The sequence below is a fragment of the Jannaschia formosa genome, assembly GCF_003340555.1.
Taxonomy (GTDB): Bacteria; Pseudomonadota; Alphaproteobacteria; order Rhodobacterales; family Rhodobacteraceae; genus Jannaschia; species Jannaschia formosa.
Genome location: NZ_QPLJ01000019.1, coordinates 1 through 56,852, shown reverse-complemented (window position 1 = coordinate 56,852; position 56,852 = coordinate 1). Strand labels below are relative to the sequence as shown.

48 protein-coding genes and 1 tRNA gene (1 of these 49 running past the window's edge) are annotated in these 56,852 nt (G+C 70.3%); 34 read left to right on the top strand and 15 right to left on the bottom strand.

The window, feature by feature from the left end:
* The 5 genes from DR046_RS16795 to DR046_RS16775 all read left to right on the top strand — a co-directional run.
* Positions 1-422 carry the 3' portion of an HD domain-containing protein gene (locus DR046_RS16795; RefSeq protein WP_245190982.1) on the top strand. It extends 139 nt beyond the left edge of the window, so the window shows 422 of its 561 coding nt (coding positions 140-561); its start codon lies beyond the left edge, outside the window; its stop codon occupies positions 420-422.
* 423 nt (positions 423-845) lie between these two features.
* On the top strand, positions 846-1,424 hold the full coding sequence (locus DR046_RS16790; protein WP_115383545.1) for an EF-hand domain-containing protein: 579 nt from the start codon (positions 846-848) through the stop codon (positions 1,422-1,424).
* 189 nt (positions 1,425-1,613) lie between these two features.
* Positions 1,614-2,822, top strand: coding sequence for an NADP-dependent isocitrate dehydrogenase (locus DR046_RS16785; protein ID WP_115383544.1), 1,209 nt, complete (start codon positions 1,614-1,616; stop codon positions 2,820-2,822).
* A gap of 95 nt (positions 2,823-2,917) precedes the next feature.
* A complete protein-coding gene (locus tag DR046_RS16780) occupies positions 2,918-3,538 on the top strand; it encodes a YitT family protein (protein ID WP_115383543.1) in 621 nt (206 codons plus the stop codon).
* Between the two features lies 1 nt (position 3,539).
* Positions 3,540-3,869: an SMR family transporter gene (locus DR046_RS16775; RefSeq protein WP_115383542.1), complete on the top strand. Its 330-nt coding sequence runs from the start codon at positions 3,540-3,542 to the stop codon at positions 3,867-3,869.
* A gap of 25 nt (positions 3,870-3,894) precedes the next feature.
* Here the strand turns inward: DR046_RS16775 and alaS are convergent, their stop codons facing one another.
* Positions 3,895-6,543, bottom strand: coding sequence for an alanine--tRNA ligase (alaS, locus tag DR046_RS16770; protein WP_115383541.1), 2,649 nt, complete (start codon positions 6,541-6,543; stop codon positions 3,895-3,897).
* 179 nt (positions 6,544-6,722) lie between these two features.
* A complete protein-coding gene (gene recA / locus DR046_RS16765; RefSeq protein ID WP_115383540.1) occupies positions 6,723-7,793 on the bottom strand; it encodes a recombinase RecA in 1,071 nt (356 codons plus the stop codon).
* 164 nt (positions 7,794-7,957) lie between these two features.
* On the opposite strand from recA, the gene DR046_RS16760 reads away from it, so the two are divergent.
* Positions 7,958-8,548: a gamma-glutamyl kinase gene (locus DR046_RS16760; RefSeq protein WP_115383539.1), complete on the top strand. Its 591-nt coding sequence runs from the start codon at positions 7,958-7,960 to the stop codon at positions 8,546-8,548.
* An 18-nt stretch (positions 8,549-8,566) separates the two neighbouring features.
* Here DR046_RS16760 and DR046_RS24325 read toward each other — a convergent pair whose 3' ends face one another.
* The 3 genes from DR046_RS24325 to guaB all read right to left on the bottom strand — a co-directional run bounded on the left by DR046_RS24325 (position 8,567) and on the right by guaB (position 14,159).
* Positions 8,567-11,377: an ATP-binding protein gene (locus DR046_RS24325; protein WP_245190981.1), complete on the bottom strand. Its 2,811-nt coding sequence runs from the start codon at positions 11,375-11,377 to the stop codon at positions 8,567-8,569.
* Positions 11,378-11,537: 160 nt separating this feature from the next.
* Positions 11,538-12,713 (bottom strand): RsmB/NOP family class I SAM-dependent RNA methyltransferase, encoded by a 1,176-nt coding sequence (locus DR046_RS16750; protein WP_115383538.1) that lies wholly within the window; start codon positions 12,711-12,713, stop codon positions 11,538-11,540.
* Positions 12,714-14,159, bottom strand: coding sequence for an IMP dehydrogenase (gene guaB, locus DR046_RS16745; RefSeq protein ID WP_115383537.1), 1,446 nt, complete (start codon positions 14,157-14,159; stop codon positions 12,714-12,716).
* A gap of 137 nt (positions 14,160-14,296) precedes the next feature.
* Between guaB and DR046_RS16740 the strand changes: the two genes are divergently transcribed.
* A complete protein-coding gene (locus tag DR046_RS16740; RefSeq protein WP_115383536.1) occupies positions 14,297-14,851 on the top strand; it encodes a hypothetical protein in 555 nt (184 codons plus the stop codon).
* A 183-nt stretch (positions 14,852-15,034) separates the two neighbouring features.
* On the opposite strand, the gene speB is transcribed toward DR046_RS16740, so the two are convergent.
* Positions 15,035-15,997, bottom strand: coding sequence for an agmatinase (speB, locus tag DR046_RS16735; RefSeq protein ID WP_115383535.1), 963 nt, complete (start codon positions 15,995-15,997; stop codon positions 15,035-15,037).
* A 105-nt stretch (positions 15,998-16,102) separates the two neighbouring features.
* Here speB and DR046_RS16730 point away from each other — a divergent pair, with 105 nt between their 5' ends.
* On the top strand, positions 16,103-16,597 hold the full coding sequence (locus DR046_RS16730) for a flavin reductase family protein (protein ID WP_115383534.1): 495 nt from the start codon (positions 16,103-16,105) through the stop codon (positions 16,595-16,597).
* Positions 16,598-16,664: 67 nt separating this feature from the next.
* Here the strand turns inward: DR046_RS16730 and DR046_RS16725 are convergent, their stop codons facing one another.
* The 4 genes from DR046_RS16725 to cysS all read right to left on the bottom strand — a co-directional run bounded on the left by DR046_RS16725 (position 16,665) and on the right by cysS (position 21,286).
* Positions 16,665-17,438, bottom strand: coding sequence for a squalene/phytoene synthase family protein (locus DR046_RS16725; RefSeq protein ID WP_115383533.1), 774 nt, complete (start codon positions 17,436-17,438; stop codon positions 16,665-16,667).
* Positions 17,435-18,157, bottom strand: coding sequence for a class I SAM-dependent methyltransferase (locus DR046_RS16720; protein ID WP_115383532.1), 723 nt, complete (start codon positions 18,155-18,157; stop codon positions 17,435-17,437). Before DR046_RS16720 ends, DR046_RS16725 begins: the two co-directional genes overlap by 4 nt.
* Positions 18,154-19,743 carry a citramalate synthase gene (cimA, locus tag DR046_RS16715; RefSeq protein ID WP_115383531.1) on the bottom strand — a complete coding sequence of 530 codons (1,590 nt, stop codon included), beginning with the start codon at positions 19,741-19,743 and terminating at the stop codon, positions 18,154-18,156. Before cimA ends, DR046_RS16720 begins: the two co-directional genes overlap by 4 nt.
* Before the next feature lie 151 nt (positions 19,744-19,894).
* Complete coding sequence (gene cysS, locus DR046_RS16710; protein ID WP_115383530.1) at positions 19,895-21,286, bottom strand: cysteine--tRNA ligase; 1,392 nt, start codon at positions 21,284-21,286, stop codon at positions 19,895-19,897.
* A 207-nt stretch (positions 21,287-21,493) separates the two neighbouring features.
* On the opposite strand from cysS, the gene DR046_RS16705 reads away from it, so the two are divergent.
* The 8 genes from DR046_RS16705 (at position 21,494) to DR046_RS16670 (ending at position 31,950) form a co-directional block, all read left to right on the top strand.
* A complete protein-coding gene (locus tag DR046_RS16705; protein WP_115383529.1) occupies positions 21,494-22,663 on the top strand; it encodes a pyridoxal phosphate-dependent aminotransferase in 1,170 nt (389 codons plus the stop codon).
* Positions 22,660-23,442 (top strand): isocitrate lyase/PEP mutase family protein, encoded by a 783-nt coding sequence (locus DR046_RS16700; protein ID WP_115383528.1) that lies wholly within the window; start codon positions 22,660-22,662, stop codon positions 23,440-23,442. Before DR046_RS16705 ends, DR046_RS16700 begins: the two co-directional genes overlap by 4 nt.
* On the top strand, positions 23,439-24,824 hold the full coding sequence (locus DR046_RS16695; protein WP_115383527.1) for a pyridoxal phosphate-dependent decarboxylase family protein: 1,386 nt from the start codon (positions 23,439-23,441) through the stop codon (positions 24,822-24,824). The genes DR046_RS16700 and DR046_RS16695 overlap by 4 nt, the downstream gene beginning before the upstream one ends.
* Before the next feature lie 344 nt (positions 24,825-25,168).
* The gene (locus tag DR046_RS16690) at positions 25,169-27,613 is read left to right on the top strand and encodes a GcvT family protein (protein ID WP_115383526.1); all 2,445 of its coding nucleotides are present in this window, start codon (positions 25,169-25,171) and stop codon (positions 27,611-27,613) included.
* 216 nt (positions 27,614-27,829) lie between these two features.
* Entirely contained in the window at positions 27,830-28,450 is a 621-nt protein-coding gene (locus DR046_RS16685) for a nucleotidyltransferase family protein (RefSeq protein ID WP_245190980.1), read from the top strand.
* A gap of 51 nt (positions 28,451-28,501) precedes the next feature.
* Entirely contained in the window at positions 28,502-28,957 is a 456-nt protein-coding gene (locus DR046_RS16680) for a c-type cytochrome (protein ID WP_115383525.1), read from the top strand.
* Between the two features lie 17 nt (positions 28,958-28,974).
* Complete coding sequence (locus DR046_RS16675; protein WP_115383565.1) at positions 28,975-29,856, top strand: cytochrome c; 882 nt, start codon at positions 28,975-28,977, stop codon at positions 29,854-29,856.
* Positions 29,857-30,192: 336 nt separating this feature from the next.
* On the top strand, positions 30,193-31,950 hold the full coding sequence (locus DR046_RS16670; protein WP_115383524.1) for an ABC transporter ATP-binding protein: 1,758 nt from the start codon (positions 30,193-30,195) through the stop codon (positions 31,948-31,950).
* 25 nt (positions 31,951-31,975) lie between these two features.
* On the opposite strand, the gene DR046_RS16665 is transcribed toward DR046_RS16670, so the two are convergent.
* The 3 genes from DR046_RS16665 to pyrH all read right to left on the bottom strand — a co-directional run bounded on the left by DR046_RS16665 (position 31,976) and on the right by pyrH (position 34,861).
* Positions 31,976-33,049, bottom strand: coding sequence for a S1C family serine protease (locus DR046_RS16665; RefSeq protein WP_115383523.1), 1,074 nt, complete (start codon positions 33,047-33,049; stop codon positions 31,976-31,978).
* A complete protein-coding gene (gene lipA, locus DR046_RS16660) occupies positions 33,046-34,029 on the bottom strand; it encodes a lipoyl synthase (protein ID WP_115383522.1) in 984 nt (327 codons plus the stop codon). The genes DR046_RS16665 and lipA overlap by 4 nt, the downstream gene beginning before the upstream one ends.
* A 94-nt stretch (positions 34,030-34,123) precedes the next feature.
* The gene (pyrH, locus tag DR046_RS16655; protein WP_115383521.1) at positions 34,124-34,861 is read right to left on the bottom strand and encodes a UMP kinase; all 738 of its coding nucleotides are present in this window, start codon (positions 34,859-34,861) and stop codon (positions 34,124-34,126) included.
* 106 nt (positions 34,862-34,967) lie between these two features.
* On the opposite strand from pyrH, the gene miaA reads away from it, so the two are divergent.
* The 10 genes from miaA to DR046_RS16605 all read left to right on the top strand — a co-directional run bounded on the left by miaA (position 34,968) and on the right by DR046_RS16605 (position 47,492).
* Entirely contained in the window at positions 34,968-35,849 is an 882-nt protein-coding gene (gene miaA / locus DR046_RS16650; protein WP_115383520.1) for a tRNA (adenosine(37)-N6)-dimethylallyltransferase MiaA, read from the top strand.
* 241 nt (positions 35,850-36,090) lie between these two features.
* Positions 36,091-37,761: an ABC transporter substrate-binding protein gene (locus DR046_RS16645; protein WP_115383564.1), complete on the top strand. Its 1,671-nt coding sequence runs from the start codon at positions 36,091-36,093 to the stop codon at positions 37,759-37,761.
* A gap of 105 nt (positions 37,762-37,866) precedes the next feature.
* Positions 37,867-38,913, top strand: coding sequence for an ABC transporter permease (locus DR046_RS16640; protein ID WP_115383519.1), 1,047 nt, complete (start codon positions 37,867-37,869; stop codon positions 38,911-38,913).
* A 12-nt stretch (positions 38,914-38,925) separates the two neighbouring features.
* Complete coding sequence (locus tag DR046_RS16635; RefSeq protein ID WP_115383518.1) at positions 38,926-40,386, top strand: ABC transporter permease; 1,461 nt, start codon at positions 38,926-38,928, stop codon at positions 40,384-40,386.
* Positions 40,387-40,489: 103 nt separating this feature from the next.
* Positions 40,490-42,577 carry an ABC transporter ATP-binding protein gene (locus DR046_RS16630; RefSeq protein ID WP_115383517.1) on the top strand — a complete coding sequence of 696 codons (2,088 nt, stop codon included), beginning with the start codon at positions 40,490-40,492 and terminating at the stop codon, positions 42,575-42,577.
* Positions 42,578-42,631: 54 nt separating this feature from the next.
* Positions 42,632-43,462, top strand: coding sequence for a DUF1206 domain-containing protein (locus tag DR046_RS16625; protein WP_115383516.1), 831 nt, complete (start codon positions 42,632-42,634; stop codon positions 43,460-43,462).
* A gap of 351 nt (positions 43,463-43,813) precedes the next feature.
* On the top strand, positions 43,814-44,467 hold the full coding sequence (locus DR046_RS16620; RefSeq protein WP_115383515.1) for a protein-L-isoaspartate O-methyltransferase family protein: 654 nt from the start codon (positions 43,814-43,816) through the stop codon (positions 44,465-44,467).
* 79 nt (positions 44,468-44,546) lie between these two features.
* Complete coding sequence (locus DR046_RS16615; RefSeq protein WP_245190979.1) at positions 44,547-45,962, top strand: TolC family outer membrane protein; 1,416 nt, start codon at positions 44,547-44,549, stop codon at positions 45,960-45,962.
* Positions 45,963-46,028: 66 nt separating this feature from the next.
* Positions 46,029-46,532 carry a hypothetical protein gene (locus DR046_RS16610; protein WP_115383514.1) on the top strand — a complete coding sequence of 168 codons (504 nt, stop codon included), beginning with the start codon at positions 46,029-46,031 and terminating at the stop codon, positions 46,530-46,532.
* 255 nt (positions 46,533-46,787) lie between these two features.
* The gene (locus DR046_RS16605; protein ID WP_115383513.1) at positions 46,788-47,492 is read left to right on the top strand and encodes a VIT1/CCC1 transporter family protein; all 705 of its coding nucleotides are present in this window, start codon (positions 46,788-46,790) and stop codon (positions 47,490-47,492) included.
* 64 nt (positions 47,493-47,556) lie between these two features.
* Here DR046_RS16605 and DR046_RS16600 read toward each other — a convergent pair whose 3' ends face one another.
* Positions 47,557-47,880: a DUF6280 family protein gene (locus DR046_RS16600; RefSeq protein ID WP_109564027.1), complete on the bottom strand. Its 324-nt coding sequence runs from the start codon at positions 47,878-47,880 to the stop codon at positions 47,557-47,559.
* Between the two features lie 318 nt (positions 47,881-48,198).
* Here DR046_RS16600 and efp point away from each other — a divergent pair, with 318 nt between their 5' ends.
* Positions 48,199-48,762, top strand: coding sequence for an elongation factor P (gene efp, locus DR046_RS16595; protein ID WP_115383512.1), 564 nt, complete (start codon positions 48,199-48,201; stop codon positions 48,760-48,762).
* 17 nt (positions 48,763-48,779) lie between these two features.
* On the opposite strand, the gene DR046_RS16590 is transcribed toward efp, so the two are convergent.
* The gene (locus DR046_RS16590) at positions 48,780-49,385 is read right to left on the bottom strand and encodes a TetR/AcrR family transcriptional regulator (RefSeq protein ID WP_115383511.1); all 606 of its coding nucleotides are present in this window, start codon (positions 49,383-49,385) and stop codon (positions 48,780-48,782) included.
* Positions 49,386-49,460: 75 nt separating this feature from the next.
* Between DR046_RS16590 and DR046_RS16585 the strand changes: the two genes are divergently transcribed.
* The 7 genes from DR046_RS16585 to DR046_RS16555 form a co-directional block, all read left to right on the top strand.
* Positions 49,461-49,766, top strand: coding sequence for a hypothetical protein (locus DR046_RS16585; RefSeq protein WP_135227321.1), 306 nt, complete (start codon positions 49,461-49,463; stop codon positions 49,764-49,766).
* A 67-nt stretch (positions 49,767-49,833) separates the two neighbouring features.
* On the top strand, positions 49,834-51,120 hold the full coding sequence (locus DR046_RS16580) for a homoserine dehydrogenase (RefSeq protein ID WP_115383509.1): 1,287 nt from the start codon (positions 49,834-49,836) through the stop codon (positions 51,118-51,120).
* A 10-nt stretch (positions 51,121-51,130) separates the two neighbouring features.
* Positions 51,131-52,189: an L-glyceraldehyde 3-phosphate reductase gene (mgrA, locus tag DR046_RS16575; protein ID WP_115383508.1), complete on the top strand. Its 1,059-nt coding sequence runs from the start codon at positions 51,131-51,133 to the stop codon at positions 52,187-52,189.
* Positions 52,190-52,307: 118 nt separating this feature from the next.
* Entirely contained in the window at positions 52,308-53,267 is a 960-nt protein-coding gene (gene glpX / locus DR046_RS16570; protein WP_115383507.1) for a class II fructose-bisphosphatase, read from the top strand.
* Between the two features lie 88 nt (positions 53,268-53,355).
* A complete protein-coding gene (recJ, locus tag DR046_RS16565) occupies positions 53,356-55,107 on the top strand; it encodes a single-stranded-DNA-specific exonuclease RecJ (RefSeq protein WP_115383506.1) in 1,752 nt (583 codons plus the stop codon).
* 92 nt (positions 55,108-55,199) lie between these two features.
* Positions 55,200-55,274 (top strand) — tRNA-Glu (locus tag DR046_RS16560).
* 656 nt (positions 55,275-55,930) lie between these two features.
* On the top strand, positions 55,931-56,852 hold a 922-nt coding region (locus tag DR046_RS16555), incomplete at its 3' end, for an IS256 family transposase (protein WP_115383505.1).

Genomic DNA, 56,852 nt, shown 5'->3' with positions numbered 1-56,852 from the left:
CGGACGGCGTGTGCATCGACCGGGTGATCCGCATGCTGCTGCTGCATGACCTGGTGGAGATCGACGCGGGCGACGTGCCCTTCTTCGCCGAAGGCGCGGCGGACAGTGCCGGTCAGGTCGAGGCCGAGGCCCGCGCCGCCGAGCGGATCTTCGGCCTGCTTCCGGAGGATCAGGGCCGGGCGTTCCGGGCGCTCTGGGACGAGTTCGAGGCGGCGGAGACGCCCGATGCGCGCTTCGCCAAGGCGCTGGACAGGTTCCAGCCGCCCAACCTGAACCTCGCGACCGGGGGCGGGTCCTGGAACGACTACAATGTCGACGAGGCCCGGCTTCGCGACCGTCTGGGCCCGCGCATCGACCGCGGCGCGCCGGCGCTCTGGGCGTGGATCGCCCCGAAGATCGCGGGATTCTTTGCAAGAATTTAGACCGTCGCCTCGAAATCATCGGATAGCGTCCGGGAACGTGACGGGCAGGTGGCGATGCGGGCGGGTCCTGCAACGAACGCGCGACTGAGCCGGATTGCCGCCGCCAGGGCGGTCAATGTCCCGCCCGGAAATCAGAATACGGCCCTGCAGTGGTCAATCCGAAGATGTCCAAGAAGGCGGACGCGGCGAGGTGCCGCGGACACTCACCCGCTCCCACGTTCTGGCGAAGCCTGGGGAGCGGTAGGCCCGGCCAAGGTTACGGCCGGGCCGCCCCCTCGCCCCCTCCCCTCCTCGGATTTGGCCGCTCGGCGATCCCCCGCCTTCGTCGGGTAAGTCCAGGAACCAAGGCCACTTGCGTTTGTTACAACCTGGAGTGGCAAGACCAGACAGGCCGCTCCCTTTTCACAAGAAACGGAGAGACCCATGAAAACCCTCGCACTGACGACCAGCACCGCCCTCCTGCTCGCCGGCGCCGCGACCGCGCAGGTCTTCGGCCCGACCTACGGGACCGACCTCGACCGCGACACGTTCGGCACTGGCTTCCAGTCCACCGGCTATTACAATGCCGTGGACATCAACGACGACACCTATGTCGATCAGAACGAGTTCTCGACCGGGCTCTATTCGTCCTACGACATGGATAACGACCTCCAGATCACGGAGGACGAGTTCCAGACCGGCTACACCAACTGGTGGGGCACCGACGGCTACGACACGACCTGGTACGACACCTACGACGTCGACTCGTCGGGCTATCTCGACCAGTCGGAGTTCGGCCAGTTCTACGGTGACGAGTACGGCGACTACTATGCCGAGCTCGACGTGAACGACGACGACCTGCTGACCGAGGACGAGTACACGACCGGCGTCTACAACGCCGCGGACCTCGACCGGAACGCCGTGATCTCGATCGAGGAAGAAGGCTGGTTCGAAGGCTGGTTCGACGGCGACGACATCGAAGCCGAGATCGAGTCGGTCGGCCCCGTCTACAGCGACACCTGACCTAAGCGCGCCCGAGAGGGCTTGCGACCGATCACCGGAACGCCCGCACGCCCGCCGTGAGGGCGTTCCTCGCGACCTGGCGGAGCACCGCCGCCCGTCCGTGGTATGCCGTCGCATACAAGGTGGACCCCGTCCCCGGTCCTGCGCTAGAGGGCGGTCAGGACGCAACCGGACCAGAGGCCCCAGCCCATGTCGAAGATCAAGGTAGAGAACCCCGTCGTCGAGCTCGACGGCGACGAGATGACCCGCATCATCTGGCAGTTCATCAAGGACAAGCTGATCCTGCCCTATCTCGACGTCGATCTGCTCTACTACGATCTGGGCATCGAGGCGCGCGACGAGACCGACGACCAGATCACCATCGACGCGGCCGAGAAGATCAAGGAGGTCGGCGTCGGCGTGAAATGCGCCACGATCACCCCCGACGAGGCGCGGGTGGAGGAGTTCGGGCTCAAGAAGATGTGGCGCAGCCCGAACGGCACGATCCGCAACATCCTGGGCGGCGTCGTCTTCCGCGAGCCGATCATCTGCTCGAACGTGCCGCGCCTCGTGCCCGGCTGGACGCAGCCGATCATCATCGGCCGCCACGCCTTCGGCGACCAGTACCGCGCCACCGACATGAAGTTCCCCGGGCCCGGCAAGCTGACAATGAAGTTCGTCGGCGCCGACGGCTACGAGGAGGAACACGAGGTCTTCGACGCGCCGTCCTCGGGCGTGTTCATGTCGATGTACAACCTCGACCAGTCGATCATCGACTTCGCCCGCGCCTCGTTCAACTACGGCCTCAAGCGCGGCTACCCGGTCTACCTGTCGACCAAGAACACGATCATGAAGCAGTATGACGGGCAGTTCATGATCCTGTTCCAGAAGGTCTTCGACGAGGAATTCGCCGACCGCTTCAAGGAGGCGGGCCTGACCTACGAGCACCGGCTGATCGACGACATGGTCGCCAGCGCGATGAAGTGGTCGGGCGGCTATGTCTGGGCCTGCAAGAACTACGACGGCGACGTGCAGTCGGATACCGTGGCGCAGGGCTTCGGTTCGCTCGGCCTGATGACCTCGCAGCTGATGACGCCCGACGGGAAGATCGTCGAGGCCGAGGCGGCCCACGGCACCGTCACCCGCCACTACCGCCAGCATCAGGCCGGCAAGGAGACCTCGACCAACTCCATCGCGTCGATCTTCGCCTGGACGGGGGGGCTGAAGCACCGCGCCAAGCTCGACGACAACGCGCAGCTTCTGAACTTCGCCGAGACGCTGGAGAAGGTCGTGGTCGATACGGTCGAGAGCGGCCACATGACCAAGGACCTCGCCCTGCTGGTCGGGCCGGACCAGAAGTGGCTGACGACGATGGGCTTTCTGGAGAAGGTCGACGAGAACCTCCAGCAGGCGCTCTGACCGCGGCTTCGGACCGGCTGCGCCGGTCCGACCGGTGCGAGGGGGCTCTGCCCCCTCGCGCTCCCCCGGAGTATTTCCAGCCACAGGAAGCGGCCATGCCGGACGAGTGCGAGCCTCACCTGGCAATGCGCCACACGCCGCTGGAGGACGCGCAGGCGCTGCTGCTCGGTGCGGCGCTCTGCGCGCTCGGGGTGCATCTGCTGCGCGCCGACGGGCTGGTGACCGGGCAGACGGCGGGGCTGGGCGTGCTGCTGAGCTATGTCTCCGGCTGGTCCTTCGCGGTCTGGTTCTTCGTGCTGAACCTGCCCTTCTACGTGCTGGGCTGGGTGCGCATCGGGCCGCGCTTCGTCGCCAAGACGGTGATCGCGGTCACGCTCGTCTCGGTCTTCTCTGCCGCGCTGCCCCGTCTCCTCGTGATCGAAAGCTTCTCGCCCTGGACGGCCGCGGCCCTGGCGGGCGGGGTGATCGGCGTCGGGCTGCTGGCCATCTTCCGCCACGGCGCCTCGCTCGGCGGGGTCGGCATCCTGGCGCTCTGGCTGCAGGAGCGGCTGGGCTGGCGCGCGGGCTGGGTGCAACTCGGCTTCGACGCGGTGCTGTTCGCAGCGGCCGGTTTGGTGCTGGCGCCGGAGGCGGTGATGGCGTCACTGCTCGGCGCGGTGATCGTGAACCTGATCGTGGCTGTCAATCACCGCGGCGATCGGTATATCGGCCGCTGACATGCCTTGGCTCCTGCTCGTTCTCGCGATCCTCACCGAAACCATCGGCACCACGGCGCTGAAGGCGTCCGCCGGGTTCACGCGGCTCGCGCCGTCCCTCGTGACGGTCTGCGCCTATGCGGCATCCTTCTGGCTGCTGGCGCATGTCCTGAAGACGGTGCCGGTGGGTATCGCCTATGCGATCTGGTCGGGCCTCGGGATCGCCTTCATCGCGGTGATCGGCTGGCTCTGGTTCGGGGAGCGGCTCGACGCCCCCGCGATGATCGGCATGGGCCTGATCGTGGCGGGGATCGTCGTGATGCAGGTCTTCTCGAACAGCACGGGGCACTGAGCCCGCGCGGGCGGGCCGGGGCGCGTCACGCCCCGGCGATGGCCTTCTCGACGGCAGCCAGCGCGGCCTCGGCCTGCGCGATGTCGGCACCGCCACCCTGCGCCATCTCGGGCCGGCCGCCGCCGCCGCGGCCGCCGAGCGCCTCGACGGCGATCTTCACGAGGTCGGCCGCGCTGACGCGGTCGGTGAGGTCCTTCGTCACGCCGATCGCGACCGCGGGCTTCGCGCCGGTATCGGCGATCAGCGCCACGATGCCCGAGCCAAGGATCTGCTTCTGCTGGTCGATCATCGGGCCGAGATCCTTGCCGGAGACGCCGGAGATCACCTGAAGGACGACCTTCATCCCGTTGATCTCCTTCGCCTCGGCCCCGGCGCCCATCGCGGCCTCGCGGCGCAGGCGCGCGATCTCGGCCTGAAGCGCCTTGCGCTCGTCCATGAGCGCGCGCACCCGTTCGCCGACCTCCTCGGGCTGCGCCTTGAAGAGGTTGGCAAGCTCCGTCACGCGGCGGTCCTGGGCGCGCAGGTAGTCCATCGCGGGCTGCCCGGTCAGCGCCTCGATCCGGCGGACCCCCGCGCTGGAGGCCTGATCGCCGAGCGCCACGAAGGCACCGATCTCGCCGGTGCGCGCGACATGGGTGCCGCCGCAGAGCTCAATCGAATAGGTCGTCTTGTCCGTCCCCTTGCCGGAGCCGTCGAGCCGCCCCATCGACACGACCCGGACCTCGTCGCCGTATTTCTCACCGAAGAGCGCCTGCGCGCCGAGATCGCGCGCGGCATCCGGGGCCATGACCCGGGTCGAGACCTCGGAGTTCTGGCGAATGTAGCGGTTCACCTCGGCCTCGATGCGCGACAGCTCCTCCGGGGTCAGCGCCTGCCCGTGGCTGAAGTCGAAGCGGAGCCGGTCCTCGGCGTTGAGCGAGCCGCGCTGCGCGACATGCTCGCCCAGGGCGGCGCGCAGGGCCTCGTGCAGCAGGTGCGTCGCCGAATGGTTCGCGCGGATCGCGCTGCGGCGCAGGGTGTCGACGACCAGCTCGGCCGACTGGCCGGCGCACAGCTCGCCCTCCTCGACCTCGGCCATGTGGAGGAACAGCCCGGCGGACTTCTTCGTGTCGGTGACGCGGACGCGGCCGGTCTTCGTGCGGATCGTGCCGGTATCGCCGACCTGGCCACCCGCCTCGCCGTAGAAGGGCGTCTGGTTGACGACCAGCGCCACCGTCTCGCCCGCCTTCACGGCGTCGACTTCGGCCCCGTCACGGACCAGCGCGAGAATCTGGCCTTCGGCGGTCTCGGTGTCGTAGCCGAGGAACTCCGTCGCGCCGTGCTGGTCCGCGAGGTCGAGCCAGATCGCCGCGTCCGCCTGCTCGCCCGAGCCGGACCAGGCGGCGCGGGCGCGCGCCTTCTGCTCGGCCATCGCCGCGTCGAAGCCCGCGGTATCGACTTTCAGGCCCTTCTCGCGCAGCGCGTCCTGCGTCAGGTCGAGCGGAAAGCCGTAGGTGTCGTAGAGCTTGAACGCCGCCTCGCCCGGCAGAGTCCCGCCCTCGGGCAGGCGGCCGACCTCGTCCTCGAGCAGGCGCAGGCCACGGTCGAGCGTGGTGCGGAACCGCTCCTCCTCGCCGCGCAGCGTCTCCTCGATCAGGGGCTGGGCGCGGCGCAGCTCGCCGTAATGGCCGCCCATCTGGTGGACCAGCGCCGGGACCAGCCGGTGCATCACCGGATCGGAGGCGCCGGTCTGGTGGGCATGGCGCATCGCGCGGCGCATGATCCGGCGCAGGACATAGCCGCGCCCCTCGTTCGAGGGCATCACGCCGTCCGCGATCAGGAAGCCGGTTGCGCGGAGGTGGTCCGCGATCACCCGGTGATGCACGTTGTCCGGCCCGTCCGGATCGGTGCCGGTGGCCTGCGCGCTCGCCTCGATCAGCGCGCGCATCAGGTCAGTGTCGTAATTGTCGTGCTTGCCCTGGAGCAGCGCGCCGATCCGCTCCAGCCCCATGCCGGTGTCGATGGACTGCATGTCGAGCGGCTCCAGCCGGCCATCGGCGAACTGCTCGTTCTGCATGAAGACGAGGTTCCAGATCTCGATGAACCGGTCGCCGTCCTCGTCCGGGCTGCCCGGCGGGCCGCCGGGGATGTGGTCGCCGTGGTCGTAGAAGATTTCGGTGCAGGGGCCGCAGGGGCCGGTCGGGCCCATCCGCCAGAAATTGTCGTCGGTGGCGATGCGTATGATCCGGTCGTCGGGCAGGCCCGCGACCTTCTTCCAGATGTTCGCCGCCTCGTCGTCAGTATGGTAGACCGTGACCAGCAGGCGCGACGGGTCGATCCCGAACTCCTTCGTGATCAGGCCCCAGGCCAGCGCGATCGCGTCGTCCTTGAAGTAATCCCCGAAGCTGAAATTTCCCAGCATCTCGAAGAAGGTATGGTGCCGCGCCGTGTAGCCGACATTGTCGAGGTCGTTGTGCTTGCCGCCCGCGCGCACGCATTTCTGCGAGGTCGTCGCGCGGACGTAGTCGCGCGTCTCCTGCCCGGTGAAGAGGTTCTTGAACTGCACCATCCCCGAGTTCGTGAACATCAGCGTCGGGTCGTTGCGCGGCACCAGCGGAGAGCTGTCGACCCGGGCATGCCCGTTCTTCTCGAAGTAGTCGAGGAAGGTCGTGCGGATGTCGGTCAGGCTGGGCATCGGTGCGGGTTCCTTGGAGGCGTGCGACGGGCTACCTAACCGCGCCTCCGAGCCCTGTCGAGTGGGTCGCGGGGCCGATCTGCGCCACGGGAAAGGGGCCGCCCCGTCGGACGGCCCCTCTCGCAATGTTCTCTCGGCACCGCCGGCGCATCCAGGGCCTCGGCCCCGAGGGCGGCCGGTCAGTCGTCGAGGACCTCGTCCTTGTCGGACTCGGTCATGTGGAAGTCGAGCCCGTGGGCCGCGCGGATCTTGTCCTCGATCTCCAGCGCGACCTTCGGGTTGTCGCGCAGGAACTGCTTGGAGTTCTCGCGCCCCTGCCCGATCCGTTCGTCGCCATAGCTGAACCAGGCGCCGGACTTGTCGACCACGCCGGCCTTGACGCCGAGGTCGAGAAGCTCGCCCATCTTCGAGATGCCCTCGCCATACATGATGTCGAACTCGACCTGCTTGAACGGCGGGGCCACCTTGTTCTTTACCACCTTCACGCGGGTCGCGTTGCCCACGACCTCGTCCCGATCCTTGATCGAGCCGATGCGGCGGATGTCGAGCCGCACCGAGGCGTAGAACTTCAGCGCGTTGCCGCCAGTCGTCGTCTCGGGCGAGCCGAACATGACGCCGATCTTCATCCGGATCTGGTTGATGAAGATGACCATGCAGCCGGACCGGTTGATCGAGCCGGTCAGCTTGCGCATCGCCTGGCTCATCAGCCGTGCATGCACCCCGACCGAGCTGTCGCCCATGTCCCCTTCGAGCTCGGACTTGGGAGTCAGCGCCGCGACCGAGTCGACCACGACCATGCTGACCGCGCCCGAGCGGACCAGCGTGTCGACGATCTCCAGCGCCTGCTCGCCGGTGTCGGGCTGCGAGATCAGCAACTCGTCGAGATCGACGCCCAGCTTCTTGGCGTATTGCGGGTCGAGCGCGTGCTCCGCGTCGACGAAGGCGCAGACGCCGCCCTTCTTCTGCTCTTCCGCGATCGCGTGCAGCGTCAGCGTCGTCTTGCCGGAGCTTTCGGGGCCGTAGATTTCGATGACGCGGCCCTTGGGCAGGCCGCCGATGCCCAGCGCGATGTCCAGCCCCAGCGAGCCGGTCGAGGTCGCCTCGATATCCGGCATCTGGTTCTGGCCACCGAGCTTCATGATGGAGCCCTTGCCGAATTGCCGCTCGATCTGCGCCAGCGCGCTATCGAGGGCCTTCTGCTTGTCGGCGCTCTTTTTGTCAGCCATGTCGAGAAGGTTCGCCGTTGCCATGTGATCCGCCCTTGTTACATGCTGCCGCAACTGCGGCAATCGCGGTTTATGTTCGCGTCTTGTTCCTGCGACCGATATGGGACAAAGTGAGAACATATTCAAGTCCGATCGATGAATCAGACTAGGCGCAGGGTGGTTAACCGTCCGTTACCGCGAGGGAGAGGATGCTCGTTTTCTGGAAGGCCCGCTTCGTCCTGCTCGCGGTGCCGAAGACCGGCACCACCGCGCTCGAGGCCGCGCTCGCCCCGCTCGCGGATGCGGCGATCCTGAACCCGCCGGGCCTCAAGCATTGCGGCGTTGCGAAGTATCGCAAGGACCTCGCCCCGTTCTTCGAGCAGCGCGGGCGGCGCCCGCTGGAGCTTGTCGCCGTCATGCGGGAGCCGGTCTCCTGGCTGGGCAGCTGGTATCGCTACCGCAGCCGGCCCGCGCTCGACGGCCTGCCGAACTCGACGGCGGAGGTCGACTTCGCCGGTTTCGTCGAAGCCTATCTCGCGGACGACCCGCCGGAATTCGCGAAGCTCGGGTCGCAGGCGCGGATGCTTTCGGGCGGGGTCGACCACCTCTTCCGCCACGACCGCCCCGACGCGCTGCGGACGTTCGTGACCGACCGGCTCGGCCCCGTGCCCGAGCCGGAGCGCCGCAACGTCTCGCCCGACGGGGTGCTGGAGCTGCCCCCGGCGCTTCTCGACCGGCTGCGGACGGAGCGGGCGGAGGATTTCGCCCTGTGGGAGAGGCTGGTCGCGGGGACGCCGTGAGTCCCGGACGACTGAAGGTCAGTGAAGCACGTCCTCGACCGTGCGGGTAAGGTCGGAGAGCGAGAACGGCTTCGGAAGGAAGACGGAATTGGGCACGGCCGCGTTCTTCTCGGAGAGCGTGTCCTGCATGTAGCCCGACATGAACACCGTCCTCACGGTAGGCCGGTTCTTCAGCGCCTCCCGCACCCAGCTCGGCCCGTCCATCCCCGGCATCATGACGTCGGTCACGAAGAGGTCGACGACCAGCCCCTCGTCGCGCAGGGCGTCGAGCGCATCCTCGGCATTGGCGGCCTCGAGCACCGTATAACCGCGCAGGCGCAGGGCGCGGGAGGCGAAGGCCCGGACAGGCGCCTCGTCCTCGACGAGCAGGACGACCGGTTTCTGCACGGACGCGTTCTCCGCCGCGCCACCGCCGGGACCTGCGGCCCCCGCGGGTCGCGTTCTCGTGGGGGAATCCGCGGCGAGCGAGAGCGGGCGCTTCGGCGGGCCAAGCCGGAGCGGCTCGGTCCCGGTGCGCGGGTCTTGTCGCCCGAGAAGGGCGGCGATGGCCATCTCCGCCGAGATCTCCGGCGACGAGACATTCGCCAGGTCGTCTTCAGACCGAGGCGCGGTCTGGGCGCGATCCCGGGCGGGCTCGGCGCCGGCCGCGCGGTGCCCTGTCGGCGCGTCGCCGGTCGCGGTGACGTCATCCGCGAAAGCAGAGGGGCCCGTGACGGGATCGGCGGCTGTGGAACCCGTCGCCTCCGCCGGCGCTGGCGGCCCGGCGTCTACCTCGGCATTCGGAACCCGTCCGTTGCCGAGCGTCCGCGCGTCATCCGCGATCGCTGGCCGCTGCCCGGAATGGGCGCTGCCCACGGGATCCGCGAATGGAACGGACCCAGCGGGCATCTTCGGCTCGGCCGCGGCGCTCCGTTCATTCCGGGTGAGCGTGGGGGGCGGCTCCACGGCGGAGGCGAACGCCTCCTGGGCGGCGGGCGGCGTGAGGGGCTGGCGCAATCGGTGGCCGCGATCGGCGGGCGGCTCGGCGGGGAAATAGAGATGGAAGGTCGCGCCCTTGCCCGGCGCGCTGTCGGCGAAGATGAACCCGCCGGACTGCTTGACGATGCCGTATGCCATCGACAGGCCGAGTCCGGTGCCTTCGCCCGGGCGCTTGGTGGTGAAGAAGGGCTCGAAGATGCGGCGGAGCATGTCGGGCGAGATGCCGACGCCCTCGTCGCTGACGCTGACCACGACGTATTGGCCCGGCTGGACGGTGGCACGGTCGCGGATCATCGGCTCCTTGAGAAGGACGCAGCGCGTGTCGATCCGGATACGGCCGCCTTCGGGCATGGCGTCGCGGGCGTTGACCACCAGGTTCATCAGCACCTGCTCGAGCTGCCGCCTGTCGCCGCGGATCGGCACCAGCGCGGGATCGTGGTCGAGCTCCAGCGTCACCCGCTCACCGACGAGACGGTTCAGGAGGTGGGCCAGGTCGCTCAGCGTGTCGCGCAGGTCGACCTGCTGCATCTCCAGCGTCTGCTTGCGCGAGAAGGCCAGCAGCTGCCCGACCAGCGCGGCCGCGCGGTTGGCGTTCTGGGTAATCTGGGTCAGGTCGGCATAGTCCTCGTCGCCCTCGCCGTGGCGCAGCAGCAGCAGGTCGCAATGGCCCGAAATCGCGGTCAGCAGGTTGTTGAAGTCATGTGCGACGCCCCCGGCCAGCTGCCCGATCGCCTGCATCTTCTGGCTCTGGACGAATTGCGCCTCCATGGTCTTGAGCTCGGTCGCGTCGTTCAGCACCGCGAGCAGGCCGTCGCGATCGCCTTCCAAGGGTCGCCCGAGCGTCACCTGAAGGAAGGTTTCGCTGTCGCTGCCGGACACGCGGACGACCTCGGGCCGGTAGAGCCCGCGGCCCCCGACCGCGTCGGCCACCCATTCGCGCACCGACCGGCCCAGCCCCTCGACCATCGCGCCGAGATGGACGCTGCCGTCGCTGGCATGCGGCAGCAGGTCGCGCGCGGGGCGGTTGGCCGAGATGACATGCCCGTCGGCGTCGAGCCGCAGCAGCGCCACCGGCAACGCGTCGAGCGAGACCCGGCCGTCCGCCGTCTCGTCGACCGGGAGGACGAAGACCTCCTGCCGGCCATTCACCGGCTCGGACAGGACGACGCGCACCGTCTCCCAGCCGGCCTTGCCGCGCAGGCGGTTAGCCTGGCCGCTGCGCAGCGGCACCTCGTCGAACACGTCCTCGATCGACTTGGCGCGCTTGCCGACCATGCCGCGCAGCACGCCGTTCATGTAGAGGATGGTCCCCGAGGAGCCGAAGGTCAGGATCGGGAGGCCGTTGCCGTCGGATGCCCGGGGCGCGCGGTCGACCAGATCCTCGAGCCGCCAGAGGAAGCCGCCCGGGATGCGGTGGACGGCGACGCGGACATGGCCGCGGCGGGTGACCACGTCCTCGCGCGCGCTGTCGGACATCTCGGCCAGGGAGCGCAGGCGATAGACGACCGCGTCCGGATTGGCGAACAGCGTCTCGAAGACCGCGACCATGGTCGCCCCGTCGCGCCGTCCGAACCGGTCGAGCGCGGAGCGGTTCTGGGCGAATATCGCGCCTTCCGGATCGGTGCAGAAGCCCGGCGCGCCGTCGTGCTGGAGGAAGTCCATCACCACCTCCAGCCGGTGGCGGGCGAAGCGCTGCGAGAAGAAGGCGACCGCGTAGAGGCCGACCACGACGGCCATCAGCGCCGCCGCGGTCGCGGTCAGGATCTGCTGGATGACGGGGGAAGGCGTCGTCCAGGCCCCGATTCCAGCGGCGAAGGCCACCAGCGACAAGACGCCCGCGCGGACGTGCATTCGCCGTGTCTTCGTCGCCAGTTCAGTCAATTAGCAGACCCTCTCAGGCGCGGCGCGCGCCAGATCCCTCTCGATTCGCTTCTGCGAGTAAGCCCCGACACAGGTTAAGACGGCATTAATACCCGTTCATACGACGCCGAAACATGCGCCACGTCAAAGATTACCGTGCCGCGCCCGGCCAGAGCACCTGTAGATGGAACCCGTCCGCCCCGTCGAGTGGCGTGCAGGACCAGCGCGCCCCGGGACGGAGCCCGCAGCGGACCGAGGCGGCCTCGGTCCTGGCGGCATTCTCCTCGTCGAGGAGCGAGCAGGTCATGTAGCCGATCCATCCGCCCGGCCGGACCAGCGTCGAGGCGCGGTCGAGGATGCCGTCCTGGATCCCCGTCAGCGCGTCGAGGCGCGCCGCATCGAGGCGCCACTTCGCCTCGGGCGCACGCCGCCAGCTTCCGCTGCCCGAACAGGGCACGTCGGTCACGACGGCGTCAAAGGGTGCCTCGGTCTCGGGCCGGTCGGTCAGCGCGATCCGCGCCCCGGCACGGGCCGCGCGCGCGGGCAGGTCGCGCAGGCGGGCCGGGTCCGCGTCATGCGCGGTCACCGAGGCCCCGCGCGCCGCCATCGCCAGCGCCTTGCCGCCGCCCCCGGCGCAGAGGTCGAGGACGCGCATCCCCGGCTCGAGCGGCAGCCGCTCGACCAGCGCCTGCGATCCCGCGTCCTGGAACTCGAACAGACCCTCGGCGAAGGCCCCCGTGCCGGTCAGGCCGCGGGTCCGGCCTTCGACGGTGACGGCGTCCTCGGCAAGGTCGTGCGGCAGGGCCGCATAGCCCTCCTGCTCCAGCCGCGCGATCAGCGCGGCGCGAGAGATCCGGGCGCGGTTGGCCCGAAGGACCACGGGCGCGCGATGGCGCAGCGCCTCCAGCACGGGGGCGGTCCGATCCCCGAGCGCGGCGCGCATCCGCGGCAGCAGCCAGTCGGGAGAGTCGAGCGCCACGGCCTCGGGCATCGCGCCCTCGGGGGCGGGCGCCTTCCACGGGGCGGGGGCGTAGCCGTCGCCGGTGAAGAGCGTGGCGAGATCGGCGCCCTGCCCCCGCAGCAGGCCCGCCATAACCGCCCGCGCCTCCATCCGCTCCGGCGCGACGTCGCCCTGGCCGCCCAGCCAGGCCGACGAGCGCAGCCGCCGCAGCGCGCCGAAGACATGGTCGCGCACCGCCTCCCGGTCCTTCGAGCCGGCAAAGCGCGAGCCCCGTGCCCAGGCGGTCAGCTCGCGCTCGGCGGGCGCCCCTGCGAGGACACGGTCTAGGATCTCGATCGCCGCCTGGATGCGGGCGCCGGGGGTCACTCAGCTGGCCCGGTAGTTGGGCGACTCGCGGGTGATCTGCACGTCGTGGACATGGCTCTCGCGCAGGCCGGCATTGGTGATCTTCACGAAGGTGCAGTTGCCGCGCATCTCGTCGACGGTGGCGCAGCCGGTATAGCCCATCGCCGCCTTCAGCCCACCGACGAGCTGGTGGATCACCGTCCCCGCGGCGCCCTTGTAGGCCACCTGCCCCTCGATCCCCTCGGGCACCAGCTTGTCGGAGGCGGCGTCCTTCTGGAAGTAGCGGTCCGCCGAGCCCCGCGCCATTGCTGCGATGGAGCCCATGCCCCGATAGGCCTTGAACGACCGGCCCTGGTAGAGGATCACCTCGCCCGGGCTCTCGTCGGTGCCGGCGAGCATCGAGCCGACCATCGCGCAGGAGGCGCCGGCGGCGATCGCCTTGGCGAAATCGCCCGAGAACTTGATGCCGCCGTCGGCGATCACCGGCACGTCGCCCGCCGCGCCCGCGCTGTCCATGATCGCGGTCAGCTGCGGCACACCGACGCCCGCGACGACCCGCGTGGTGCAGATCGAGCCCGGCCCGATCCCGACCTTCACCGCATCCGCTCCCGCGTCGATGAGGGCGCGCGTCGCCTCGGCGGTGGCGACGTTGCCGGCCACGACCTGGACGTCGTTCGAGAGCCGCTTGATCCGGTCGACGGCGAGGCTGACGCCCTCGGAATGGCCATGCGCGGTGTCGACCACGATGAGGTCGCAGCCCGCCTCGATCAGCGCCTCGGAACGTTCGAACCCCGCGTCGCCCACCGTCGTCGCCGCCGCGACCCGAAGCCGTCCCAGCCGGTCCTTGCAGGCCTGCGGGTTCAGCACGGCCTGCTCCAGGTCCTTGATCGTCATCATGCCGGTCAGCCGGCCCTTGCCGTCGGTGACCAGCAGCTTCTCGATCCGGCGGGCGTGCATGAGCGACCGCGCCTCGGCGGTGTCCACCGGCTCCTGCAGGATGGCGAGGTTGTCGGAGGTCATCATCGCATGCACCGGCGTCGCGTCGTCGGTGGCGAAGCGCATGTCCCGGTTGGTGACGATGCCGACGACGCGGCTGTCGCGGACGACGGGGAAGCCGGTGATGCGGTAGCGCTCCATCAGGGCCTTGGCATCGGCCAGCGTCTGGTCGGGGGTCAGGGTCACGGGATTGTAGACCATCCCGCTTTCGAAACGCTTGACCCGGCGGACTTCCTTCTGCTGCGCATCGAGGTCGAGATTGCGGTGGATCACCCCCATGCCGCCGGCCTGCGCCATCGCGATGGCCATCCGCGCCTCGGTCACCGTGTCCATGGCCGAACTCAGCAGCGGGATGTTCAGCGCGATCGACTTCGTCACCCGGGTCCGCGTGTCGGCGGTGCCCGGCAGGACCCGGCTCTCGCCCGGGACGAGCAGAACGTCGTCGAATGTGAGGGCCTCGCGAATCTCCATGAGGTGTCTCCTGCGGGGATGGCGGTTGGCTCGTCCCTGTTTCACGGGCGGGCGAGGGTGGCAAGCGGACAGCGCGCCGCGATTCGACAGGCCGGATCGCCCGGCTAGGTCCAAGGGACGACCACGGAGGAAGCCCCATGCATCGACGCACCCTGCTCGCCCTTCTGCCCGCCGTACTGGCGGCCGCCTGCACCGGCCCGACCGGGACCGCCCTCACGCGCGCCGAGCGCGGCGCGCTCCGGATCGCCTCGTTCCGCGTCGACCCGAGCGGGGGCGACTTCCGTAACGCCGGACCGGACTACCGCAACCGCATCGTCGGCGACCTCGCCGAGGCCCTTCGGCGGGAGTTCTCGGACCGCGTGGACCCGAACGGCTGGGTGATGCAGGCAGAGATCGGCGTGCTCGACGTCGTCGGCGGCACGGCCACGGCGACGGGGCGCGGCCAGTCGCAGCTTTCGGCGACGCTGCGGCTGATCGACCAGCGCGGCGCGCTCCGGGCCTCCATCCCGCTCACCGTGACGGCGGGGGCAGCGCGCGAGACCCTGACCGGCACCGCCGTCGGTGCGATCACCGGAGGCCGGGACCGGTTCTACCGCGACCTGCTGGAGGCCTATGCCCGGGACGCCCGCACCGTCGTGCTGGGCGAGGACCTGCCGGGCGAGCGCCTCGTCCGCCGCGCCCGCGACCTCTGAGCCCTGCCCCTCTGAAGGGTGCGGCAGCGGCGCGCACCGCATTCCTTCCACGGCAGATGGCAACCGTCCGTTAAGGTTAACGCGCGCCCTCCCTCTTCGATGTCTCCATAAATATGCCGGGGGGAGTCGCCGCAGGCGGCGGGGGGCAGAGCCCCCCTTCCCCCGCGACCGGCCGCGCCGACCCTAGCCGCGCCGCGTCCAGCCCCAGAGGCAGATCAGCTCCATCAGCACATGCGCCCCGGCGATGGCCGTGGCGCCGGTCGTGTCGTAGGGGGGAGAGACCTCGACCACGTCGCCACCGACGAGGTTGATCCCGGCGAGGTCACGCAGGATCGCCGCCGCCTGGCCGGAGGACAGCCCGCCCCAGACCGGAGTCCCGGTGCCCGGCGCGAAGGCCGGGTCGAGGCAGTCGATGTCGAAGGTCAGGTAGCAGGGACGGTCGCCCACGACCTCCTTCACCCGCGCCGCTACGACGCCCGGCGCGGCCTCGTGGACGGCGCGGGCGTCGATCGTGGTCACGCCCAGCGGGTCGGGATTGACCGTGCGGATGCCGATCTGGACCGAGGTGGCGGGGTCGACGACGCCCGTTCTGACCGCCTTGTAGAACATCGTCCCGTGGTCGATCCGCTCCATGTCGTCGTCCGGCCAGGTGTCGGAATGGGCGTCGAACTGGATCAGCGATATGGGTCCGTGGACCTCCGCATGGGCCTGGAGGATCGGGAAGCTCACGTAATGGTCGCCGCCGATGGTCAGGCAGCCCGCGCCCTGCCGGAGGATCCCGCGGGCATGCTCACGCAGGGTGTCCGGAAATTGCGCAACCCTGGCGTAGTCGAAGCCGAGATCGCCGTAGTCGGCGATGGCGAACTCCTCCAGTGGCGAATAGCCCCAGTAATAGGGCGGATCGAAGGGCTGGAGCGTCGAGGCCTCGCGCACCGCGCGCGGCCCGAAGCGCGCGCCGGGGCGGTGGGTCACCGCCTGGTCGAAGGGCACGCCGGTGATCGCCAGGTCGAACCCGCTCAGGTCCTTCGTGTAGCGCCGCCGGAAGGCGCTGACAGCACCCCCGAAGGCGTTCTCGAAGGCCAGTCCCTTCGCGTCCTTGCGCGTGACCGCCATGTCGACCTGATTGCGCGCATCCTGCAGGGCCATGCTCCGCCTCCCGATTGTCCTCTGCCCCCTGTGCCGCGCGGGCGCGGGGCGGGGCAAGCCCCCTTCTCGCTCGACTCCGGCGCGGGTTCGGCTAGGTGGAGCACCATGGACGATCTCCGCGATGCCTTCATCCAGGCCATGAGCCGCGCCGCCGCCACGGTCAGCGTGGTCACCACCGACGGGCCCGCCGGTCTGGCCGGCGTGACCGTCTCGGCCATGACCAGCGTCAGCGCCGACGGCGCGGCGCCGACGATGCTGATCTGCATCAACAAGGACGCTTCGGCGGCCCGGCCGATCCTCGACAACGGCGTCTTTGCGATCAACGTGCTGGAGGCCGGGCAGCAGCGCATCGCCGATCTCTTCGCCGGGCGCGCCGGCGCCTCGGGGGCGGAGCGCTTCGCCGGGCTGGAGATCGAGACGATGGCCACCGGCGCGCCGATCTTGCCGGGCCTCGCCGCCTTCGACTGCGATCTGCAGGACGTCGATCCGATCGGGACGCATCACGTCATCCTCGGCGCGGTGCGCGCGGTCCGATCCTCCGACACGGGGACGCCGCTGATCTATGGCATGCGCAGCTATCTGCGGGCGGAGCGGGCCTGAGGGCAAGCGCTGGCTGTCTGCTGACAAATCCCTAGCCTAGACGGCGCAGATCTCCTTGCGGCCTCTTTCAGACCCGACCGGTCGCCGCGAGCGCCGCCCGCTCCACCGCGTCGCGCCAGGGCGCGGGCTGGGGCGGTGCGGCGACGGCCGCGTGCGGGTCGCGGATCACGGCGCGCAGCCTGCGCCGGACCCCGGCCAGGACGGCGAGCACGGGGCGTGCGGCGCGGTCGAATCCCGCCGCTCGTGCCTCGCCCAAGGCCTCCAGCCCGGCCTCCGCCAGCGCCCGCATCTCCTCGGCCGGATCGCCATGGGGCAGCGGATGGTGCCCCTTTGTGACCAGCTCCGGCACGGCGCCGAGGAACGACGCCGCGCCCTGCGCCCGCCCCGCCGCGCGCAGCCCCGGCTCGGCATCCGATCCGGCCAGCCGCCCCGCCTGCCACAGCAGCACCCCCGCCGTCGCGTCGAGATAGGCGAGCAGCGCCTCCCGCCCCGCAGGCGCCTCCTTCTCGATATCGGCGCGCCGCGCCTCGATCAGCCCATCGAGCGCACGCGCCGCCTCGGCGTCGAGCGCCGCGGCGAGGGGCGTCACGACCTCGTGCCGCCGGACCGTCCCGCCCTCCGCGATCTCGGCCAGGGCATCGCGCCACCATTGCAGCCGCATTTCGGCGATCAGCGGCTCCTGCGTGACCCAGGGCGCGCGCGCGACCTCCAGGTTGAAGGCGTAGAGCGGCAGCAGGCTGCGCCGCAGCGGCAGGGGCACGGCCATCGCGGCGCGGAAGCGGTCCGGGTCGCCCCGTTGCAACAGGCCCGCGCAGGCCGCGAGATCGGCGTCAAGGCTCATGCCGGGCGGACCACGCGCAGGGCGTAGCCGACGCGGTCGCGCAGGCGGGACCAGTCGGCGGCTTCCCGTCGCGCGGCGGAAATGACCTCGGCCAGCTCCGCGTCCCGGACCCGTTCCAGCAGATCGCAGCGGGCCAGAAGGCCCTGATAATAGGCCTCCCACCCCGCGTCCGGAACGCGGCCCCGTGCGAGCACCGCATGTCCTGCCGCCGTGATTTCGGCGTCGAGGGTCGCTTCGGTGTCCGCCGGCTCGCCACCCCAGAAGGCGGTCGCCTCCGGGTCGTCGGCCCGGGCGGAGACGGGTGCGGAGAAGGCGATGGCCCCGTTCGGCGTCAGCGCCCCGGCCCAATGCCGGAGGCTGGGACCGACGCCGTCGAAATAGATCGCACCCGCCGACCAGATCAGGTCGAAGGGCCCCTCGCTCACCGGATCGGGGCCGCCGTCCCGGCCGATGCCGTGGCCCCGCCTGACCGTGATCGCCGGGTCGTCGAGGCGCAGGGTCGCGGCGATGACCATGCCGAGATCGGGCTCCAGCCCGACGATCCGCCCCTGTGGCGCCGCCCGGCGCAGCGCGACGAGGTCGCCGCCGGAGCCGCAGCCGACATCGCAGATCGCCGCGTCCAGGGGGGTGCCCGCGACCTCGCAGGCCCAGGCGACCTCCGCCTCCGTTCCGGGGCCCTGGCGCGGGATCGGGCCGTAGACGTGGAGAAAGACGCTCATTGCAGGAGCTTCCAGCGCACCGCGTCGAGCAGGGCCTCGAAGCTCGCATCGACGATGTTGGGCGAGACGCCGACCGTGGACCAGCGGCGGCCCTGCCCGTCCTCGTGGTCGATGATGACGCGGGTCACGGCCTCGGTCCCGCCCTGCATGATGCGGACGCGGTAGTCGGTCAGGCGGATGTCGTCGATCTGTTTCTGGTAGCGGCCGAGATCCTTGAAAAGCGCCTTCGACAGCGCATTGACCGGGCCGCGATCGGCGCCGGTCTCGTCCATGCTCTCGGAAACGCTCAGCTTCTTCTCGCCGTCGACCTTCACGACGACGACGGCCTCGGACAGGGTCACCATCTCGTTGTACTTGTTCTTCCGCCGCTCGACGGTGACGCGGTAGCGCTTGACCTCGAAGAACTCGGGCAGCAGGCCCAGCTCCTCGCGGGCCAGCAGCTCGAAGCTCGCCTGCGCGCCGTCGTAGGAATAGCCCTGATCTTCCCGTGCCTTGACCCGGTCGAGGATGCGGCGCAGCGCGGCGTCGTCCTCGCCCGGCAGGCCCGCCTCGGCGAGACGGCGGCGCAGGTTGCTGAGGCCCGCCTGGTTCGACATCGGCACGACGCGCTGGTTGCCGACCGACTCGGGGGGGACATGCTCGTAAGTCCTTGGGTTCTTCAGGATTGCCGAGGCGTGCAGACCCGCCTTGTGCGCGAAGGCCGAGGCGCCGACATAGGCAGCCTCGCGCCGGGGCACGCGGTTAAGGATGTCGTCCAACCGCCTGGAAACCCTCAGCAAATCCTTCAGCTTCTCTTCGGTCACGCCGATCTCGAAGCGGCTGCGCCAGGGGTCCTTCAGCAGGAGCGTCGGGATCAGGCTGACGAGGTTGGCGTTGCCGCAGCGCTCTCCCAGCCCGTTCAGCGTGCCCTGGATCTGGCGGGCACCGGCCGTGACGGCGGCGAGGCTTCCGGCCACGGCCTGCTCGGTGTCGTTATGGGTGTGGATGCCGAGCCTGTCGCCCGGCAGGCCGAGCGCGGCCACCACCTCGGCGATGCGATTCGGCATCGTCCCGCCATTGGTATCGCAGAGCACGGCCCAGCGCGCCCCCGCATCGAGCGCGGCCCGGAGGCATTCGGTCGCATAGGCCGGATCGGCGGCGTGGCCGTCGAAGAAATGCTCCGCGTCGAACAGCGCCTCGCGGCCCTGCGCGACGACATGGGCGACCGAGGCGCGGATGTTCTCGAGGTTCTCGTCGAGCGTGATGCCGAGCGCCGTATCCACATGGAACGGATGGGTTTTCCCGACGAGACAGACCGATTGCGTCTTCGCGTTCAGGACCGCGGCCAGCACGTCGTCGTTCGCGGCCGAGCGGCCCGCGCGCTTGGTCATGCCGAAGGCGGTGAGGGTGGCGCGGGTCTTCGGCGGGTTCTCGAAGAACTCGCTGTCGGTCGGGTTCGCCCCGGGCCAGCCGCCCTCGATATGGTCGACGCCGAGCGCATCGAGCATCGCCGCGATCTCGGCCTTCTCGGAGGCCGAGAACTGCACGCCCTGCGTCTGCTGCCCGTCCCGCAGGGTCGTGTCGTAGAGGTAGAGGCGTTCGGTCATCGCGTCGGAAATCCACGGGTGATGCACGGGTGACGGACGGGTGATCCGCGTCGGACGTGGCGCGGCCTGCGCCCGTTAACGGAATCTTCACGTCTGGCGTGCCAGGTGGTCCGAACAGAACGGGAACGGAGGGTATTGGAGATGCGGGCGGTCATGCTTCGGCCTCCTCGTCGCGGGCGATCGAGTGGAGCGCCTTCGAGTCGAAATCGTCGTTGGGGACGAGGTCGATCCCGTCACTCGACATGCGGACGTCGATTCCGGCCCGGGTCAGCGCCGTCTTCATCGCGTCCAGGCGGGAAAAGTCGCGGTTCTCCTTCGCCCAGGCGCGCATCCGCACGAGTTGGGTCTCCTTCTCGATGAGGAGCGAACGGTCCGCTCCGTCGGCAGGCCCCTGGCGGTGCCAGTCCCCGAGCTCCTCGGTCAGCAGGCCGAGCATCCGGGCGGTCGCCTTCAGCATCGTGGCGTCCCCGGCATGGGCAAGCTGATGCATCTCGGCGATGGCGCCGGGCGTGTTCAGGTCGTTGCGCAATTCCTGAAGCGCCGGTTCGTAGAGGTCGCCCTCGGTCACGCCCGCCGTCAGGTCTCGCCAGCGGCGGAGAACCTTGGTCGCCTCGCGCGCCTTCTCCTCCGTCCAGTCCATCGGCTTGGAATAATGCGTGGACAGGAACACGAAACGGATCACCTCGCCCGGCACGCCCCGGTCGAGCAGGTCGCGGACGGTGAAGAAGTTGCCGAGGGACTTCGACATCTTCCGGCCTTCGACAAGCAGCATCTCGTTGTGGAGCCACACCTGCGCGAACCCCGCGCCGGGGTCGGCGCAGCAGCTTTGGGCGCGTTCGTTCTCGTGATGCGGGAACATCAGGTCGTTGCCGCCGCCGTGGATGTCGAAGCTGGTGCCAAGCAGCGCCTTGGACATGGCCGAGCATTCGATGTGCCAGCCCGGACGGCCTCGCCCCCAGGGGCTGTCCCAGCCGGGGGTGTCGGCATTCGAGGGCTTCCACAGGACGAAGTCCATCGCATCGCGCTTGTAGGGGGCGACCTCGACCCGGGCGCCGGCGATCATGTCGTCGATCGAGCGGCCGGAGAGCGCGCCGTAGTCCGGGTAGCTCGCGACCGAGAAGAGGACGTGGCCCTCGGCCCCGTAAGCATGGCCGCGTGCGATCAGGGTCTCGATCATCGCGATCATCTGCGAAATGTAGTCGGTCGCCCGGGGCTCCTCGTCGGGGGGCAGGTTCCCCAGGGCGGCCATGTCCTCGTGGAACCAGCCGGTCGTCTCGGCGGTGATGTCCTCGATGCTGCGGCCCGTCTCGGCGGCGCGGGCGTTGATCTTGTCCTCGACGTCGGTGACGTTGCGCACATAGGTCACGCGCGGCCAGTCATGGCGCAGCAGCCGCGCCAGCACGTCGAACAGGATCACGTTGCGCGCGTTGCCCAGATGCGCGCGGTCGTAGACCGTCGGCCCGCAGAGATAGAGCCGCACGTGATCGGGGTCGAGCGGGCGGAACGGCTCGACCCGGCGAGTGGCGGAGTTGCGGAGGCGCATCTCGGGGGGCACGGCGGCTCTCTCCTGTTCTGGCGGGAGGGTGGCCGGGCGCAGGGCAGACCACCGAAGGCCCGCCGATCCGTTGGTCAGCGGGCGCGAGGGATGCAGCGGATGCAGATCGCGCGGGTCATGGCGGCGGGGCTAGCACGCGCCCCGCCACGGGGCAACCGTTTGACAGCGGCGCGCGGCAGGTGTCCGGTGCGCGCCATGACACATCTCTCCGACAGGATTCGAGGCATCGCGCCGGGCGGCGACGACGGCTGGGGCATCTTCCACAAGGCGCGCGCGCTGGAGGAAGCGGGCGTGGCGCTGGTCAACCTGACCGTCGGCGACCACGATATCGGGACGGACCCTGCGATCCTTCAGGCGATGGACCGGGCCGCCCGGGGCGGCGCCACCGGCTATGCCGCGCTCTACGGCATCCCGGCCCTGCGCGCCGCCATCGCCGACCGGATCGCCGCGCGGACCGGCGTCGCGACCGCGCCGGAGAACGTGCTGGTGACGGTGGGCGGTCAGGCGGCGCTGTTCTACGCGGTGATGGCGGCGGCCGGGGACGGGGGACGGGTCCTCTTCCCCGACCCCTTCTACGCGACCTATCCGGGCACGGTCCGCGCGGCGGGCGGCGTGCCGGTCCCCGTCGCGACGCGGGCCGAAACCGGGTTCCAGCCCGAGGCCGATGCCCTGCGCGCGGCGGGCGAGGCGTCGGCGATCCTCGTCAACACGCCCAACAACCCGACCGGCGCGGTCTATTCGCGCGAGACGCTGGAGGGCGTGGCCGCGGTCGCCCGGGAGGGCGGCATTTGGGTGATCTCGGACGAGGTCTACGACACCCAGCTCTGGGCCGGGGAGCATCTTTCGCCCCGCGCGCTGCCAGGCATGGAGGACCGCTGCCTCGTCATCGGCTCGATGTCGAAGTCCCATGCCATGACCGGCAGCCGGATCGGCTGGCTGGTCGGACCCGCGGATGCCATCGAGGCGGCGGGCGCGGCGGCCGTGCACACGACCTATGGCGTCGCGGGCTTCGTGCAGGCTGCGGCGCTGTCGGCGCTGGGCCTGGGCGAGGATTTCGAGGCGCAGGTCGCCGCCCCGTTCCGCGCGCGCCGCGACGCCTGCCTCGCAGCCCTCGAGGGCGGGCCGGTCGGGGCCGTGCCCTCGGGCGGGGCGATGTATCTGATGCTCGACATCCGGGCGGCGGGCCTTCCGGCGCCGGCCTTCGCCGAGCGCCTGCTGGACGAACGGCGGATCGCGGTCATGCCGGGCGACAGCTTCGGGCGCGCGGCGGAAGGGCATTTGCGGATCGCGCTGACGCGGCCCGAGGCGGACCTGACGGCGGCGATCCGGGAGATCGCGGCGATGGTGGAGGAAAGAGCGGCATGACCTTCCTGGAGATGCACCGCAAGGGCGCGCCCTTCGTGCTGGCCAATGCCTGGGACGTGGGGTCGGCCCGGATGCTGGCCGCGATGGGGGCGCAGGCGGTGGCGACGTCCTCGGCGGGCTATGCCTTCACGCGGGGCAAGGCCGACACGGAGATCGGGCGGGCTGAGGCCATCGCCCATGGGCGCGAGCTGGTCGAGGCCGTCGGCGTGCCGGTCTCGGCGGACCTGGAGGACGGCTACGGCGCCTCGCCCGAGGACTGCGCCGAGACGGTGCGGCAGGCCGCCGAGGCGGGGCTCGCCGGGTGCTGCATCGAGGACGTGTCGGCCGCGCGCGAGGCTTACGGCTTCGACCTCGCCGTGGACCGGATGCGCGCGGCGGTCGAGGCCGCCCCCGCGGGTTTCGTCTTCTGCGCCCGCGCCGACGGGGTGATGCACGGGCTCTACGACCTGGACGAGGCGATCCGGCGATTGCAGGCCTTCGAGGCGGTGGGGGCGCATGTCCTCTACTGCCCCGTCCCGGGCGAGCCGGAGGCCTTGCGGCGGATCGTCGAGGCGGCCGCGGCGCCGGTCAACGCGCTCTGCGTCGGGCCGCTGGCCCGGCTGTCGCTGGGCGAGTTCGGGGCGATCGGGGTCGCGCGGGTCTCGCTCGGCTCGGCGCTGGCGCGGGCGACGCAGCGGCTGATCCTAGAGGCCGGAGGCGCGGCGCTGGCCGGGGACTTCACCGGCCTCGGCGGCCCGGGCGCCGAGATCGACGCGCTGGTCGCGAAGGGCGCCGCGTGAGGCACGACGACCTGCCCGCCTGGTCGGCCCGCGCCGCCGCCTGGATCCGCGACTACCATGCCGGGCTGCGCGACCGGCCGGTGCGCGCGCAGGTGAGGCCGGGCGAACTGCTCTCCGCCCTGCCCCGCGCCGCGCCCGAGGCGGCCGAGCCGCCCGAGGAGATCTTCGCCGATTTCGAGCGGCTGATCCCCGGCGCGCTGACCCATTGGCAGCATCCCCGCTTCTTCGCCTATTTCCCCGCCAACGCCGCGCCTGCCTCGATCCTGGCGGAGCAGCTGATCGCGGGGATCGGGGCGCAGGGGATGCTGTGGCAGACCTCTCCGGCGGCCACCGAGCTGGAGCAGGCGATGATCGGCTGGCTGGTGCGGGCGACGGGCATGCCCGAGGGCTGGACCGGGACGATCCACGATTCGGCGACGGTCGCGACGCTCTGCGCGGTGCTGACGATGCGCGAGAAGGCGCTGGGCTTCGAGGGGCTGACCGAGGGGCTGTCGGGGGCGCCGCGGCTGCGGCTCTATGCCAGCGCGCAGACCCACAGCTCGGTCGACAAGGCGGCGCGGCTTTCGGGGATCGGGCAGGCGAACCTGGTGAAGGTGCCGACCCGGGACGACCTGTCGATGGACCCCGCTGCGCTGGAGGCGGCCATCGAGGCGGACCTCGCCGCCGGCTACACCCCCTGCGGCGTGGTCTTCTGCGCGGGCGGCACGGCGGTCGGCGCCTTCGACGATATCGCCGCCTGCCTTCCCGTCGCCCGCGCCCACGGGTTGCCGACCCATGTCGACGCGGCCTGGGCGGGGTCCGCGCTTGTCTGCCCGGAGTTCCGGCCGTTGATGGCGGGGGCCGAGGAGTGCGACTCCCTCGTCTTCAACCCGCACAAGTGGATGGGCGCGCAGTTCGACTGCGCGGTGCAGCTTCTGCGCGACCCGACCGACCAGGTCCGGACGCTGGGGCTGCGCCCGGACTATCTGCAGACGCCTGGCGAGAGCGCTGTGACGGATTTCAACGAATGGACCGTGCCGCTGGGCCGCCGGATGCGGGCGCTGAAGCTCTGGTTCGTGCTGCGGGCCTACGGGCTGGAGGGGGTGCGGGCGCGGCTGCGCGACCACGTCGCCTGGACCGCGCGGCTCTGCGAGGCGCTCCGGGCGGAGCCCGGGATCGAGATCGTGACCGAGCCGCGCCTGTCGCTCTTCTCCTTCGCGCTGGCGGAGGGGGACGCGGCGACCGAGGCGCTGCTGACACGCATCAACGCGGAGGGGCGGGTCTACCTCACCCAGACCCGCCACGCGGGCCGCTTCGTCATCCGCTTCACCTGCGGAACCTGGGACTGCACCGAGGCGGATGTGATGGTGGTGCGGGACGTCCTGCGGGCGTCGCGACCCTAGGCGGGCCGCAGGCGTCGCCTTCCCGACGCGCCTTGGGACGCAGACGCGATGGCAGGCGGGGTCGCCTGGCAGGACGGTGCGCCTCCGGCGGGGATATTTCCGGAGGGGAGAATAAGGGGCGCAGCTCTTCGTCCTTGCGCGGACATCTCCGCCAAGGCTCCCGACCCTTCCCGCCGGCCCGGCGGCCATCGTGGACGGGCTGCCGCCGAAGCCGGGGGTCCGGGGGGCGTCCCCCGGCCCGCTGCGGGAAGAGGGACGGAAAACGACCTCGGGCCGTCGCAAGACGACGGGTCCGCCCGGACTCGCCGCGTAGCGTTTCCCAAGGACGGCAGGGAGCACGGGACATGCAGGATACGGCGCGGGTCGTGGTGATCGGGGGCGGCGTGGTGGGGTGCTCGGTGCTCTATCACCTCGCCAAGGGGGGCTGGACCGACGTCCTTCTGCTGGAGCGGTCGGAGCTGACCTCCGGCTCGACCTGGCACGCGGCGGGCGGATGCCACACGATCAACGGCGACCCGAATGTCGCGAAGCTGCAGAAATACACGATCGAGCTCTACCGCGAGATCGAGGAGCTGTCGGGCCAGGCCACCGGCTTCCACATGACCGGCGGGGTGCTGCTGGCTTCGACGCCCGAGCGGTTCGACTGGCTCAAGACCACCGCCGCGGCCGCGCGGATGAACGGGATCGAGGCCGAGATCGTCACCCCGAAGGAAGCCGCCGAGGCCTTTCCGCTGATGGACCCGTCCAAATTCGTCGGCGCGGTGCGCACGCAGGTCGACGGCCATCTCGACCCTTCGGGCGTGACCTACGCCTATGCGAAGTCGGCGCGGAAGCTGGGCGCGCGCGTCGAGACCCACACCAGGGTCGACGCGATCCTGCGGGCGGGCCCGAAGCCCGGCGACGGCTGGATCGTGCGGACAGCGAAGGGTGATGTGCGCTGTGACCATGTGGTGAACGCGGGCGGGCTCTGGGCGCGGGAGGTCGGGCGCATGGTCGGGATCGAGCTGCCGGTGCTGGCCATGGAGCACATGTACCTGCTGACCGAGGACATGCCCGAGGTGGCCGAGATCAACCGCTCCACCGGCAAGGAGGTGATCCATGCCGTCGATTTCGACGGGGAGCTGTATCTGCGCCAGGAACGCGGCGGGATGCTGATGGGCACCTATGAGAAGGCGGGCGTGCCCTGGTCCCCGCGCGAGACCCCGTGGGAGTTCGGGCACGAGCTGTTGCAGCCCGACATCGACCGAATCGCCCCCAGCCTGGAGGTGGGGTTCGAGCACTTCCCGGCCTTCCAGACGGCCGGGATCAAGCAGATCATCAACGGCCCCTTCACCTTCGCCCCGGACGGCAATCCGCTGGTCGGCCCGGTCCGCGGCCTGCCCGGCTTCTGGTCGGCCTGCGGGGTGATGGCGGGGTTCAGCCAGGGGGGCGGCGTGGGGCTCGCCCTGTCGAACTGGATGATCCAGGGCGATCCGGGCTTCGACGTCTGGGCCATGGACGTCGCGCGCTACGGCGACTGGGCGACGCTGAGCTACACGAACCCGAAGGTGCAGGAGAACTATTCCCGCCGCTTCTCGATCCGCTTCCCCAACGAGGAGCTGACCGCCGCCCGCCCCCACAAGACCACGCCGATCCACGACCGGATGCTGTCGCTCGGCGCGCAGATGGGGGCCAGCTGGGGGCTGGAGGTGCCGCTCTGGTTCTCGCCGGACGGGACGCGCGACGTCTTCTCCTGGCGGCGCTCGACCGATTTCCCGCATGTGGCCGAGGAAGTCCGGGCCTGCCGCGATGGCGTGGGCCTGATGGAGACCTCCGGCTTCTCGAAGTTCATGGTCCGCGGGCCCGGGGCCCGGGCCTTCCTCGACCGGGTGCTTGCCTGCCGGATCCCCGCGCCGGGGCGGATGACGCTGGCGCCGATGCTGAAGGAGGACGGCAAGCTGCAGGGGGACCTGACCGTCTCCTGCCTGCCCGGCCTCGGCGGAGAGGAGTTCCTGCTGGTGGGCTCCGGCATGGCGGAGGTGTTCTATGCGCGCTGGTTCGAGCGGTTCCTGCCCGCCGACGGCTCGGTCTCGCTGGAGGTCGTGGGGCTGGGGCTGGTCGGCCTGTCGGTCGCGGGGCCGAAGTCGCGAGAATTGATGGAGGCGGTGACGGGTCAGGACCTGTCGAACGAGGCGATGCGCTTCATGTCCGTGCGGCGGATGGATGTCGGGATGGCCCCGGCCATCGTCGGGCGGGTCAGCTTCACCGGCGACCTGGGCTACGAGATCTGGATGCGGCCGGAATACCAGCGGGCGGTCTTCGACCTTCTGCTTTCGGCCGGGGCGCCGCTGGGGCTGAAGCCCTTCGGCCTGCGCGCCCTGAACGCGATGCGGCTGGAGAAGAATTACGGCGGCTGGGGCTCGGAATACCGGCCGCTCTACGGGCCGGTCGAGGCCGGGCTCGACCGCTTCGTCGCCTGGTCCAAGGAGGCGGAGTTCGTCGGCAAGGAAGCCGCGCTGGCCGAGCGGGACGAGGGCGGCGCCAAGCGCCTGCGCAGCTTCATCGTCGAGGCCACCGACGCCGACGTCATGCATGACGAGCCGATCTGGCTGGCCGGCGAGCGCGTGGGCCACGTCACCTCGGGCGGGTTCGCGCATCATTCGGGCGTGTCGATGGCGCTGGGCTATGTCGACCGCGCGGTGGCCGATGCCGAGGGCCCCTGGACGATCGAGCTGCTGGGCGAGCATCTGCCGGCCCGGCTGCAGCACGCGCCCCTTTTCGACGCCAACGGGGCGCGCCAGAGGGGGTGAGCGGGCACCTTGGAAAAGGTCCAGTGGACCTTTTCGCCCGCGAACGGGCGGAGCCCCCGGGCACCTTGGAAAAGGTCCAGTGGACCTTTTCGCCCTCCGGAGCTTTCGTTCCGAAATCTTGGGGAACGGGCGGAGCCCCGGAACGCAGCGCGCGCGGCGCTGGCGGGGCGGTCGGGACCCGGGTAGGCCTGCCCCCGTGAGTTGGGCGGGGGCGCGGTGATCTTGACGGACGGGGAGGAGCGGGCGCGGCCTGCGGTCCTGGTGCTGGCGGCGGGGGCGTCGTCGCGGATGCGCGGCGGCGACAAGCTGCTGGAGGAGGTAGACGGGACGCCGCTGATCCTGCGGGCGGTGCGCGCGGCCTGTGCGGTGTCGGACGAGGTGATCGTCGCCCTGCCCGCGGGCGACCGCGTCCGGCGGGCCTGGCTGGGCGATCTGCCGGCCCGGCCGGTCGAGGTGGCGGAGCGTGCGATGGCGGCCTCGATCCGGGCCGGGGTCGCGGGCTGCCGCTCGGACGCGCTGCTGGTGCATCTGGCCGACATGCCCGAGATCGGCGCGGCGGAGCTGGAGACCCTGGCCGCGGCCTGGACGCGCGGGCGCGCGACGATCCTGCGCGCCGCGTCCGCCGAGGGCGTGCCGGGCCAGCCGGTGGTCTTCGACCGCGCCCTGTTCGGCGAACTGGCAGCGCTGGAGGGCGACGGGGGCGCGAAGCCGGTGCTCGCGCGGCACGGCGCCGAGACCGTCGCGCTGCCCGGGCGGGCGGCGCTGATCGATCTCGACACGCCCGAGGACTGGGCGGCGTGGCGCGAGGCACGAAAGGCGGGGCGAAACGTGATTTGACGTGGCGTCGGATCGTCGCATCATCCGGAACGCCACAACCGGAGCCTCGCCATGAAACTTCTCCCTCTCGCCGCCGCCGCCATCGTCGTGGGCAGCACCGTCGCGCTCGCCCAGGGGGACGTCCCCGCCGCGGTCAAGGCGCGCCAGGGCCAGATGCAGATCCAGTCGCACGCGATCTCGATTCTGGGCGGCATGGCCCGTGGCAACATGGAGTATGACGCCGAACTGGCCTCTCAGGCGGCGCAGGACCTGCGGGCGGTCTCCATGCTGTCGGTCGACCTGCTCTGGCCCGAGGGAACCTCCACCGAGGAGGTCCAGGGGACGCGCGCCCTGCCCGCCATCTGGTCGGACTGGGAGGGCTTCCTGGACGACTGGGAGGCGTTCAACGCGGCCGTGGATGCGGTCGAGGCCGCCGCGCCGAACGGGCTGGAGGCGCTGCAACCCGCCATCGGCACCCTGGGCCAGAGCTGCGGCGCCTGCCACGACGACTTCCGCCAGTCGAACTGAGCGCCCCCGTGCGGGCGGTGCCACTGATCGGCGCGGTGCTGGTGATCGGCGCCGCCGCCGGCTTCTGGCTGACGGGGGCGCGGGGTCTCGGCGCCGAGGCGCAGGCCGCCATCGCCGCCGCGCCCGGCGATGCCGAGGCCGGGCGGCTGGTCTTCCACGCCGCCGGCTGCGCCTCCTGCCATACGGCGGAGGGCGCGGAGTGGAGCGAGACGCCCGTCCTGTCGGGGGGGCAGACCTTCGCGACCGAGTTCGGGACGTTCCGCGCCCCGAACGTCTCGATGCATCCGGAGGCCGGAATCGGCGGCTGGACGCTGGCGCAGTTCGCCGACGCGGTGCAGGCCGGGGTCTCGCCGGAGGGCACGCATTACTACCCGGCCTTCCCCTACGGAGCCTATCGCCTTGCCACGCCGCAGGACGTGGCCGATCTCTGGGCGTTCTGGCAGGGCCTGCCCGCCTCCGAGGCCGAGAGCCTGCCCCACGACCTGCGCTTCCCGTTCTCGATCCGGCGCGGGGTCGGGGTCTGGAAGCTGGCCGCGCTGCCCGAGAGCTGGTTCAGCGAGACGCCTGGGGGGGACCCGGCGGCAGCGCGGGGGCAATACCTGGCCGAGGCGCTGGCCCATTGCGGCGAATGTCACAGCCCGCGCGACGCGCTGGGCGGGATCGACAGGGGCGCCTGGCTGGAAGGCGCGCCGAACCCGTCCGGCAGCGGCAACATCCCCGGCATCACCCGCGACCAGCTGGGCTGGAGCGCGGACGAGATCGCCAACTATCTCAACGACGGGTTCACGCCCGAGTTCGACAGCGCGGGCGGGCACATGGCGCGGGTGGTGCTGAATCTGAGCCGCCTGCCGGCGGAGGACCGGGAGGCCATCGCGGCCTATCTGATGCAGGTCGAGTGAGCGCGCGCCCTCTTGCCGGACCCGCGGAGGGCCGGGAGTCTGATGCGTTCCACCCGCCTGCGCGGCGGGCCGCCCGCCTCCTGCGCCCGGCGCGGCGGCGCTTGACCGGCGCGCGCTCCTCGGCATAGGGTCCCGCCACGACGACAGCGCCAAGCAAGGAGGGCGAGCATGGTAGTCATTCATCTCCCCCTCGTCGGTCGACCCCGCCAGGGGGTTCCCACCTCCTGACGCGCCGGGCGCTCGCCGCCCTTCCCGTCATACCGCTTGCCAGGGCCGCCGCGCGGCCCCTTCGTCTCCTTCATTGCAGGACGCGGACACCGGTCCGCGATTCGTTCCATGTCACAGACTCCGTCCCGCGGCGCCTTCGCCCGCGTTCTTTCCTTCGCCGCCGCCCGCTGGGCGCGGCGGCCCGGCCGCGTCGCGACGCTGGTCGCGCTGCAGCTCTGCTCGACCGGGGCCGACGTCTCGATCCCGATCCTGACCGGACGGCTGGTGGCCGCCGTGGCCGAGGGCAGCCCGCCCTGGACCGCGTTCTGGGGTCTGCTGGCGCTGGGCCTCGTCTCGGTCGCGGCCAAGATCTGCAGCTACTTCACGATCATCGAGCTGACGATCCCGACCATGCGCGAGGTCGAGGGCGAGGCCTTCGCCCGGGTCCAGCGCCTGCCCGCCAACTGGCATGCGAACGCCTTCGCGGGATCGACGGTCCGGAAGATCACGCGCGGGGCCTGGGCGCTGGACGACATGGCGGACCTGCTGTTCCTGGCGCTCGGCCCGTCGATGCTGGTCCTGGTCGGCACCATCGCCACGCTCGCCGCCTTCCGGATCGAGGTCGGGCTGGTCGCGTTGCTGGGCGCGGTGCTGTTCGTCGGCCTGTCGCTTACGCTGACGCTGCGCTGGGTCGCGCCCGCCGCGCGGCTCGCCAATGCGCAGGACAGCCGGGTGTCGGGCGCCCTGGCCGATGCGATCACCTCGAACGCCGTGGTCAAGGCCCATGCCGCCGAGACGCGGGAGGAGGCGCGGCTGGAGCAAGTGCTGGGCAAGTGGGCCCACCGGACCCGACGGACCTGGCGGCGCGGCACCTGGTCGGGGCTGACGCAGGACGCAAGCCTGTGGCTCTTGCGCGCGCTGGTGCTGGGCGGGGCGCTGCTGGCCTTCGCGCGGGGCGCGGCGGGCGCCGGAGAGATCGCCTTCACCGTCTCGGCGCTGGGCGTGCTCGATTCCTACCTGCGCCAGATCGGCAACCATGTGCGGCAGCTTCAGAAGGCGGTGAACGACGCCGAGGAGATGGTCGACCTGCTGGCCGACGCGCCCGAGCGCGACGTTGCCCGGCCGCCGGCCCGCGCCCTGCCGCCGCGCGCGGCCATGCTGGCCTTCGAGCATGTGGATTACGGCTATGCCGGGGCCTCCACGCCGCTCTTTACCGATCTGCACGTCGAGATCCCGGCGGGGCAGAAGGTGGGGCTGGTCGGGCGGTCGGGCTCGGGCAAGACAACCTTCGTCAAGCTGATCCAGCGCCTGCACGAGGTGACCGGCGGGGCGATCACGCTGGGCGGGGTGGACATCGCCTCGGTCCCGCTGGAGGAGCTGCGCCGCAACGTCGCGCTCGTCCCGCAGGAGCCGATCCTGTTCCACCGCTCGCTGGCCGAGAACATCGCCTATGCGCGCCCCGGCGCCACGATGGACGAGGTGCGTGCGGCCGCCGCCAAGGCCGGGGCCGCCGGGTTCATCGAGCGGCTGGAGAAGGGCTATGCCACCGAGGTCGGCGAGCGCGGCGTGAAGCTGTCGGGCGGCGAGCGCCAGCGGGTCGCCATCGCCCGCGCCTTCCTGTCGGACGCGCCGGTCCTGGTGATGGACGAGGCGACCTCCTCGCTGGACAGCGAAGCCGAGGCCCGCGTGGCCGAGGCCGCCGAGCGGCTGATGCGCGGGCGCACGACGCTGGTCATCGCGCACCGGCTGGCGACGGTGGAGCGGATGGACCGCATCCTGGTCTTCGACCGGGGCCGGATCGTGGAGGACGGAACGCCGGCGGAGCTGATGGCGCGGCAGGACGGGCTCTATCGTGCGCTGCGCTCGCGGCAGACGCTGGCGGCGTGAGGGGGCATCGGGCTCGTCCGCCGGCTCAGGGCGCCAGCGTCACCTCGACGCTGCGCCGGGCGGTGCCGCGCCGCACCCGCAGCTCGACCGCCTGCCCGGCCCGCCTGGTGTCGAGCACGGCCAGCAGATCGTCGATGGTCTCGACGGCCTGACCGTCGATGGATTCGATCACGTCGCGCGGGGCGATGCCGCCGCCGGTGACGCGCGCGGGCTCCAGCCCCGCGCGGTCGGCGGGGCCGCCCGGCGTCACGTCCAGCACCATCACCCCCGGCTCGCGCAGCATCAGGTCGGCGCGGCGATCGGCGCTGATGCCCAGCGTCGGCGGCGAATAGCTGCCCGTCGCGATGAGCTGCGGCACGACGCGGGCGACCGTGTCGACGGGGACGGCGAAGCCGATGCCGGCGCTTGCCCCCGAAGGCGAGAAGATCGCCGTGTTCACGCCGATCAGCCGCCCCGCGCTGTCCAGAAGCGGACCGCCGGAATTGCCCGGGTTGATCGCCGCGTCGGTCTGGATCAACCCGCGGATCGTCACCATGCCCTCGCCCGGGATCTCCCTGTCGAGGGCCGAGACGATGCCCGTGGTCAGCGTGAAGTCGAGGCCGAACGGGTTGCCGATGGCGAAGACCATCTGCCCGACCTGAAGGTCCGAACTGGTCCCGAGCGGGAGGGGCCGCATCCCCGTCCCGGCCACGCGCAGCACCGCGAGGTCATGGCGCCGGTCGAGCCCGACGAGCCGGGCGGGCACGGCACGGCCGCCGGGCAGCCGCACCGTGGCCGAGGCCGCGCCGCGGATGACGTGGGCGTTCGTGATGATGTGGCCCATGTCGTCCCAGACGAAGCCGGAGCCGGTGCCCGACGGCATCTCGGTACCGCCCCTGAACAGATCCATGCCCCGCGCGGTGGTCGAGATGAAGACGACCGAGTCCTGCGCGGCCTGGAACAGCTCCACCGTGGTCCGCTCCGCCGCGCTCAGATCGGCCCGGGGCGTGATGGTGACGGGCGCGGGGGCCGGACGGAGGAGCGCCGGGACATAGGGTCCGAACGCGGCGCCAAAGGCGGCGCCGACAGCCAGCAGGATCAGCGCGAGCAGCCCCCTCATGCGCGGGCGAGCGCGGCCTCCCGCGCGGCGCGGAGACGCTGGAAGTCGTCGCCGGCATGGTAGCTGCTGCGCGTCAGCGGCGTGGCCGAGACCATCAGAAAGCCCTTCCCCCAGGCCGATTTCTCGTAGCCCGCGAATTCCTCGGGCGTCACGAAGCGGTCGACGCGGTGGTGCTTGGGCGTCGGTTGCAGATACTGGCCGATGGTCAGGAAATCGATGTCGGCCGCCCGCATGTCGTCCATGACCTGCAGCACCGCCTGACGGTCTTCCCCGAGGCCGACCATCATGCCGGACTTGGTGAAGATCGAGGGGTCCATCTCCTTCACGCGCTGGAGCAGGCGGAGGGAGTGGAAGTAGCGCGCGCCGGGCCGGACCTCGGGGTAGAGGCCGGGGACGGTCTCGAGGTTGTGGTTGAAGACGTCGGGCTTGGCCGCGACCACGACCTCCAGCACCGAGGGGTCGGCGCGGATGAAGTCGGGCGTCAGGATCTCGATGGTGGTGCCCGGCGCGCGGTGGCGGATCGCGCGGATGGTCTGGGCGAAATGCTCGGCGCCGCCGTCGGTGACGTCGTCGCGGTCCACGCTGGTGATGACGACATGGTTCAGGCCGAGTTTCTGCACGGCGTCGGCGACGCGCCCCGGCTCGAAGGCGTCGAGCGGCTCGGGCGGCTTGCCGGTGGCGATGTTGCAGAAGGTGCAGGCGCGGGTGCAGACCTCGCCCATGATCATCATCGTGGCGTGGCCCTGCGACCAGCACTCGCCGACGTTGGGGCAGCCCGCCTCCTCGCAGACGGTGGTCAGCTTGTGGTCGCGCATGATCCGGGCGGTCTGCCTGTAGCCCTCGCCCGACGGGGCCTTCACGCGGATCCAGGCGGGCTTCTTCGGCTGGGCCTGGTCGGGACGGCGCGCCTTCTCGGGGTGGCGCTGCGACGGGATCTTCAGGTCGCGCGGGGGGCGTGTGGGCAGGAGGTCGTCGGGCATCGGGCCGGTCCTTCCGTTCGTGTCTTGCGGCTCTACCTAAGCTGTCGCCCGGTCCGGGGCCAGCCCGGCGCGTCGTCGCGGCCGCAGCGCGGGATCAGCCCTCGACCCGGGTGTAGGTCCCCTTGCCCGCCAGGATCGACTTGAAGCCGCCCGGCGCGTCGAGCGGGAAGACGATGATCGGCAGCTTGTTCTCGCGGGCGAGCGCGATGGCGGAGGCGTCCATGACCTTCAGATGCTTCGACAGGACCTCGTCATAGGTGATCCGGTCGTAGCGCTTCGCGTCCGCGTGGATCCGCGGATCCTTGTCATAGACGCCGTCGGTGCCGTTCTTGCCCATCAGGATCGCCTGGCAGGCCATCTCGTTGGCGCGCAGCGCGGCGGCGGTGTCCGTGGTGAAATAGGGGTTGCCGGTGCCCGCGGCGAAGATCACGACGCGCTTCTTCTCGAGGTGCCGGACGGCGCGGCGGCGGATATAGGGCTCGCAGACCTGGTCCATCGGAATGGCGCTGATGACGCGCGTGTGGAGGCCCCGGCTTTCCAGCGCGCCCTGCATGGCGAGCGCGTTCATCACCGTCGCCAGCATCCCCATGTAATCGGCCGTCGTCCGCTCCATCCCCTGGGCGGAGCCTTGGAGCCCGCGGAAGATGTTGCCGCCGCCGATCACGAGGCAGACCTCGACGCCCATCTTCTGGACGGAGGCGACCTCGCCCGCGATGCGTTCGACGGTGGGCGGGTGCAGGCCATAGCCCTGGTCGCCCATCAGCGCCTCGCCGCTGATCTTCAGGAGGACGCGGGAATAGGCGGGGGGCGCGTTCTCGATCTCGTCCGTCATCGCCCGGGGTCCCCTCGCTTGTTGCCGGGCGCATAGGTGTCAGATTAGGCCGGGTTGGGCAACCGTCCTCTGGGCGGTAGGGCTTACGTGAAGAACGGCATGTAACATGTTGGAACTGCTGAAGAGAATCGACCCGGAGCGTCCGGTCCTGATCGCGGGGCCGACGGCGAGCGGCAAGTCGTCGCTGGCGCTTACCCTTGCGGAAGCGCAAGGCGGGCGGATCGTGAACGCCGACGCATTGCAGGTCTTCGCCGACTGGCGCGTCCTGACAGCCCGCCCGCCCGCGGCGGAGGAGGCGCGGGCCGAGCATCTTCTCTACGGCCATGTCGGGTGGGAGCGGAGCTATTCGGTCGGCGACTGGCTGCGGGACTTCGCCGCCCTGCCCGCCGGGCCGCGCCCCATCGTCGTCGGCGGGACGGGGCTGATCTTCCGCGCCCTGACCGAAGGGCTGGCCGAGATTCCGGCCACCCCGCCGGAGCTGCGGGCCGAGGCCGTGGCGCGGCTGGAGGCGCGGGGCCTGCCCGCCCTGGCGGCGGAGCTGGACCCGGCGACGCGGGCCGGGCTCGACACCGCAAACCCGATGCGCGTGCTGCGCGCCTGGGAGGTGGCGCGGGCGACGGGACGGTCGATCCGCGACTGGCAGGCCGAGACGCCGCCGCCGCTCCTGCCGCTGTCGGAGGCGACGGCGCTGGTGCTGGAGGCGCCGAAGGACTGGCTCGACCCGCGAATCGCGCGCCGATTCGACGCAATGCTGGCGGCGGGCGCCTGGGAAGAGGCGCGGGCGGTGCTGCCGCGCTGGAATCCGCGTCTCAACGCCGCACAGGCGATCGGCGCGGCGGAACTGGTCGCCCATCTGCGCGGCGAGATGCCCCTTGACGAGGCGCGGGAGGCCGCGGTCGTCGCGACACGGCAATACGCCAAGCGGCAGAGGACGTGGTTCCGCAAGCGGATGCGCGACTGGCGCTGGATCGACGCCGCCCGGGCCTGAGCGGTCGGCCGCAGCGGGCTCCGCCTCGTCAAAGGACGCTCTGAACGGCCGCGAAACCGGGCGAAAGGTCTGTTTACGACATCGAGAGGTCGATTTTTGCGCTCCGTCATGCCGGCTTCGCGTTGACCCTCAGCGGATATGCTTCATGCTGAAGAAGCAAGGCGGGCCGCACGAGGTGCGTCGGAAACAGAACAAGGGCAGGATCGAACGCCCGGACGTCCATAGGGAGAAGACAGAAGCCATGACGAAACTCGACAAGACACCCGCCGGGGGCATCCACCGCGGCGCTTTGTTGTTCGCAAGAGAGTGCAAGGACGGGCTGATGGACCGGAGGGAGTTCCTGACCCGCGCGACCGCGCTGGGCGTCAGCATCCCCGCCGCCTACGCGCTGATCGGCGCCAGCCCGGCCCGCGCCCAGGGCGAGGCCCAGCAGGGCGGCACGCTGCGCATGCAGATGGAAGTCCGCGCGCTGAAGGACCCGCGCACCTTCGACTGGACGCAGATGTCCTATGTCGCCGGCGGCTGGCTCGAATACCTCGTCGAGTACAATTCCGACGGCTCGTTCCGCGGCATGCTGCTGGACAGCTGGGACGTGAACGACGACGCCACGCAGTACACGCTGCGCGTCCGCCCGGGCGTGACCTGGAACAACGGCGACCCGTTCACCGCCGAGCATGTCGCCTTCAACTTCCGCCGCTGGGCCGAGGCCGATGCCGAGGGCAACTCGATGGCCGCGCGCGTGACCTCGATCATCGACCCCGAGACGAACCAGGCCGCGGAAGGCGCCATCGAGGTGGTCGACGACATGACCGTCGTCCTCAACCTGAACGCCCCCGACATCACCCTGATCCCGGGCATTGCCGACTATCCGGCGCATGTCATCCACCCCGATCAGGACCCCTCGAACCTGCTGGGCCAGCAGCTCGGCACCGGGCCCTACCTGAGCGAGAGCCACGAGGTCGGCGTGAAGTCCGTCCTGGTGCGCAACCAGGACCACGACTGGTGGGGTTATGACGCCGGCTGGGGCGGCTATCTCGACCGGATCGAGTATGTCGACTACGGCACCGACCCCTCGGCCTGGCTGGCCGCGGCCGAATCGGAGGAAGTCGACGCGATCTACGAGAATGTCGGCGAATTCGTCGACATCTTCGACGGCATCGGCTGGGTGAAGTCCGAGGTGGTGACCGGCTCGACCATCGTGATCCGGCCGAACCAGCTGGCCGAGGTCGATGGCATGCGCCCCTACGAGGACAAGCGCGTCCGCCAGGCGCTGGTCATGGCCTGCGACAACGCCGTCCTGCTGGAGCTGGGCTATGCCGGCCAGGGCACGACCGCCGAGAACTCCCATGTCGGCCCGGTGCACCCCGAATATAACCCCAACGTCGAGCGCCTGCCCTACGACCCGGCCCGCGCGCTGGAGCTGATGCAAGAAGCCGGGATGGCCGATTTCGAGCATGAGCTGATCTCGATCGACGACGACTGGCGCCGGGCCACGACCGACGCCGTCGCCGCGCAACTGCGCGACGCGGGCATCCCGGTGCGGCGGACCATCCTGCCGGGCTCCACGTTCTGGAACGACTGGACGAAGTATCCCTTCTCCTCGACCAACTGGAACCACCGTCCGCTGGGCACCCAGACGCTTGGCCTGGCCTACAAGTCCGGCACGGCCTGGAACGAGTTCGGCTTCAACAATGAGGAGTTCGACGCGCTGCTGGCCGAGGCCAACTCGATCGCGGATGCCGATGCGCGCCGCGAGGTGATGGGCCGGCTCCAGGCGATCGTCATCGAGGAGGGCGTGACCATCCAGCCCTACTGGCGGTCGCTCTTCCGGCACCAGACCGGCGACTTCGTCGGGCTCGACATGCACATCGCCTACCTGCCCCAGATGTACAAATGGGGCCGCGCCGCCTGATCGGGCGGAAGGGGAGACAGGGGGCCGCGCGGAGCGTCGCGCGGCCCCATGCGATGCGGGACAGATAATCCGCACGCAAAACAACGCACCGGGGGACCCGCGACCATGCTGACGTTCATCCTGCGCCGACTCGGCGTGATGATCCTGACGGCGCTGTGCCTGACGTTCATCGTCTTCTTCCTGACGAACCTCTCGCCGAACCTGGAGAAGCTGGCCAAGCAGCAGGCCAACAACCGGATGTCGGACGAGCAGGTCGTCACCTGGCTGGCCGCGCGGGGCTACGACGACCCCGTCATCGTCAACTACGGCCGCTGGCTGGGCGTGCTGCCGCACTTCACCCGCGAAGAGGCCGGCGAGGTCGTCTTCTCGCGCTGCGCCGATCCGGGCATGACCGCGGCCGAGGCGCCACGCTTCTGCGGCGTGCTGCAGGGCGACTGGGGCTGGTCCACGGTGTTCCAGGACGACGTGCTCGCCATTCTGGCAGAGCGGGGCTGGCAGACCGCGAAGCTGATGTTCTTCGTGATGCTGGTCATGGTGCCCGGCGCGCTGCTGCTGGGCGTGCTGGCCGGAATGCGCGAGGGGTCGAAGCTGGACCGCTCGCTCTCGACGGTGTCGATCGCCACGACGGCGACGCCCGAATATGTCTCGGGCGTGATCTTCATCGCCGTCTTCGCCTCGTCCGCGGTGGGGCTGAAATGGTTCAAGGGCACGGCGACGAGCGCGATGGAGAACATCACCTTCGAGAACTTCACCCTGCCGGTGCTGACGATCGCGCTCTACGGGATGGGCTACATCGCGCGAATGACGCGGGCCTCGATGACCGAGGTGATGACCGCGCAATACATCCGCACTGCGCGGCTGAAAGGCGTCAGCTTCGGGCAGATCGTCATGAAGCATGCGCTGCGCAACGCGCTGATCGCGCCCTTCACGGTCATCATGCTGCAGCTGCCCTGGCTGCTCAACGGCGTCGTGATCGTCGAGACGCTGTTCAACTACAAGGGCTTCGGCTGGACGCTGGTGCAGGCGGCCGGAAACAACGACATCGACCTGCTGCTCGGCGTGTCGATCATCTCGGTCGTGGTCGTTCTGGCGACGCAGCTGCTGTCGGACATCGGCTACGTCTTCCTGAACCCGCGCATCCGCATCGCCTGAGGAGAGACGGACATGGAACCCCTCACCTGGACCGGAAACATGGGCGACGTGCTGGACCCGATCCTCGGGATCTCGGCCGCGGCCCTCGTCGTCACCTCGGTGCTGGCCATCGCGCTGAGCTTCGTCACCGCCTCCGACCGCATCACCGTCAATCCCGACGGCACCGTCGCCGCGCAGCCCGGCCTGTCGGGGCTGGCCACCAGGGCCCAGGGATGGGCGGTCTGGGCCGTGGTCGCCACCGTCGTCGCCTATATCGTCACCGGCATGGTCGTCGGCTGGCAGGGCGGCGGGATCGTCGGCGGGATGGCGCGGGCCTTCACGCCGGTCTGGATCAGCCTCGCCCTGCTGTTCGCCGCAAGCTACGCCTACAGGCGCAGGCTGGGGCTCTACGGCAAGCTCTTCGACTCGAGCATCGGGATGGTCGGCTTCGGGCTGGTGATGTTCTGGGTGTTCACCGCGCTGTGGGCCGGGGTGTTCGACCTGATCTACATGCACGACCCCCTGAGCCAGGTCTCGGGCATGAAGAACGAGGTTCCCGGCTCGCCCCTGAGCGGCGCCGAGGCGGGACAGTATCCCTACTACCTGCTGGGCGGCGACAACCTCGCGCGGGACGTCTTCAGCCGCATGGTCCTCGGCTCGACCATCGTGATGCAGATCGCGCCGCTCGCCACGCTGTTCGCCTTCATGGTGGGCATCACGCTGGGCCTGCCCGCGGGCTACTACGGCGGCCGGCTCGACACCGGGCTCAGCTTCCTCGCCAACCTGATCCTCGCCTTCCCGGTGATCCTGCTGTTCTACCTGCTCGTCACGCCCGAGATCGTGCAGACCGGCCTGCCCAACTACATGGCGCTGGTGCTGTTCCTCTTCCCGCTGATCTTCGTGGGCGTGCTGATCAACTCGCGCTACCGGACCCAGCCCGCGACGCGGAACCTCTATCTCGGGATCGCGATGGCGGTGGGGCTGCTGCTCTACTTCTCGCTGGTCATGGACCAGACCGCGCCGAAGCCGCTGTTCCGGGTCTGGCCGGGCTTTCTCGACCTCTTCGACGTGTCGGGGCAGGTGCTGATCGTGTTCGTGTCGGTGGTCTTCGTGAACTCGCCCACCGTGTTCCGGATCGTCCGGGGCCTGACGCTCGACATCAAGACCCGCGACTACGTCGCCGCCGCCCAGACCCGGGGCGAGACGCCGTGGTACATCATGCTGTGGGAGATCCTGCCCAACGCCCGCGGGCCGCTGATCGTCGATTTCTGCCTGCGCATCGGCTATACCACGATCCTCCTCGGGACGCTCGGCTTCTTCGGCCTCGGCCTGCCGCCCGAGAGTCCGGACTGGGGCACGACCATCAACGACGGCCGCCGGTTGCTGTCAGTCTATCCGCACCCCGCCATCGCACCCGCGCTCGCGCTGCTGAGCCTGGTGCTGGGGCTGAACCTGCTCGCGGACGGGCTGAGAGAGGAAAGCCTGAGGGACTGAACGACAGGAGGCGGGGTCCGGTCCCCTCCTTCCTGTGGCCGAAAATACTCCGGGGGTCCGGGGGCAGAGCCCCCGGCGCTCTCCACCAAGAGAGACTTTGAAAATGAAGCAGAACCCCGACTATCAGGGCCCCATCCTCGAGATCGAGCGCCTCTCGATCTCCTTCTTCACGCGCCTGCGGGAAATCCCCGCGGTGATGGACTTCTCGGTCGTGGTCCAGCCCGGCGAGGCGGTGGGCCTCGTCGGCGAGTCGGGCTGCGGCAAGTCAACGGTCGCGCTGGGCGTCATGCAGGACCTCGGGAAGAACGGGGCCGTCGTCGGCGGCTCGATCAGGTTCAAGGGCCGCGACCTCGCGAAGATGTCCCAGGAGGAGCTGCGCGACATCCGCGGCAACGAGATTGCGATGATCTACCAGGAACCGATGGCCTCGCTGAACCCGGCGATGAAGATCGGCCGGCAGCTGATGGAGGTGCCGATCCTGCATGACGACGTCTCCGAGAAGGAGGCCTATGACATGGCGCTCCAGGTCGTCACGGACGTGAAGCTGCCCGACCCCGCCCGCATCCTCGACAGCTATCCGCACCAGCTGTCGGGCGGGCAGCAGCAGCGCATCGTCATCGCCATGGCGCTGATGTCGAAGCCCGCGCTCCTGATCCTGGACGAGCCGACGACGGCGCTGGACGTGACCGTCGAGGCGGGGATCGTCGATCTGGTGAAGGACCTGGGCAAGAAATACGGCACCTCGATGCTGTTCATCTCGCACAATCTCGGCCTCGTGCTGGAGACCTGCGACCGCGTCTGCGTGATGTATTCCGGCGAGGCGGTCGAGGACGGCGCCATCGAGGAGGTCTTCGACCGGATGCGCCACCCCTACACGCAGGCGCTGTTCCGCTCGATCCCCCTGCCCGGCGCCGACAAGAACGCGCGGCCGCTGGTCGCCATCCCCGGCAACTTCCCCCTGCCCCACGAACGCCCGCCGGGCTGCAATTTCGGCCCGCGCTGCGACTACTTCGTGGAGGGCCGCTGCGACGCGCAGCCGATCCCGATGCGCGACGCCGGGCCGGGCCACCATTCCCGCTGCATCCGCTTCGAGGAGATCGACTGGAACGCGCCCATCGCCGCGGCCATCGAGACCACCTCGCGCGAGATCGGCGCGCCGATCCTGAAGGTCAGCGACCTGAAGAAATACTACCAGGTCGCGGCCAACTCCCTGTTCGGCCGAGGCTCCGAGAAGGTGGTGAAGGCCAACGAGACGCTCGACTTCGAGGCACGCGAATCCGAGACGCTCGCCATCGTCGGAGAGTCCGGCTGCGGCAAGTCCACGCTCGCCAAGGTGCTGATGGGGCTGGAGACGGCGACCGACGGCATCATCACCATGGGCAACGAGGACATCCAGAGCAGGCCGATCGAGAACCGGAGCACCAAGCAGGTCGCCGACATCCAGATGGTGTTCCAGAACCCCTTCGACACGCTGAACCCCTCGATGACCGTGGGTCGTCAGATCATCCGTGCGCTGGAGGTGTTCGACTACGGCAAGTCCGACGCCGACCGGCGGGAGCGGATGCTGCAGCTTCTCGACCTCGTGAAGCTGCCGCGGGAATTCGCCGACCGAATGCCGCGGCAGCTGTCGGGCGGGCAGAAGCAGCGCGTGGGCATCGCCCGCGCCTTCGCGGGCGACGCGCGGATCGTGGTCGCGGACGAGCCGGTCTCGGCGCTCGACGTCTCGGTGCAGGCCGCCGTGACCGACCTGCTGATGGAGATCCAGCGCGAGCAGAGGACGACGCTTCTGTTCATCTCCCACGACCTGTCGATCGTGCGGTATCTGAGCGACCGGGTCATGGTCATGTATCTCGGCCACGTCGTCGAGATCGGGACCACGGACGAAGTCTTCTCCCCGCCCTACCACCCCTACACGGAGGCGCTGCTCTCGGCCGTCCCGATCGCGGACACCAAGGTCAAGAAGAAGCACATCGTGCTGGAGGGCGACATCCCCTCGGCGATGAACCCGCCCTCGGGCTGCCCGTTCCAGACGCGCTGCCGCTGGAAGTCCGAGGTCCCGGGCAATCTGTGCGAGCGCGAGGTGCCGCCGATGGTCCGGTTCGGCGAGGGCGGGCATCAGGTCAAGTGTCATCTGTCGGCCGAAAAATTCGCCGCGATGGAGCCGGTGATCCAGGTCCACGCGGCGGAGTGAACCCGCAGGCGGGTCCCGGCGTTGATCGGCGTATCGATCCGCAGGAGAGCCGCGATGTCCGACTACAGATGGTCCATTCCCGTGATGCGCGCCGGCTACGGGGGCCGGGGCGTCACATATCTCGCGATCGCCGGCATCTCGCTCTGGGCGATCTGGTCCGGAGGGACGGCGCAGGGCACGTCCTCGGTGCTGGCCCGGCTGTCGGGCAGCACCTGGGGCATGGTCGTGCTGTGGCTCATCGCCATCGGCCTTCTGGCCTATGCGGTCTGGCGCCTGACCGATGCCTGGGCCGATCTCGAGGATTACGGCAGCGACGGCGAGGGGCTGGTCGCCCGCGCCGGGATGGTCGTGACCGGTCTCATCCACGGCGCGCTGGGCGTCACGGCAGCGTTGATCGCGATGGGCGACCGCAGCGGCGGCGGCGGAAGCGGGGTCGAGTCGGCGGTCGCGACCGTCCTCGGCTGGCCCGCGGGCCGCTGGATCCTGGGCTTCGGGGCGCTCTGCACCCTCGGCGCGGCGATCTATTACTTCGGGAAGGCCTGGAAGGCGTCCTACCGGCACAAGCTGAAGGCCAACAGGTTCACCCGCAAATACGACGCGGCGCTGCGCGCGGGCGTCGTGGCGCAGGGCGTCGTCGTCGGCATCGTCGGTTTCTTCCTCGGGCTCGCCGCGCTGAACGGCGACCCGCAGGAGGCGGGCGGCCTGGGCCAGGTCTTCGACTTCCTGGCCAACCAGCCCTTCGGCAACGTCCTCGTCATCGCGCTCTGCCTCGGCCTGCTGGGATTCGCCTTCTTCTGCTTCGCGAATGCCGCCTACCGTATCATCGAGAAGGTGCCGCATGACGACATCACCTCGCTCGGAGCGGAGCTGAAGGCTGCAACGTGAGGGGAAAGATGCCGCGCACCTGACAACCTGAAGTTGATAATTGTCAACGGTGCCAACGGGTTAAGGTTTTCTATACCGTTCAGGACGACAACACGCCCCGTCAGGCGCCGCCCCCCTTCCCCCGGGCGGCGCCTTGCGGCCGCTTCCCCCGTGGCCGCATTCATCTCCGGCGGGGCGGGCAGGCTCCGCGCCCCGCCGGACCGCTTCCGCAGCGAAATTCCGCCACTGTGACACCGACACCCCGGCCGGGCGAGACAAGCGGGCGCCCCGGGGCCTTAGCCCGTTGCGCGGAGGGCGGGGTCGTGCAATCTGGGGATGACGAGGAAGTAGACCGATGGGTTCAGATTTCATATGACCGCGTCCCAACCGCTCCGCACGATGATGGTCGACACACAGGTCCGGCCATCAGACGTGACCAAATTCCCGATCATCGCCGCGATGCTCGACATCCCGCGCGAGGATTTCGTTCCGATGGCGGCACGGCCCGTGGCCTATATGGACGCGCCCGTTCCGCTCGGCGGCGGGCGCGAGATGCCGGAGGCGCGGACCTTCGCCAAGATGCTGGACGTTCTGGATCTCGATATCGAGGACGAGGTGCTGATCGTCGGCGGCGGCCTGGGCTATTCCGCGGCGGTGCTGGCGCGGATGACCGCCTCGGTCGTCATGGTCGAGGAGGATGAGGCGATGGCCGCCGAGGCCGAGGCGACGCTGTCGGCACAGGGCGTGGACAACGCCGCGGTGCTGACCGGCCCGCTGGCCGAGGGCGCGCCGAAGGCCGCGCCCTTCGACGTCATCCTGATCGAGGGCGGGGTCGAGACCCTGCCCGAGGCGCTGACCGACCAGCTGAAGGAGGACGGCCGCATCATCGCGCTGTTTCAGCGTGGCGCGCTGGGCGAGGCGCGGCTCGGCCACCGCGTCGGCGGCCGCGTGACCTGGCGCTACGCCTTCAATGCCGGGGCCCCGGTCCTGCCGGGTTTCGCGCAGGCGCAGGCCTTCACCTTCTAGAGCGAGGCGGCCGCCGGGTGCGGGCGGCCATGACGACCGACGAAAACAGGCCGCAGAGCCGAAGCGAGGGAGCAGGCAGATGGAGGGACGGAACGGACGGCGCGGGACCTTCGGCAGGACAGTTCGCGCCTTGCTGATGGGCTCGGCGCTCTCGGCGCTCTCGGCGCTCGCCGCCTCCGGCGCCTGGGCCGAGAGCCTGGCCGACGCCTTCGTGCAGACCTACCGCAACTCGCCACTGCTGGAGCAACAGCGCCTGCTGCTGCGGGCGGTGGACGAGGACGTGGCCGTCGCGGTCTCGGCCCTGAGACCGGCGATCAACGGCCAGGCCGCTCTGTCGCGCACGTTCAACGGTGGGGCCGCCCCGAACGTGACCAGCGCGTCGCTGTCGCTCATCCTCGACTACACGCTACTCGACGGCGGCCAGCGCCTCATGCGCCTCGGCGCCGCGAAAGAGGCTGTGCTGGCCGGGCGCTACCGCCTGATCCAGCAGGAGCAGTTGCTGCTGCTTCAGGCGGCGCGCGCCTATCTGAGCCTGATCCAGACGATCCGGAACGTCGACCTGCGCGAAAGCAACCTGCGGCTGCTCAGCGAGCAGCTGCGCGCCGCGGAGGACCGCTTCGAGGTCGGCGAGGTCACGCGGACCGACGTCACCATCGCCGAGGCCCGACTGGCCGCCGCGCAATCGCTGCTCGCCAACGCGCGCGGGCAGGTCGACATCCAGCGCGAGAGCTATCGCCTCGTCACAGGCGTGCTGCCTTCGGGCAGCCTCGAGCCGCCGCCCCCCTCGCCGGAGCTGCCGCCGGACGTGGAGCGGGCGCAGGCCATCGCGCTCCAGATCCACCCGACGATCATCGCGGCGCAACACGACGTGGCGGCCGCGACGCTGATCGCCAATGCCGCCGAGGCGGATCGCCTGCCGACGATCGACTTCCGCAGCAGCGTCAGTTCCTCGCGGGCGAGTGGCGGCGACCCGTCTCTCACGGCAGGCATCACCGGCTCGGTGCCGATCTACAACGGCGGCCGCCTCTCGGCGCTGAACCGCCGCGCGATCGCCAACGCGCAGGCCGCGCGAGCCGCGCTCGAGGCCGAGGCGCGAAGCGTCGTCGACGGCGTCGGCCAGGCCTGGGCGCTGCTCCGGATCGCACGGGCGCAGATCATCGCCTCGCAGCAGCAGGTCCGCTCCGCCCAGCTCGCCTTCGAGGGCTTCCGCGAGGAGGCGCTGCTTGGCGCGCGGACCACGCTCGACGTGCTCGACGCCGAGCAGGAGCTTCTGGACGCGCGGACTGCCGCGCTGCAGGCCGAGATCGACGCGCAACTCGCCGTCTATCAGGTTCTGGCGGCGATGGGGCTGATGACCACCGATCATCTCGGGCTCAGCGTCGAGCGCTACGACCCGACGGACTATCACAACCAGGTCGCGAACGCGCCCGCCGTGTCGCCCTCGCCGCAGGGTGGCCGGCTCGACAGCGTCTTGCGGCGCTTCGGACGGGACTAGGCGCGAAATTGTGGCGCATGCCGCGGCCCGTGCTACACTGAAGCGGCAGCAGGAGAGATCGGGGCCATGGGACAGCGCAACGACATAGAGGACGTGCTCTCGTCGATCCGGCGCCTCGTCGCGAACGAGGCCGGCGCCGCCGTCGAGGCCCGCGCCAGCCGCGCGCTGATCCTGGACCAGGCGCAGCGCGTGACCGAGCCGGAGGACCCGTTCCAGACAGTTCAGGGTCTGCCGGAGCCTGCCCCCGAGGAAGAGGAGACGGACGAGGCCGAGGCGCCGAACATCGCCCCGCCCGAAGAGGACGTCGCCCCGATCCTGCCGCTGACCGATCCCGAGCCGACGCCCGACCCCGTCGGGCCGAAGGACGCCGCGCCCGGGCGCGCCGAGGCCCCCGCCGACCTGTCGGACCTCTCGGCCCGGATCGGCGGCGACGAGGCCCTGCGCGAATTGATCGCCGAGATCGTCCGGCAGGAACTGGCCGGCGCCCTGGGCGAGCGGATCACCCGCAACGTCCGCAAGCTGGTCCGGCGCGAGTTGCGCCTGATGATGTCGGGCGAGGAGTTCGACTGACCGCCCGTCCCCGTGAGGCCGGGACGCCCGAAGGCGGACGTGGCCGCGGCCTTCGGACCATTACTCATCGGGCTTCGCCAGGGCTCGAGGCGACGATCACCACCGCAGGTCACCTCCGATGACGCTACAGACTGCACCGCGCGGAACGAAGCCGATCGCTTCCCCCGCGTCGATAGCCCACGCGGCCCGCCGCGTCTGGGGATGCCGCAGTCGGGTCCAGCGACCGGCCGCCCTTCACCGACCCGGAGGGGCGACATGACCGCGGGCAGCACCCATCCCGACGACCCCCATTACGTCAATCGCAGCAATTGGCTGCGGGCAGCGGTGCTGGGGGCCAATGACGGGATCGTCTCGGTCTCCTCCCTCGTAGTCGGCGTCGCCGCCGCCGACCCGGCGCCGCGGGCGGTGATGATCGCCGGGGTCGCCGGCCTGGTGGCCGGGGCGATGTCGATGGCGGCGGGCGAATACGTTTCGGTCTCGTCGCAATCCGATATCGAGCGTGCCGACATCAAGCGCGAGGAGGCCGCGCTGGAAGAGACGCCCGAGGCGGAGTTCGAGGAGCTGGTCGCGATCTACGAAGCCCGCGGGCTCAGCCGCGCCACCGCCGAGACGGTCGCGCGCGAGCTGACCGAGAAGGACGCACTGGCCGCCCATGTCCGCGACGAGCTTGGCCTGTCCGAAGCCCATCAGGCGAACCCGCTCCAGGCGGCGCTGGCCTCCGGCGCGACCTTCAGCCTGGCCGCTTCGGTTCCGGTGCTCGCCGCCTGGCTCTCGCCCGCTTCGGCAATCATCCCGACCGTGCTGGTCGTCACCGTCCTGGCGCTCGCGGTGCTGGGCGCGCTGGGTGCCAAGGCGGGCGCGGCGCCGCTTCGGCCGGCGGTGGTGCGGGTGGTCGGCTGGGGCGTCTTCGCCATGGCGGTCACCGCCGCCGTGGGATGGCTGTTCGGCGTCACCGTCTGAAGCGAAACGAGAAAGGGCGCCGCAACCCTCCGGTCGCGACGCCCTTTCCGTAATCCGTGTCGGATCAGGCGGCTTCGGCCGCCAGTTCCGCGGCCTGACGCCGCTCGCTCTCCTCGCGCGACAGTGCGACCGAAGTCCGCACGCCGCGTCCGACGAATTCCATCAGCCCGGCGACGACGCGCTCGTTGGGGTCGATCCCCGCGCAGGACAGCACTTCGCGCCCGTCGCGCGACCGCGCCCAGCGCGCGATCTGCTCAGGCCCGTTGCCGTATTTCTTGTCATCCGAGATGGCATCGTCGAGCGCGGCCAGGACCACGGCGGCGAACAGCTTGCGCGCACGTTGCCCCTGTTCGAAGTTGAACGCAGTCGCATCGACAAAATCGGTCATCCCGTACTCCTGAAGTCGTTTCTCTCGTCCCGGTGGGTCCGACTAGCAGACAGGACCGCCTCGCGGCCATGTCTTTTTCTTATACCTCATATGCACCACGTGCATACGTTGTTCGCGAACCCTACAAAACCTGCTACAAACCCGCCGATCAGCGCCTTCATATGGGCAATGTCTTGGTTCGATCAAGCATTCGTCACATTCCCGACGCATTTGGTCGCCTCCGGCCTCGCGTTCCCGCGGCACGGGAAGGCGTCTTGAAGGCCGACGCGCCGCGCCGTAAGCCACCGCCAAACCCCATGCCCTCGGAGCCCGCCCGAAATGCCCAAGATCAACGGCAACGAAATCCGCCCCGGCAACGTGCTGGAGCATGACGGCCACCTCTGGTCGGCGGTCAAGGTCGACCACGTCAAGCCCGGCAAGGGCGGCGCCTTCGCTCAGGTGGAACTCCGCAACCTGCGCAACGGGTCCAAGCTGAACGAACGTTTCCGCTCCGCCGACAAGGTCGAGCGCGTGCGGCTGGAACAGAAGGACCAGCAATTCCTCTACGAGACCGACGGCAAGCTCGTCTTCATGGATACCGAGACCTATGAGCAGGTCGAGATCGACGCCGAGATCCTGGGCGAGCGCCGCCCCTTCCTGCAGGACGGCATGATGGTCGTGGTCGAGTATTACGAGGAAGAAGCGCTCAGCGCCCAGCTTCCCCAGAAGGTCGTCTGCAAGATCGTCGAGACCGAGCCGGTGGTGAAGGGCCAGACCGCAGCCAACAGCTTCAAGCCCGCGCTTCTGGACAACGGCGTGCGCATCACCGTGCCGCCCTTCGTCGGCCCCGACGAGGACGTCGTCGTCAACACCGAGACGATGGAATATTCGGAGCGCGCCTGACCTAGCCCCCGGGGGCGTCAGGGCAGCGCCAGCGCCCTGCCCCCGACCAGCCCCAGCGCCATCCCGGCATAGAGCGCCTCGACCTCGGCGCGGCCCAGCCGTCCGCCTTCGCGGTACCAGGTCGTGACGCCGGTCAGCATCGCGATCAGCGCGTTCGCGGCCAGCGGCACGTCCGCCACCCGCATCGACCCGTCTGCGGCGCCGGCGGCGACGATGGCACGGGGAATCGCTTCGTAGCCGCGACGCAGCGCCTCGATGATGGCGAAGTTCTCCGGCTCCAGCGCGCGCAGCTCCATGTAGGCGACGAAGACCGCGTCGGGCCGGTCGAGATGGAAGCGGACATGGAAGCGCGCGAAGGCGTCCAGCCGAACACGGGGCGCGCCGCCCGGATCGGCCTTGCCCCAGGCGGCGATGACCTCCTGCAGATGGTCGCGCATCGACTGGAACAGCAGCGTCTGCTTGTCGGGCGTGTAGTGATACAGCGCTCCGGCCCCGATCCCGACCTCGGCCGCGATCCGCCGCATCGAGACGGCGGCATAGCCATGCGCCGCGAACAGCCGCTCGGCCGCCTCTCGCACGCGCGGGCCGGTCACGCCGGCATCGGATCCGCTGGGTCTCGCCATGAGGTCGTTATGAACCGAACGAGCGTTCAATTCCAAGGCTTGCCGGGCGCCAGCGCGCATCCTATCGTCGCCGGGATGCCGCGCGCCCTCCTCCTCCTCCTGCTCCTCGGCGCCTGCGCGGCGGAGCTTCCGCCGATCGAGGGCACGATTTCCCAGGCGGCGCGCGCCGCGCCGGAGCCGCAGCTGATCCCCGTCGGGCCGATCCTGGCCCAGCGCGACGTCCCCGTCCGCGCCCGCGCAGCCGAGCTGGAACTCGACGCCCGGGCGGCCGGCCTCCGGCGCGAGGCGGGCGCGCTTTCGCCGCCGGCCGGCCCCTCGCTCGAAGCCGAGGGCGAGGCGCTGCGCCGCCGCGCCGAAGAGCTGCGCAACGCCCCGCTCTAGCCACGTTGCACCACCCGGCCCGACCCGCTACCCCGTCCCGCGAGAGTGCCAAGCAGGAGCCCGCGCCATGACCTCACCCCTCCGTCTCGGGATCGCCGGGCTCGGCACCGTGGGCACCGGCGTGGTCCGGATCGTGCAGGCCCATGCCGGTTTGCTGGCCGCGCGCACCGGGCGCGACATCTCCATCTCGGCCATCTCCGCCCGGACCCGCGACAAGGACCGCGGCGTCGACCTCTCCGCCTATGCGTGGGTGGACGACCCGGTCGCGCTGGCGAAGCGGGGAGACGTCGACCTCTTCATCGAGTTGATGGGCGGCTCCGACGGGCCGGCCAAGGCCGCGACCGAGGCGGCGCTGGCGGCGGGCAAGCCCGTCGTGACGGCGAACAAGGCGATGCTCGCGATCCATGGTCAGGCGCTGGCCGAGCTGGCCGAGGCCAACGGCGCCGCCCTGCGCTTCGAGGCGGCGGTCGCGGGCGGCATCCCCTGCGTGAAGGCCCTGACCGAGGGGCTTGCGGGCAACGCCATCACCCGCGTCTCGGGGGTGATGAACGGCACCTGCAACTACATCCTGACCCGGATGGAATCGACCGGCAAACCCTATGACGAGATCTTCGCCGAGGCCGATGCGCTGGGCTTCCTCGAAGCCGATCCCGCCCTCGATGTCGGCGGCATCGACGCGGGCCACAAGCTGGCGATCCTGTCGGCCATCGCCTTCGGGACCCGGGTCGATTTCGAGGGCGTGCAGCTTCAGGGCATCGAGAAGGTCTCGATCGACGACATCCGCCGCGCCCGCGACATGGGCTACCGCATCAAGCTTCTGGGCGAGGCCCGGCGCACGGCCGCCGGGATCGAGCAGTCGATGCGCCCCACCCTCGTCCCCGCCGACAGCCCGCTGGGCCAGCTGGAAGGCGGCACCAACATGGTCGTGATCGAGGGCGACGCGGTGGGCCAGATCGTCCTGCGCGGCGCCGGCGCAGGCGAAGGCCCGACTGCGAGCGCCGTCATGGGCGACGTCGCCGACATCGCGCGCGGCGTGACGATCCCGCCCTTCGGCCAGCCCGCCGCGACGCTGGCCGCGGCCAGCCGCGCCAACGCGGCGACCGAATGCGCCCATTACCTGCGGCTCAGCCTGACCGACACGCCCGGCGCGCTGGCGCGCGTCGCGACCGTGCTGGGGCAGAATGGCATCTCCATCGACCGGATGCGCCAATACGACCATCCGGGCGACGACGCGCCGGTGCTGATCGTCACCCATCCCTGTGCGCCCTCGGCACTGGCCACCGCGCTGGAGGGGGTCACGGCCACCGGCGTCGTGACCTCCGAGCCGGTGGCACTTCAGATCCAGACCCCGTGAAGGAGGCCCCATGGCCCGCAAACCCAAGGTCTTCGACCCGCCCTACCGCCCTGCCGCCGACCGCTACGAGCGCATGGAATACCGCCGCTGCGGCCGCTCGGGCCTGAAGCTGCCGGCCATCTCGCTCGGGTTGTGGCACAATTTCGGGGACGACACCCCGCACCAGACCAAGCGCGACATCTGCCGGGCCGCCTTCGACCACGGCATCACGCATTTCGACCTCGCCAACAATTACGGCCCGCCCCCCGGCAGCGCCGAGATCGCCTTCGGCCGCCTGATGGCCGAGGACTTCGCGCCCTTCCGCGACGAGCTGATCATCAGTTCCAAGGCGGGCTACGACATGTGGGCGGGCCCCTATGGCGAATGGGGCAGCCGCAAGTACCTGATCGCCTCCTGCGATGCCTCGCTGAAGCGCACCGGGCTCGACTACTTCGACATCTTCTACTCGCACCGCTTCGACCCCGAGACGCCGCTGGAAGAGACGATGGGGGCGCTCGACCAGATCGTGCGCTCGGGCAAGGCGCTCTATGCCGGGATCTCCAGCTACAACGCGCAGCGCACGCGCGAGGCGGCGGCGATCCTGCGCGACCTCGCCACCCCCTGCCTGATCCATCAGCCGAGCTACAACATGCTCAACCGCTGGGTCGAACGCGACGGGCTGCTCGACGCGCTCGAGGACGAGGGAATCGGCTCCATCGCCTTCACGCCGCTGGCGCAGGGCCTGCTGACGAAGAAGTATCTCGGCGGCATCCCCGAAGGCAGCCGCGCGACGCAGGGCAAGTCGCTCGACCCGGACATGATCACCAAGGACACGATCGCCGCGCTGCGCGGCCTGAACGAGATGGCCGAGTCGCGCGGCCAGACGCTGGCGCAGATGGCCATCGCCTGGGTCCTGCGCGGCGGCCGGGTGACGAGCGCGCTGATCGGCGCCTCCCGCCCGGAACAGGTCGTGGACTGCGCGGGTGCGGCTCGGAATCTCGACTTCACCGACGAGGAACTCGCCCGTATCGACGAGCTGTCGGGCGACAAGGGCCTCAATCTCTGGGCGGCCTCGTCGGAAGGGGTCTGAACGGGCCTGCGGTCGGACAGGCACGACACTGCCGTCCCTGTCCGACGCAAACAGGTTTCCCCGCCCCGTCCCGCGCGCTATCACCGCCGCGACATCCCGCCGCCCCCGAGGAGCCGACATGGCCAAGACCGACTTCAACGACCGCATGCTGTCCCTGGGCCTTGCCCGCGTATCGGAGGCGGCGGCGCTCGCCTCCGCCGGCTGGATCGGACGCGGCGACGAGAAGGCCGCCGACCAGGCCGCGGTGAACGGCATGCGCGAGCAGCTCAACAAGCTCGACATCCGCGGCACCGTCGTCATCGGCGAGGGCGAGCGTGACGAGGCGCCGATGCTCTATATCGGCGAAGAGGTCGGGACCGGCACCGGCCCCGAGGTCGACATCGCGCTCGATCCGCTGGAAGGCACGACGCTGACCGCCAAGGACATGCCCAACGCGCTCTGCGTCATCGCGATGGCGCCGCGCGGGTCGCTGCTGCACGCGCCCGACGTCTACATGGACAAGCTCGCCATCGGGCCGGGCTATCGCGACGGGGTCGTGACCATGGACATGAAGCCTGCCGAGCGGGTCAACGCCCTGGCCTCGGCCAAGGGCTGCTCGACCCACGACATCACCGTCTGCGTGCTGGAACGGCCCCGCCACGAGAAGCTGATCGCGGAACTGCGCACCACCGACTGCGCCATCCGCCTCATCACCGACGGCGACGTCGCCGGCGTGATCCACTGCGCCGAGGCCGAGAAGACCGGCATCGACATGTACATGGGCTCCGGCGGGGCGCCCGAGGGGGTGCTGGCGGCGGCGGCGCTGAAGTGCATGGGCGGGCAGATGTTCGGTCGCCTGACCTTCCGCAACGACGACGAGCGGGGGCGCGCCGAGAAGGCGGGGATCACCAATCTCGACCGGGTCTATACCCGCGACGACATGGTGACCTCGGACGTGATCTTCGCGGCGACCGGCGTGACCGACGGTTCGATCCTCTCGGGCATCAAGCGCGAGGTCGGGCATCTGACCGCCGACACGATCCTGATGCGGTCCAAGACCGGTTCGGTCCGCCGCATGTCCTACCGCAACCCGACCTGAGCCGGGCGGGTCGCCGGTTCACCGGCGACCGGGCGCGGGTCGACCCGCGCCCTTGCACCCGACCGCCGCCCGCGCGACATCGGCGTCCATGTCCTATCTCGGCGTCACCCATTCCGCGACCGGCCGCCGCTGGGTCGGCCTGGACCCTGCGCAGGAAAGGCTGGCCGAGGCCATTGCCCAGACCGGCCAGCCGCTGGCGCTGGCGCGGCATCTCGCGCGGCGCGGCGTGCTGCCCGAGGCGGCGGCGGGATTCCTCGCCCCGAAGCTGCGCGACCTGCTGCCCGACCCGCTGACCCTGCGCGACATGGACGCCGCTGCGCACAGACTGGTCGCAGCGGCGACGAAGGGCGAGCGGATCGCGATCTTCGCCGATTACGACGTCGACGGCGGCGCCTCGGCGGCGCTGCTGGTCTGGTGGCTGCGCGCGCAGGGGCGCCGCGCGACGATCTACGTCCCCGACCGCATCGACGAGGGCTATGGGCCGAACGCCCCCGCCATCGCCGGGCTTGCGGCCGCGCATGACCTGATCGTCTGCGTCGATTGCGGCACGCTCTCCCACGACGCGCTGGCGGCCGCAGGCGCCACGGACGTCATCGTCCTCGACCACCATCTCGGCGGCGAGACCCTGCCCCCCGCGCTGGCCGTGGTGAACCCGAACCGCGCGGACGAGGACGGGGCGCTGGCCCATCTCTGCGCGGCTTCCGTCGTCTTCCTCGCCCTGGTGCAGGCCAACCGCCTGCTGCGCGAGGCAGGCCGCCCCGGACCCGACCTGATGGCGATGCTCGACCTCGTGGCGCTGGCGACGGTGGCGGACGTGGCGCCGCTGGTGGGCGTCAACCGCGCGCTGGTGCAGCAGGGGCTGAAGGTGCTGGCGCGTCGGGGCCGCCCGGGCCTGAGGGCGCTCGCCGACGTGGCGCGGATGGACGGGCCGCCGAACGCCTATCACCTGGGTTATCTGCTCGGCCCCCGAATCAACGCGGGCGGCCGGATCGGCGCCGCCGACCTCGGCGCCCGTCTGCTCTCGACCGAGGACGAGGCCGAGGCCGAGGCGCTGGCCACGCGACTCGACGACCTGAACGCCGAGCGCCGGGCGATCGAGGCCCGAGTGACCGAGGCCGCCCGCGCCCAGGCCGAGGCGCGGCTGGAGGCGGGCGGCGCGCTGGCCTGGGCGGCGGGCGAGGGCTGGCACCCGGGAATCGTCGGCATCGTCGCCGCGCGGCTGAAGGAATCGCTGAACCGCCCCGCCGTCGTCATCGGCCTGCGCGAGGACGGGATCGGCCAGGGCTCCGGCCGCTCCGTCGGCGGGGTGGACCTCGGCGCCTCGATCCAGCGCCTCGCCGCCGAGGGCGTCCTGCTCAAGGGCGGCGGCCACCGGATGGCGGCGGGGCTGACCGTCGCCGCCGACCGGCTGGACGAGGCGATGGAACGACTCGATGCCCTGCTCGCGCGCCAGGGCGCGGGCGAGGGCGGGCCGCGCGACCTGTCGCTCGACGGCACGCTGATGCCGGGCGCGGCCACCCTGCCCCTGATCGACGCGCTGGAGATGGCCGGCCCGTTCGGCCAGGGCGCTTCGGCCCCGCGATTCGCCTTCCCCGACCTCCGCGTCGTCCATTCCCGGTCGGTCGGCGACGGCCACCTGAAGCTGACCTTCACCCAGGGCGGCGCCCGGCTCGACGGCATCGCCTTCCGCGCAGGGCCTTCGGGTCTGACCGAGGTGGTGGAGCGGGCGGCCGGCGCGCCGCTGCACGTCGCCGGGCGGCTGGAACGCAACCGCTGGCAGGGGCGCGAAAGCGTGCAGCTGAAGGTCGAGGACCTCGCGCAGGCCCCCGAAACAGGCTGACGCAACGGAGGCCAAAATCGTCTGAGGCGAAGCGTCAAAAACCCCTTGCGACCCCCGGGCGCCTCTTCTAATAGACCCGCACGTCAGCGTCCGCCCCGTTCGTCTATCGGTTAGGACGCCAGGTTTTCAACCTGGAAAGAGGGGTTCGATTCCCCTACGGGGTACCACGCTGGCGTTTTTCCCGAAGAGTATCATTTACTTTGAGGGCAGGCTTAAGCCTGACCCCCCATCTGACCCACAAGTCGGGTTTCGGACCGCTGAGTTCGACTACCCTCCGCAGTAGACTTCGACGCTAAGCATGAGGTCGGTCGATCCTCCTCACGGCGGGTAGCGACATCGGATGGCATTGCATCACGCTCTTGGCTCGGCCTCCCGCTCACGCGGGCCACGCCTCCGTGACGACTTGTTCCCCCTTTTATCTATTATCTATCCGTGAGAGCAGCGCGAAAGGGCAGACGATGCGGATGGTTATCTTGGTGGCGGGGCTAGCCTTGGCAGGCGGAGCGACTTGGCATTTGGCCGCGTCAGCGGCGCCAATCGCCCGATGTGACTTCGACCAGGGCGGACCTTTCGATACCTGTGTCGTGACGGGGACACGCTTTGGACGGACGGCGGGAACTACCGCCTCGCCGACTTCGACACGCCAGAGGGTTATCGCAACATGTGCGGCGGTCAGGCTGAAGTGGCCTTGGCGCAGCCAGGGTAGCGTCCGAGCACGTGGTGTAATTCCATCGCCGTCGACGGTGTGATCCCGGGTGGTCACCGAGGTGTATGGTCGAGGTGGAGTTTGGCGACTTCAACCACGGACCCCGCGGAGACGCCGATGACCAGGACCAACATGGACCTGTCCGAGCTTCTGGCCAAGCATGACCAAGGTGACTTCCTGCGCAGCATCGCCGAGGCAGTGCTGCAACTGATCATGGAAGCCGATGTCGACGGTCTGATCGGTGCCGGGGGGCACGAGCGCAGCGGCGACCGCACGACCTGGCGCAACGGGTATCGCGATCGTTCGCTCGACACCCGCCTGGGCACTCTGAACCTGCGTGTGCCGAAGCTGCGCCAAGGCAGCTACTTCCCGGGCTTTCTCGAGGCGCGCAAGACCTCCGAGCAGGCGCGGGTCGCCGTCATTCAGGAGGCGTGGATCGGCGGCGTCTCGACCCGCCGCGTCGACGAGCTGGTGCAGGCGATGGGGCTGAGCGGCATCTCGAAGAGCACGGTGTCCAAACTCTGCAAGGACATTGACGAGCGGGTCGGCGAGTTCCTGAACCGCCCGCTCACCGGGGAATGGCCCTATGTCTGGCTGGACGCCACCTACCTGAAGGTGCGCCAGGGCGGGCGGATCGTTCCGGTTGCGGCCATAATCGCCGTGGCCGCGAACACCGAGGGCCGCAGGGAGATCATCGGCTTGGGCATTGGCCCTTCCGAGGCGTTCGGGCGATGGCCCTCACCCTTCTGGACCGAGTTCCTGCGCTCCTTGAAAGCCCGTGGCCTGGACGGGGTCAGGCTGGTGATCAGCGATGCTCACACCGGCCTCAAGGCCGCCATCGCCCGCGTGTTCGAGGCCACATGGCAGCGCTGCCGCGTTCACTGGATCAGGAACGCTCTCGCGCATGTCTCGCGGGGCCAGCACACCGTTGTCGCGGCTGCGATCCGCCAGGCCTTCGATCAGCCCGACCGGGTCCATGCCGGCGAGACCTGGCGCAAGGTGGCCGAGCAACTGCGCCCACGTTGGCCCAAGCTGGCCG

What these genes read in the sequence shown, in the direction of transcription:
- DR046_RS16790 (WP_115383545.1), top strand. Translation starts at nt 846, where the DNA reads ATGAAAACCCTCGCACTGACGACCAGCACCGCCCTCCTGCTCGCCGGC.
- DR046_RS16785 (WP_115383544.1), top strand. Translation starts at nt 1,614, where the DNA reads ATGTCGAAGATCAAGGTAGAGAACCCCGTCGTCGAGCTCGACGGCGAC.
- DR046_RS16780 (WP_115383543.1), top strand. Translation starts at nt 2,918, where the DNA reads ATGCCGGACGAGTGCGAGCCTCACCTGGCAATGCGCCACACGCCGCTG.
- DR046_RS16775 (WP_115383542.1), top strand. Translation starts at nt 3,540, where the DNA reads ATGCCTTGGCTCCTGCTCGTTCTCGCGATCCTCACCGAAACCATCGGC.
- alaS (WP_115383541.1), bottom strand. Translation starts at nt 6,543, where the DNA reads ATGCCCAGCCTGACCGACATCCGCACGACCTTCCTCGACTACTTCGAG.
- recA (WP_115383540.1), bottom strand. Translation starts at nt 7,793, where the DNA reads ATGGCAACGGCGAACCTTCTCGACATGGCTGACAAAAAGAGCGCCGAC.
- DR046_RS16760 (WP_115383539.1), top strand. Translation starts at nt 7,958, where the DNA reads ATGCTCGTTTTCTGGAAGGCCCGCTTCGTCCTGCTCGCGGTGCCGAAG.
- DR046_RS24325 (WP_245190981.1), bottom strand. Translation starts at nt 11,377, where the DNA reads ATGCACGTCCGCGCGGGCGTCTTGTCGCTGGTGGCCTTCGCCGCTGGA.
- guaB (WP_115383537.1), bottom strand. Translation starts at nt 14,159, where the DNA reads ATGGAGATTCGCGAGGCCCTCACATTCGACGACGTTCTGCTCGTCCCG.
- DR046_RS16740 (WP_115383536.1), top strand. Translation starts at nt 14,297, where the DNA reads ATGCATCGACGCACCCTGCTCGCCCTTCTGCCCGCCGTACTGGCGGCC.
- speB (WP_115383535.1), bottom strand. Translation starts at nt 15,997, where the DNA reads ATGGCCCTGCAGGATGCGCGCAATCAGGTCGACATGGCGGTCACGCGC.
- DR046_RS16730 (WP_115383534.1), top strand. Translation starts at nt 16,103, where the DNA reads ATGGACGATCTCCGCGATGCCTTCATCCAGGCCATGAGCCGCGCCGCC.
- DR046_RS16725 (WP_115383533.1), bottom strand. Translation starts at nt 17,438, where the DNA reads ATGAGCCTTGACGCCGATCTCGCGGCCTGCGCGGGCCTGTTGCAACGG.
- DR046_RS16720 (WP_115383532.1), bottom strand. Translation starts at nt 18,157, where the DNA reads ATGAGCGTCTTTCTCCACGTCTACGGCCCGATCCCGCGCCAGGGCCCC.
- cimA (WP_115383531.1), bottom strand. Translation starts at nt 19,743, where the DNA reads ATGACCGAACGCCTCTACCTCTACGACACGACCCTGCGGGACGGGCAG.
- cysS (WP_115383530.1), bottom strand. Translation starts at nt 21,286, where the DNA reads ATGCGCCTCCGCAACTCCGCCACTCGCCGGGTCGAGCCGTTCCGCCCG.
- DR046_RS16705 (WP_115383529.1), top strand. Translation starts at nt 21,494, where the DNA reads ATGACACATCTCTCCGACAGGATTCGAGGCATCGCGCCGGGCGGCGAC.
- DR046_RS16700 (WP_115383528.1), top strand. Translation starts at nt 22,660, where the DNA reads ATGACCTTCCTGGAGATGCACCGCAAGGGCGCGCCCTTCGTGCTGGCC.
- DR046_RS16690 (WP_115383526.1), top strand. Translation starts at nt 25,169, where the DNA reads ATGCAGGATACGGCGCGGGTCGTGGTGATCGGGGGCGGCGTGGTGGGG.
- DR046_RS16680 (WP_115383525.1), top strand. Translation starts at nt 28,502, where the DNA reads ATGAAACTTCTCCCTCTCGCCGCCGCCGCCATCGTCGTGGGCAGCACC.
- DR046_RS16670 (WP_115383524.1), top strand. Translation starts at nt 30,193, where the DNA reads ATGTCACAGACTCCGTCCCGCGGCGCCTTCGCCCGCGTTCTTTCCTTC.
- DR046_RS16665 (WP_115383523.1), bottom strand. Translation starts at nt 33,049, where the DNA reads ATGAGGGGGCTGCTCGCGCTGATCCTGCTGGCTGTCGGCGCCGCCTTT.
- lipA (WP_115383522.1), bottom strand. Translation starts at nt 34,029, where the DNA reads ATGCCCGACGACCTCCTGCCCACACGCCCCCCGCGCGACCTGAAGATC.
- pyrH (WP_115383521.1), bottom strand. Translation starts at nt 34,861, where the DNA reads ATGACGGACGAGATCGAGAACGCGCCCCCCGCCTATTCCCGCGTCCTC.
- miaA (WP_115383520.1), top strand. Translation starts at nt 34,968, where the DNA reads ATGTTGGAACTGCTGAAGAGAATCGACCCGGAGCGTCCGGTCCTGATC.
- DR046_RS16645 (WP_115383564.1), top strand. Translation starts at nt 36,091, where the DNA reads ATGACGAAACTCGACAAGACACCCGCCGGGGGCATCCACCGCGGCGCT.
- DR046_RS16640 (WP_115383519.1), top strand. Translation starts at nt 37,867, where the DNA reads ATGCTGACGTTCATCCTGCGCCGACTCGGCGTGATGATCCTGACGGCG.
- DR046_RS16635 (WP_115383518.1), top strand. Translation starts at nt 38,926, where the DNA reads ATGGAACCCCTCACCTGGACCGGAAACATGGGCGACGTGCTGGACCCG.
- DR046_RS16630 (WP_115383517.1), top strand. Translation starts at nt 40,490, where the DNA reads ATGAAGCAGAACCCCGACTATCAGGGCCCCATCCTCGAGATCGAGCGC.
- DR046_RS16625 (WP_115383516.1), top strand. Translation starts at nt 42,632, where the DNA reads ATGTCCGACTACAGATGGTCCATTCCCGTGATGCGCGCCGGCTACGGG.
- DR046_RS16620 (WP_115383515.1), top strand. Translation starts at nt 43,814, where the DNA reads ATGACCGCGTCCCAACCGCTCCGCACGATGATGGTCGACACACAGGTC.
- DR046_RS16615 (WP_245190979.1), top strand. Translation starts at nt 44,547, where the DNA reads ATGGAGGGACGGAACGGACGGCGCGGGACCTTCGGCAGGACAGTTCGC.
- DR046_RS16610 (WP_115383514.1), top strand. Translation starts at nt 46,029, where the DNA reads ATGGGACAGCGCAACGACATAGAGGACGTGCTCTCGTCGATCCGGCGC.
- DR046_RS16605 (WP_115383513.1), top strand. Translation starts at nt 46,788, where the DNA reads ATGACCGCGGGCAGCACCCATCCCGACGACCCCCATTACGTCAATCGC.
- DR046_RS16600 (WP_109564027.1), bottom strand. Translation starts at nt 47,880, where the DNA reads ATGACCGATTTTGTCGATGCGACTGCGTTCAACTTCGAACAGGGGCAA.
- efp (WP_115383512.1), top strand. Translation starts at nt 48,199, where the DNA reads ATGCCCAAGATCAACGGCAACGAAATCCGCCCCGGCAACGTGCTGGAG.
- DR046_RS16590 (WP_115383511.1), bottom strand. Translation starts at nt 49,385, where the DNA reads ATGGCGAGACCCAGCGGATCCGATGCCGGCGTGACCGGCCCGCGCGTG.
- DR046_RS16585 (WP_135227321.1), top strand. Translation starts at nt 49,461, where the DNA reads ATGCCGCGCGCCCTCCTCCTCCTCCTGCTCCTCGGCGCCTGCGCGGCG.
- DR046_RS16580 (WP_115383509.1), top strand. Translation starts at nt 49,834, where the DNA reads ATGACCTCACCCCTCCGTCTCGGGATCGCCGGGCTCGGCACCGTGGGC.
- mgrA (WP_115383508.1), top strand. Translation starts at nt 51,131, where the DNA reads ATGGCCCGCAAACCCAAGGTCTTCGACCCGCCCTACCGCCCTGCCGCC.
- glpX (WP_115383507.1), top strand. Translation starts at nt 52,308, where the DNA reads ATGGCCAAGACCGACTTCAACGACCGCATGCTGTCCCTGGGCCTTGCC.
- recJ (WP_115383506.1), top strand. Translation starts at nt 53,356, where the DNA reads ATGTCCTATCTCGGCGTCACCCATTCCGCGACCGGCCGCCGCTGGGTC.